At 74.5% G+C, this 57,671-nt stretch carries 40 protein-coding genes and 1 pseudogene (1 of these 41 running past the window's edge); 14 read left to right on the forward strand and 27 right to left on the reverse strand.

What is annotated here, in order from left to right; translation table 11 throughout:
• From ACIRO3_RS18625 to ACIRO3_RS18640, 4 genes and pseudogenes are all read right to left on the reverse strand, one after another.
• Positions 1 to 235, reverse strand: a pseudogene (locus ACIRO3_RS18625) (sulfate ABC transporter substrate-binding protein); the annotation flags it as partial.
• A gap of 301 nt (positions 236 to 536) precedes the next feature.
• Positions 537 to 680 (reverse strand): putative leader peptide, encoded by a 144-nt coding sequence (locus ACIRO3_RS18630; protein WP_404137824.1) that lies wholly within the window; start codon positions 678 to 680, stop codon positions 537 to 539.
• A gap of 90 nt (positions 681 to 770) precedes the next feature.
• Positions 771 to 1,229, reverse strand: coding sequence for an Rrf2 family transcriptional regulator (locus tag ACIRO3_RS18635; protein ID WP_361781041.1), 459 nt, complete (start codon positions 1,227 to 1,229; stop codon positions 771 to 773).
• Between the two features lie 111 nt (positions 1,230 to 1,340).
• Positions 1,341 to 2,546, reverse strand: a complete 1,206-nt coding sequence (locus ACIRO3_RS18640; RefSeq protein WP_404137827.1) for an acyl-CoA dehydrogenase — start codon at positions 2,544 to 2,546, stop codon at positions 1,341 to 1,343.
• Positions 2,547 to 2,955: 409 nt separating this feature from the next.
• Between ACIRO3_RS18640 and ACIRO3_RS18645 the strand changes: the two genes are divergently transcribed.
• The 8 genes from ACIRO3_RS18645 to ACIRO3_RS18680 all read left to right on the forward strand — a co-directional run bounded on the left by ACIRO3_RS18645 (position 2,956) and on the right by ACIRO3_RS18680 (position 10,423).
• Positions 2,956 to 3,039 (forward strand): putative leader peptide, encoded by an 84-nt coding sequence (locus ACIRO3_RS18645; RefSeq protein ID WP_404138486.1) that lies wholly within the window; start codon positions 2,956 to 2,958, stop codon positions 3,037 to 3,039.
• Positions 3,040 to 3,360: 321 nt separating this feature from the next.
• Positions 3,361 to 3,906, forward strand: coding sequence for a winged helix-turn-helix domain-containing protein (locus ACIRO3_RS18650; RefSeq protein WP_404137830.1), 546 nt, complete (start codon positions 3,361 to 3,363; stop codon positions 3,904 to 3,906).
• A gap of 282 nt (positions 3,907 to 4,188) precedes the next feature.
• Positions 4,189 to 5,469 carry a peptide ligase PGM1-related protein gene (locus ACIRO3_RS18655; RefSeq protein ID WP_404137833.1) on the forward strand — a complete coding sequence of 427 codons (1,281 nt, stop codon included), beginning with the start codon at positions 4,189 to 4,191 and terminating at the stop codon, positions 5,467 to 5,469.
• 146 nt (positions 5,470 to 5,615) lie between these two features.
• Positions 5,616 to 6,662: a fatty acid desaturase family protein gene (locus ACIRO3_RS18660; protein ID WP_404137837.1), complete on the forward strand. Its 1,047-nt coding sequence runs from the start codon at positions 5,616 to 5,618 to the stop codon at positions 6,660 to 6,662.
• A 338-nt stretch (positions 6,663 to 7,000) separates the two neighbouring features.
• Positions 7,001 to 7,267, forward strand: coding sequence for a DUF4235 domain-containing protein (locus tag ACIRO3_RS18665; protein ID WP_361781026.1), 267 nt, complete (start codon positions 7,001 to 7,003; stop codon positions 7,265 to 7,267).
• 194 nt (positions 7,268 to 7,461) lie between these two features.
• Positions 7,462 to 8,181, forward strand: a complete 720-nt coding sequence (locus tag ACIRO3_RS18670; RefSeq protein ID WP_404138489.1) for a HemK2/MTQ2 family protein methyltransferase — start codon at positions 7,462 to 7,464, stop codon at positions 8,179 to 8,181.
• 171 nt (positions 8,182 to 8,352) lie between these two features.
• Entirely contained in the window at positions 8,353 to 8,841 is a 489-nt protein-coding gene (locus ACIRO3_RS18675) for an SRPBCC family protein (RefSeq protein ID WP_365999549.1), read from the forward strand.
• On the forward strand, positions 8,834 to 10,423 hold the full coding sequence (locus tag ACIRO3_RS18680; RefSeq protein ID WP_404137840.1) for a phytoene desaturase family protein: 1,590 nt from the start codon (positions 8,834 to 8,836) through the stop codon (positions 10,421 to 10,423). Before ACIRO3_RS18675 ends, ACIRO3_RS18680 begins: the two co-directional genes overlap by 8 nt.
• A gap of 51 nt (positions 10,424 to 10,474) precedes the next feature.
• On the opposite strand, the gene ACIRO3_RS18685 is transcribed toward ACIRO3_RS18680, so the two are convergent.
• Positions 10,475 to 10,735, reverse strand: coding sequence for a hypothetical protein (locus ACIRO3_RS18685; RefSeq protein ID WP_404137843.1), 261 nt, complete (start codon positions 10,733 to 10,735; stop codon positions 10,475 to 10,477).
• A gap of 39 nt (positions 10,736 to 10,774) precedes the next feature.
• Positions 10,775 to 12,235 carry a glycosyltransferase 87 family protein gene (locus ACIRO3_RS18690; protein WP_404137846.1) on the reverse strand — a complete coding sequence of 487 codons (1,461 nt, stop codon included), beginning with the start codon at positions 12,233 to 12,235 and terminating at the stop codon, positions 10,775 to 10,777.
• 115 nt (positions 12,236 to 12,350) lie between these two features.
• Here ACIRO3_RS18690 and ACIRO3_RS18695 point away from each other — a divergent pair, with 115 nt between their 5' ends.
• Entirely contained in the window at positions 12,351 to 13,493 is a 1,143-nt protein-coding gene (locus ACIRO3_RS18695) for a molybdopterin-dependent oxidoreductase (RefSeq protein WP_404137849.1), read from the forward strand.
• Positions 13,493 to 13,897: a hypothetical protein gene (locus ACIRO3_RS18700; protein ID WP_404137852.1), complete on the forward strand. Its 405-nt coding sequence runs from the start codon at positions 13,493 to 13,495 to the stop codon at positions 13,895 to 13,897. The genes ACIRO3_RS18695 and ACIRO3_RS18700 overlap by 1 nt, the downstream gene beginning before the upstream one ends.
• Before the next feature lie 248 nt (positions 13,898 to 14,145).
• On the opposite strand, the gene ACIRO3_RS18705 is transcribed toward ACIRO3_RS18700, so the two are convergent.
• From ACIRO3_RS18705 to ACIRO3_RS18715, 3 genes are read right to left on the reverse strand one after another with little or no spacing between them, the layout of a single operon-like run.
• On the reverse strand, positions 14,146 to 14,802 hold the full coding sequence (locus ACIRO3_RS18705; protein ID WP_404137854.1) for a class I SAM-dependent methyltransferase: 657 nt from the start codon (positions 14,800 to 14,802) through the stop codon (positions 14,146 to 14,148).
• Positions 14,799 to 15,419: a DUF2064 domain-containing protein gene (locus ACIRO3_RS18710; RefSeq protein ID WP_404137857.1), complete on the reverse strand. Its 621-nt coding sequence runs from the start codon at positions 15,417 to 15,419 to the stop codon at positions 14,799 to 14,801. Before ACIRO3_RS18710 ends, ACIRO3_RS18705 begins: the two co-directional genes overlap by 4 nt.
• Positions 15,416 to 16,132: a glycosyltransferase family 2 protein gene (locus tag ACIRO3_RS18715; RefSeq protein WP_365999541.1), complete on the reverse strand. Its 717-nt coding sequence runs from the start codon at positions 16,130 to 16,132 to the stop codon at positions 15,416 to 15,418. The genes ACIRO3_RS18710 and ACIRO3_RS18715 overlap by 4 nt, the downstream gene beginning before the upstream one ends.
• 123 nt (positions 16,133 to 16,255) lie before the next feature.
• On the opposite strand from ACIRO3_RS18715, the gene ACIRO3_RS18720 reads away from it, so the two are divergent.
• The 3 genes from ACIRO3_RS18720 to ACIRO3_RS18730 all read left to right on the forward strand — a co-directional run bounded on the left by ACIRO3_RS18720 (position 16,256) and on the right by ACIRO3_RS18730 (position 18,672).
• On the forward strand, positions 16,256 to 17,110 hold the full coding sequence (locus tag ACIRO3_RS18720; RefSeq protein ID WP_404137859.1) for a response regulator transcription factor: 855 nt from the start codon (positions 16,256 to 16,258) through the stop codon (positions 17,108 to 17,110).
• A complete protein-coding gene (locus ACIRO3_RS18725) occupies positions 17,103 to 18,212 on the forward strand; it encodes a sensor histidine kinase (protein ID WP_404137861.1) in 1,110 nt (369 codons plus the stop codon). The genes ACIRO3_RS18720 and ACIRO3_RS18725 overlap by 8 nt, the downstream gene beginning before the upstream one ends.
• A 145-nt stretch (positions 18,213 to 18,357) precedes the next feature.
• Positions 18,358 to 18,672 carry a GNAT family N-acetyltransferase gene (locus ACIRO3_RS18730; RefSeq protein ID WP_361780984.1) on the forward strand — a complete coding sequence of 105 codons (315 nt, stop codon included), beginning with the start codon at positions 18,358 to 18,360 and terminating at the stop codon, positions 18,670 to 18,672.
• Between the two features lie 115 nt (positions 18,673 to 18,787).
• Here ACIRO3_RS18730 and ACIRO3_RS18735 read toward each other — a convergent pair whose 3' ends face one another.
• The 9 genes from ACIRO3_RS18735 to ACIRO3_RS18775 all read right to left on the reverse strand — a co-directional run bounded on the left by ACIRO3_RS18735 (position 18,788) and on the right by ACIRO3_RS18775 (position 26,261).
• Positions 18,788 to 19,138: a hypothetical protein gene (locus ACIRO3_RS18735; protein WP_404137865.1), complete on the reverse strand. Its 351-nt coding sequence runs from the start codon at positions 19,136 to 19,138 to the stop codon at positions 18,788 to 18,790.
• Between the two features lie 187 nt (positions 19,139 to 19,325).
• A complete protein-coding gene (gene nadE / locus ACIRO3_RS18740) occupies positions 19,326 to 20,156 on the reverse strand; it encodes an ammonia-dependent NAD(+) synthetase (RefSeq protein WP_404137868.1) in 831 nt (276 codons plus the stop codon).
• Positions 20,157 to 20,252: 96 nt separating this feature from the next.
• Positions 20,253 to 20,573, reverse strand: a complete 321-nt coding sequence (locus ACIRO3_RS18745; protein ID WP_365999537.1) for a hypothetical protein — start codon at positions 20,571 to 20,573, stop codon at positions 20,253 to 20,255.
• Positions 20,574 to 20,934: 361 nt separating this feature from the next.
• Complete coding sequence (locus ACIRO3_RS18750; protein ID WP_404137871.1) at positions 20,935 to 21,459, reverse strand: ATP-binding protein; 525 nt, start codon at positions 21,457 to 21,459, stop codon at positions 20,935 to 20,937.
• A 105-nt stretch (positions 21,460 to 21,564) separates the two neighbouring features.
• The gene (locus ACIRO3_RS18755) at positions 21,565 to 21,945 is read right to left on the reverse strand and encodes an STAS domain-containing protein (protein WP_361780969.1); all 381 of its coding nucleotides are present in this window, start codon (positions 21,943 to 21,945) and stop codon (positions 21,565 to 21,567) included.
• 93 nt (positions 21,946 to 22,038) lie between these two features.
• Positions 22,039 to 22,497: a response regulator gene (locus tag ACIRO3_RS18760; RefSeq protein WP_404137874.1), complete on the reverse strand. Its 459-nt coding sequence runs from the start codon at positions 22,495 to 22,497 to the stop codon at positions 22,039 to 22,041.
• On the reverse strand, positions 22,494 to 24,149 hold the full coding sequence (locus tag ACIRO3_RS18765) for an ATP-binding protein (protein WP_404138492.1): 1,656 nt from the start codon (positions 24,147 to 24,149) through the stop codon (positions 22,494 to 22,496). The genes ACIRO3_RS18760 and ACIRO3_RS18765 overlap by 4 nt, the downstream gene beginning before the upstream one ends.
• A gap of 74 nt (positions 24,150 to 24,223) precedes the next feature.
• A complete protein-coding gene (locus ACIRO3_RS18770) occupies positions 24,224 to 25,447 on the reverse strand; it encodes a PP2C family protein-serine/threonine phosphatase (protein ID WP_404137877.1) in 1,224 nt (407 codons plus the stop codon).
• A 232-nt stretch (positions 25,448 to 25,679) separates the two neighbouring features.
• Entirely contained in the window at positions 25,680 to 26,261 is a 582-nt protein-coding gene (locus ACIRO3_RS18775) for a MarR family winged helix-turn-helix transcriptional regulator (protein ID WP_404137879.1), read from the reverse strand.
• A 223-nt stretch (positions 26,262 to 26,484) separates the two neighbouring features.
• Here ACIRO3_RS18775 and ACIRO3_RS18780 point away from each other — a divergent pair, with 223 nt between their 5' ends.
• Positions 26,485 to 27,660 carry a PP2C family protein-serine/threonine phosphatase gene (locus tag ACIRO3_RS18780; protein ID WP_404137881.1) on the forward strand — a complete coding sequence of 392 codons (1,176 nt, stop codon included), beginning with the start codon at positions 26,485 to 26,487 and terminating at the stop codon, positions 27,658 to 27,660.
• 37 nt (positions 27,661 to 27,697) lie between these two features.
• Here the strand turns inward: ACIRO3_RS18780 and ACIRO3_RS18785 are convergent, their stop codons facing one another.
• The 9 genes from ACIRO3_RS18785 to ACIRO3_RS18825 all read right to left on the reverse strand — a co-directional run.
• Positions 27,698 to 29,002 (reverse strand): acetyl-CoA carboxylase biotin carboxylase subunit family protein, encoded by a 1,305-nt coding sequence (locus tag ACIRO3_RS18785; protein ID WP_404137884.1) that lies wholly within the window; start codon positions 29,000 to 29,002, stop codon positions 27,698 to 27,700.
• Positions 28,999 to 30,222: an argininosuccinate synthase-related protein gene (locus tag ACIRO3_RS18790; protein WP_404137887.1), complete on the reverse strand. Its 1,224-nt coding sequence runs from the start codon at positions 30,220 to 30,222 to the stop codon at positions 28,999 to 29,001. The genes ACIRO3_RS18785 and ACIRO3_RS18790 overlap by 4 nt, the downstream gene beginning before the upstream one ends.
• The gene (locus ACIRO3_RS18795; RefSeq protein ID WP_404137889.1) at positions 30,219 to 32,027 is read right to left on the reverse strand and encodes a non-ribosomal peptide synthetase; all 1,809 of its coding nucleotides are present in this window, start codon (positions 32,025 to 32,027) and stop codon (positions 30,219 to 30,221) included. Before ACIRO3_RS18795 ends, ACIRO3_RS18790 begins: the two co-directional genes overlap by 4 nt.
• Positions 32,028 to 32,094: 67 nt before the next feature.
• Positions 32,095 to 35,244 (reverse strand): amino acid adenylation domain-containing protein, encoded by a 3,150-nt coding sequence (locus ACIRO3_RS18800; protein ID WP_404137892.1) that lies wholly within the window; start codon positions 35,242 to 35,244, stop codon positions 32,095 to 32,097.
• A complete protein-coding gene (locus ACIRO3_RS18805; RefSeq protein ID WP_404137895.1) occupies positions 35,241 to 40,937 on the reverse strand; it encodes an SDR family NAD(P)-dependent oxidoreductase in 5,697 nt (1,898 codons plus the stop codon). The genes ACIRO3_RS18800 and ACIRO3_RS18805 overlap by 4 nt, the downstream gene beginning before the upstream one ends.
• A 66-nt stretch (positions 40,938 to 41,003) precedes the next feature.
• A complete protein-coding gene (locus ACIRO3_RS18810; protein ID WP_404137898.1) occupies positions 41,004 to 49,826 on the reverse strand; it encodes an amino acid adenylation domain-containing protein in 8,823 nt (2,940 codons plus the stop codon).
• Positions 49,823 to 54,418: an SDR family NAD(P)-dependent oxidoreductase gene (locus tag ACIRO3_RS18815; RefSeq protein WP_404137900.1), complete on the reverse strand. Its 4,596-nt coding sequence runs from the start codon at positions 54,416 to 54,418 to the stop codon at positions 49,823 to 49,825. Before ACIRO3_RS18815 ends, ACIRO3_RS18810 begins: the two co-directional genes overlap by 4 nt.
• A gap of 76 nt (positions 54,419 to 54,494) precedes the next feature.
• Entirely contained in the window at positions 54,495 to 55,232 is a 738-nt protein-coding gene (locus tag ACIRO3_RS18820; RefSeq protein WP_366148281.1) for an aspartyl/asparaginyl beta-hydroxylase domain-containing protein, read from the reverse strand.
• 74 nt (positions 55,233 to 55,306) lie between these two features.
• Positions 55,307 to 57,671, reverse strand: the end of a protein-coding gene (locus tag ACIRO3_RS18825) for an amino acid adenylation domain-containing protein (RefSeq protein ID WP_404137904.1). Its footprint extends 4,142 nt past the window's final position; the window shows 2,365 of its 6,507 coding nt (coding positions 4,143-6,507); its start codon lies beyond the right edge, outside the window; its stop codon occupies positions 55,307 to 55,309.

Genomic DNA, 57,671 nt, shown 5'->3' on the forward strand with positions numbered 1-57,671 from the left:
CGATGAGGCCTTCCTGGATGCCGACCAGGGCGGTGGCGTGGGTCAGGTTCGGGAAGTATCCGATGCGGACCTCGGACGCGGAGAGCTTCTTGCCCTCGGCGCCGGCGGGCGCGGCCTTGTCGGCCGGCTTGTCCTTTGCGGCATCGGAGCCGTAACCGCAGGAGGCGAGCAGCAGGGGAAGCGTCGCGGTGACGGCGATGGCGCGCAGGGCGGTGAGCGGTCTTGCAGCAGACACGGAAGTGTCCTTTCACGGGATGGCGTTCAGTGAGGTGGTACGGAGGCGGGTGACACGGGCCGGCGACCCACGCGGCGCCGCGCCCGCTCCCGCCCGTCCGGCGTGGGGGCGCGGTCAGGGGCTGGGCGACGGTCAGGTGCGGGACGCCCCGGAAGCGGATGGGGAGCCCGTGCAGCGCACACACGGGTGCGCGAAGGCGCGCGGGTGGGGAGGCCGGCCGAGGGGCCCGCCGGGCGACGGCGAGCGGGACCGCGCGCCCGCAGGCGCTCCGATCCGCGCGGGGGGCGGGCCGAGGAAGGAGTCAGGCGGGCTGACAGATGGCGCTGGACGTACGGACCAGGTCGATGTGCCGACGGGAGGTCAAGGGCGGCATCCGGCGTGCGTGATGCGGTGTTCGCACGGCCACCCCCCTGTTTCCTGGTTTTCCCACCTGGTTGGTAGGCATAGTGGCAGACGGCAACAGCCGCCCCAAGAGGTTGACCACATCCTGGACGCTCAAATCTCGCGATGCGAGAAGGCGCAGGTGGTTCGGGGGTCAGGGATTGGTCCAGGCCTCAGGGGTGCGGGCCAGCGCGGATACGTCGGCGGGCAGTTGGGACGACGCGACGTCGGCGAGCGACACACCGTCGAGGATCTCGCGCACATTGGCCCGCAACGCGATCCACAGGGGGAGGAGCGCCTCCGCGGGGCCGGTGTAGGACAGGTCCGGCGGGCGGACCCCGCGCACCGAGACGAGCGGTCCGTCCACGACGCGGATGACGTCGGCGATGCTGATGGACTCGGCCGGCTTGGCCAGGCGGTAGCCGCCGTTGCCGCCGCGCCGGCTGAGCACCAGGCCGCCCCGGCGCATGTCGTTCAGGATGCCTTCGAGGAACTTGTGCGGGATGTCCTGGGCTTCGGCGATCGCCTCGGCCTTCAGTGGCCCGTCCTCCTGTGACCCGGCGAGCTGCAGTGCGGCACGTACCGCGTAGTCCGCCCTGGCTGAGATCCGCATACCGGCATTATCCCGCACACCTTCGGCCGACTCCCGTCGCGGGTGGACCGGCGGCCGGGACGCGTGTCCACGCCGGGTCGTGGTGGACACGCGTCCCGAGGGCGCCCGGGGTCAGTGGAAGGTCGCCGCCACCGCGCGGTGGGAGCCGTTGAGGTAGTGCTCCCCGATGGAGCGCAGGCGGTGCGCGGCGGGGTGGTGGGCCGTCAGGACGCGCGCGTTGCGCCAGAAGCGGTCCAGGCCGGGGGCGTCCGCGAGTTCCAGCACCCGCGCGGTGATGTGCAGGGCCGCCTTCGACGTCACGGTCTCGGCCGTGGCGACCAGGGCGGCGACGCCGGCGAGTTCCTCGTCGTCGAGCCGGGCGCCCGTGTCGAGGGCCTGCGCCATCACCTCCGTCGCCCGGTCGACCACGGCCGTGGCGGTCTGGGCGGCGGAGGCCAGCTCCCCGTACGTCAGGAACAGGTCCGGGTCCGTACCGGGCAGCCGGTGCGCGCGGCCGCCCCTGCTGAGGTCGCGCGCCTCGCCGAGGGCGCCCTCGACGATGCCCAGGCCGACGTGGCACAGGGCGAGCCGGAGCGCCGGCTCGGCCAGCGCGGTGAAGGGCGCGGTCGACTCCTCGTCGTCCGGCCGGCGGCCCAACACCTGCCCGGGCGCGAGGGTGACCCGATCGAGGACCACCTCGCCCGCGCCGACGACGCGCTGCCCGAGGCGGTCGTGGGCGGGCTCGATGCTCACGCCCCGCGCGCCGGGCGGGATCAGCACGGTCAGGACGTCACCGGTCACGGCGCAGCGGGCGTCGACCACGATCTGGTCGGCGACGGCGACCGCCGTGTCCACGAACCGGGACCCGTTCAGGACGTGGCCGTTGTCGCGCGGCCTCAGGGTCAGGTCCGGCCCGTCGGCGTCGGCATCGTCGGGCGCGAGAGCGCGGAACGCGCCGGTCCACAGCCACTGCGCGCGCGCCGACTCCTCTTCGAGGGCGTCCGCCTGATGGCGACTCGCGTGGAAGCGCCCGCTCCACGCGTGGACGTAGTGACGGGCGAGCACCTCGCCGATGGAGCTGTCCGCCGTGGCGATCCTGCGGATGACGGCGCACCCGGCGCGCCAGTCCGTTCCGCGGTCCGGCGCGGGGGGCGTGAGGGCCGCCAGGAGGCCGGCCTCGCGCAGCCGGGCCACCTCGTCGGTCGGCGGCCTGCCCGCCCGGTCGCGGGCGATGGCGTCCGCGGCGAGGTCGTCCGCCACGTCGCGGACGGTACGCAGGAGTACCCGGCGCCGCTCGGCGGCGGACGTGCGGTCAATGGTGTCCGGTGTCGTCGGCACGGGCGTCACCGACAGGCCCGGATGCCGCCGCGTGGCGCTGGACGGACGGCGGTGCCATGGGGGATGGCAGTGGTCATGTCGGCTACTCCGGGAGCGTTGTCGGGTGGCGTCGGCCGAGCGGGGCGGGCGCGGAGGCGGGGGAACCCGCGGGGCCGGGGGTGCGGGCGGGACGCCGGCCGTTCGACCGAGCCGCACCGAAAACCCCACCTTTCCCATCGGATTGCTAGGGATACTCGCCCGAAGTGGCCTTCCAGGCAAGGGGATGACCGCATGATGGACAGCCAGGTCTCGGCATGGAAGACGCCGTCGGCGCGGTGGAAATGGCGGCGGGTCGCCCGGCCGGAGTATTTCCTATCAGATCAGTAGGAAAGTATTGACGCGCTCCCCCCGGGCACCTCACGATGTGCCCATGCCCCCGTCGCAGCCGTTGCTCGTACGCCGCAGGCACATCGACTTCCGTCGTGTCGCCGGCGCGGTCTGCCGACCCTTCTAGGTCCTCCTCGCCAGGGCATCCCTCCTGACGCGTGCCGGTCTCCCGGCCGCGTCTCCCGCTGGACGGCCTCGCGCTGGACGTCCCTGCGCTGGACGTCTTCTCGCCGTACGTCCTCGCTCTGTACGTCTCTTCCCCACGTCGCGGACGGCCGGCGCGCGTTCCCTCCTCACTCTCCGCGCGCCGAAGGCGCCGAAGGCGCCGGGGGCAGCCCGGCATGCGGCGCGCCGCCGGCCCACACGAACCGGCCGCCGCGCCGCACGCCCGGCCGCGGCCGAACACCCGCTGTCCGCACCCCGCTCCGAGCAGCCGAAGGGGCTCATCATGACCACCGCACTTCCCACGCCCTCCGCCCACCGTTCCCCGGCCTCCCGACTCCACCTGGTCGGCGACCGCCCGCCCGGCACCTCCGTACGGGGGACCGGCGACGGCCGCGTCGGATACCTCGTGTTCCTGCCCGCGGACGTCGACCCGGCGGCGCTGATGAGATCGCACGGCATACGCCCGGAGGGCCGGCCCCTGGAACCCGCGAGGCCGTCGGCCCCCGTGCCGGAGCCGGCCCCCGAAGCCGTCCACTTCGACGGCGCCCTCCGGATCGACCGGGCACGTCGGCTGGTCGAGGTCGACGGGCGCGAACTGGATCTGACGTACATGGAGTTCGCCCTGCTGACCCACCTGGCGACCCACCCGAACACGGTGCACACGCGCGATGCGCTCATCTCGGGCATCTGGGGCTACGGACGCATCGGCGACGGCCGTACCGTCGACGTCCACATCGCCCGGCTGCGCCGCAAGCTCGGTCCCGCCCACCGGGGTCGCATCTCCACGGTGCGCCGCGTGGGCTACAGGTACGTGCCCGATCACCGGTAACCCCGGCTCCGGCCCGGTCGAAGCCGAGGCGGGAAGGAGGATTCACACGCGTGTCTCCGGAGGAGATGGCCGAGTGGCCGACACGGTGGACGCCGTGAACCTCTGCGCGCCCGGTGGGCCCGGGGAGCGCCACCCCTCGACCGGGTGCGTGCCGCGCCGGTCGTGTTCTCGCGAGGGTGACGGAACGCGACCGCGCGTCTCGGACCGGCCGGGCGGGGGTAGCAGTGAACCGGCCGCGGGTAGCCGTGCAGCAGGCGACAGAGGAGCAGCGGTGAGTGAGACATGAGTGAGACGGGACCGTTCGTCGTTTTCGCGAACTTCCTCTCGGACCTGGCGGTGGACCTCGGTGAGGGGTCCGTCCTCACGCAGTGGGCCCAGCAGGCGCCGCGCAAGGCGTGGCTGCTGCGGCCCGGGGACGTACTGGTCACTCCGGTGCCCCTCGGCAGGGAGTTCCTGCGGTACGTGTGCGACCTGACGGGGGTGCCCCGGGAGACGGTCACGGTCGTCGAGGTGCCCCCGTCCGGCGCCGTCCCCCTGGCGCGGGCGGTACGCGACGCCGGGCTGGCCGAGCACGTTCGGACTCTCGCCGGTGACCGCGGCGCGGCGCTGCTCCCGACGGCGCTCGACGCGTCGGCCATCGCGTTCGCCCGGGACCTCGGCCTCACGGTGCACCCCTATCCGACGGTCGACGCCGCCGCGGCCGCGCTGAAGACGACCATGTTGCTCAACACGAAGGCCGGCTTCCGCGAGGCGGCCGAACACTTCGGGATGCGGCTGCCGGCGGGGCGGGTGTGTCGGCGCGCCGAGACGGAGGGCGTGGTCCGCGAGCTCCTGGAGGACCACGAACGGGTCGTGGTGAAACCCGACCGGTCCGCGGGAGGGCACGGGCTGCGCTTCGTGTGCCGCGAGGACCTGCGGGGCGGTGCCACCCTGGAGCTGGACACCGTCGGCGGCCCCGAGGGGACGTGGGTGGTCGAGGAGTGCCTCGACGTGGCGGAGTCGGTGAGCATCCAACTGGAAACCACCCCTTCCGGGACGCGAGCGCTGTTCAGCGGTGCGATGCGTACCGCCGCCGGATCCTTCACGGGGTACCTCTCCCCGCTGCCGCCGTCCTGCGCGCGACAGGCAGACGAGCTGGAGAGGTGGGGGACGGCCCTGGGCCGCCATCTGGCGGACCACGGCTACGCCGGACCGTTCGGAGTCGACGCGCTCGTGAACGCGGACGGAGTGGCGTACGCGAGCGAGAGCAACATCCGCCGTACGGCCACCACCACCCCCCACGCCATGGTCACCCGCCTGACGGAGGGCTCGCCCGTCACCCGTCCGGCCTGGTCGGTGGCCACGGGACGGGCGCGGCGCCCCTTCGACTTCGCAGGAGCCCTCGATCGGCTGCGCGAACACGGTCTCGCCTTCGACCCGGCGAGCGGCGAGGGCGTCGTCCTCTACGCGGACGCTCCGACCGACGGCCGCTCCTGGCGGTACGCGGTGATCGCGGGGAGCGCCGCGGACGTGGCGGAACGGGAAACCGCGCTGGCCGGTGCCCTCGACTTCGAGGGCGGCTGACCCCGGACGCGAGGCGGCCTGCCCCCTGGCGCCGTTCCCGTGCCGGAATCCGCACGTCAATCCCACGAACACGGGTAGACGCAGTGGACAGAGCCGCCGGCCCGCCGTGTTCGGCGCTGACGGACGACGGAAAGTGACTTCTGATCATGAATGCGCGACAGACGGTGCGCCCTCCGCCCGCACCGACGGAAGCCGGCAGCGACTTCGCCCGGCTCTCCAGGAAGATCCAGGCCGCCGGGCTGATGGCCCGACGCCCCGGCTACTACACACTCCGCATCGCCACCGTGACCGGCCTCTACGCCACGGGCTGGGTGGCGTTCGTGCTGATCGGCGACAGCTGGTGGACACTCCTCGCCGCCGCCTTCCTCGCGTTCGTGTTCGGCCAGGTCGCCCTGCTGGCCCACGACGTCGCGCATCGGCAGGTCTTCCGCCGCCGCAAGACCGGCGAGCTGTCCGGGCGTCTCGCGGGAAACCTCGGCATCGGCATGGGGTACGGCTGGTGGCAGGCCAAGCACACCCGACACCACGCCAATCCGAACCACGAGGACCTCGACCCCGATCTCGACCCGGACATTCTCGTCTTCACGCAGGAACAGGCCCGCGCCGCGAAAGGACTGCCGCGACTTCTCGGCCGTTCCCAGGCATTCCTGTTCTTCCCCCTGCTCACGCTCGAAGGCTTCAACCTGCACGTATCCGGAATCCGGTCGCTGGCCGACAAGGCCCTGAAGAACCGCGCCTGGGAGGGCGCCCTCCTCTTCGCGCACATCGCGGCCTATCTCGGCGCCCTGTTCCTGGTGCTTCCGCCCGGCAAGGCGATCGTGTTCCTGCTCGTCCACCAGTGCCTGTTCGGCATCTACCTCGGCTCCATCTTCGCCCCGAACCACAAGGGGATGCCGACCCTGCGGGGGACGGACCGACCCGACTTCCTGCGCCGCCAGGTGCTGACCTCCCGCGACGTGCGGGGCGGCCTGTTCACCGACATCCTTCTCGGCGGCCTGAACTACCAGATCGAGCACCACCTCTTCCCGAGCATGCCCAGCCCGCACCTGCGCAGGGCCCAGGCGATCGTGCGCGGCCACTGCCAGGAGCTCGGCGTCAGCTACCTGGAGACCAGCCTCATCGAGTCCTACCGGCAGACCCTGGCGAGCCTCCACCGCGCCGGCGCGCCGATCCGCGAGGCCCGCACCGCCTGACGCCACCCGGCCCGTGTCCGTGCGGCACCCCGGTCGCCGGCGTGTCGACTCGATTCCGCGCAGAATCTCTCGCCCTCCCGGCGGGTGGCCGATTGTTCGTCGGGTAGTCGCGTCATGAAGAATTCCGACGAATCCGACAAATGCGATGAATGCCGTCGAGCGCCACCCGTCGAGACCAAGGAGAGGTCCACGATGACGAACGACCCCCGAAGAGACCGGAACCGTGCGACGACGGGGCGGACCGCGACCGCCACACCGGGGAGCGCCGACCCGAGGTCACCGTTCGCCGCCCGAGGGGCGGCCCCACCGCCCTTCCGCCGCGGCCGGGGGTACCGGCGATGAAGGCGGCCACCCTCGCGTACAAGCCGTTCGGACTGGCCCTCGGCGCCGCGGGCGGCATGATGGCGGGCGTCGTGTTCAAGCAGATCTGGAAACTCGTCGAGGGGGAGGGGGACACCCCGAACGCCACGGACGAGGACCGGACCTGGCGGCAGATCCTCATCGCCGCCGCCATCCAGGGCGCGATCTTCGCCGTGGTCAAAGCCGCGGTCGACCGCTCGGGCGCCGTCGCCGCCCGGCGTTTCACGGGCACCTGGCCGGGCTGAGCGGCGGTCCCGAGGTCGACCTCGCGGGGGACATCGAGACGACGGGTCGGGCGAAATTCCGTCGGATTCTCTGAAGATCGATGCGATGCGGGTGGAGCGCCCCATACAGGGAAGCCGCTCCGTGTCGCGAAACTGCCGCGGTCCACTCCGTGGGCCGCGTTCGAACCCGGAGGTACGCGGTGCCCAGTACGGCTCTGTCCTTGGTCCCGTTGCCCGCCGGTTTGGTGGCCCTGTCGGGGGTCTACCAGCCGCAGGCGGATACCGAGCTCCTCGCCGAGGCACTGGCCCACGAGGACATCGGCCCCCGCACGGACGTCCTGGAGATCGGTACGGGCACCGGCATGCTGGCGCTGAACGCCGCGGCCCGAGGGGCCCGGGTCACGGCGGTCGACGTCTCCTGGGCCGCCGTGACCACGGCCCGACTGAACGCCTGGCGTCACCGGCTCCCGCTGCGCCTCCTGCACGGGGACTTCGAGGCCCGCACGGCGAGGCGCCGCTACGACCTGGTCGTCACGAACCCGCCGTACGTACCGGCTCCCGGCGACCGGCTTCCCTCGCGCGGCCCGGAACGGGCCTGGGACGCAGGCCCCGACGGGCGCCGGGTCATCGACCGGATCTGCGCGGGCGCCCCGGCCCTGCTGCGCCCCGGCGGCGTCCTGCTCATGGTCCATTCGGGCATGTGCGGTACCGAGGAGACCCTCGCCCGGCTGACCGGCGTGGGGCTGGCCGCCGAGGTCACGGCGACGGCCTCCGTGCCCTGGGGGCCCGTCCTGCGCTCGCGACGTCCTTGGCTGGAGCGGCAGGGCCTGGCCGCCGAGGCCGAGGAGTGGGAGGAACTGGTGGTCATCCGCGCCCGCGCCCGGCGGGCCGGTGACGACGCGACCGCTCGCGCGAACGGTGGCACGATGACATGAGCCGCCGGCGCCGGCGCGCGTGTCCACCGTGGAGACGGCAGTACCGACGCGCGAGCACCGCGCGCGCCCGCCGCGACAGGCGGCAGGCCCGGCCCGAGACGAAACAGCCACCACGCACGAACGCGTCACACGGTGCAGCGCACCGTCCGCTCCGGCAGAGGGATTTCATCCATGGCCGTCCGCAACCAGCTGATCCACCGTCCCCCGCACGCCGTGTGGGCGGTACTCGCCGACCCGAACCGCTACGAGGAGTGGGTGGTGGGACCGTCGGATTCCAAGCCCCTCGACCAGACCTGGCCCGACGTCGGCTCCCGACTGGGCTACACCGTCCGGCTCGGCCCCTGGTCGACGGAGGGCGTCACCACGGTCAGGTACGTCGAACCCGGCAGGGAACTGGAACTGGAAGCCTCGTTCAAGTCCCTGGGCACGGCGAGGATCTTCCTCCAGCTCAGGCCGTGGGGCGAGGAGACCCTGGTCATCTGCGACGAGCACCCCCTGCGCGGGCTGGGCGGAACCCTCCACAACCCGGCTGTCGAAGCGCTTCTCCAGCTCCGCCACCGGGGGATGCTGGCCCGCCTGGCCAGGGTCGTGGAACGGGGCCGCGCCGCGGAGAAGGACCTCGTCGTGGAACAGGACCGGACGAGGACCGGCCGTGCCTGACGCGGTGGTGATCGGCGCCGGGCCCAACGGGCTCGTGGCCGCGAACCTCCTGATGGACGCCGGCTGGAGCGTGGAGGTCCTGGAGGCCCAGCCGGAACCGGGCGGCGCCGTGCGCAGCGACCGCGGCGTCCACCCCGACTACGTTTCCGACCTGTTCAGCGCCTTCTATCCGCTCGCCGCGGCCTCTCCCGTACTCGCGCACCTCGACCTCGCCGCCGAGGGCCTGCGCTGGAGCCACGCCCCGCGCGTGCTGGCGCACCCGCTGTTGGACGGCAGGTGCGCGGTCCTCGAACGCCGGGTGGAGGACACCGCGGCAGGACTGGAGGCCTTCGCACCATCCGACGGCGCCGCCTGGCAGGACATGTACGAGGTGTGGAGCCGCATCGGGCCCGATCTGGTCCAAGCCCTGTTCACGCCCTTCCCGCCGGTCCGAGCAGGGCTGCGCCTGGCGGCCCGGCTCCGCGCCGCCGGCGGCCTGCGACTGGCCCGGAAGCTGGCCCTGCCGGTGCGCCGGCTGGGCGAGGAGGAGTTCGCGGGGGAGGGCGGCCGGCTCCTGCTGGCCGGGAACGCCCTGCACGCCGACCTGGCCCCCGAGGCCGCGGGCAGCGGCGGCTTCGGCTGGCTGATGTCGATGCTCGGACAGAGCCACGGCTTCCCCGTCCCCGTCGGCGGCTCCGGCGCGCTGACCGGGGCGCTCGTGAGCCGACTGCGCCGCGGCGGGGGCGTGCTGCGCTGCGGGGAGCGGGTCACCTCCGTCGTCGTTCGAGGCGGCAGGGCGGTCGGGGTGAGGACCGCGGGCGGGGAGACGACCGCCGCACGCCGGGCCGTACTGGCCGACACCTCGGCGCCGGCCCTGTACCGGGACCTCGTCGGCGAGGAACACCTCCCCGCCCGACTCCTGCGGGACCTGGAACGATTCCAGTGGGACTTCTCGACCTTCAAGGTCGACTGGGCGTTGTCGGGCCCGGTGCCGTGGGCGGCGCCGGGAGCGGCGGGCGCGGGCACGGTCCACGTGGCCGACGGCGTGGACGGCCTGACCCGCTTCGCCGCGCAGCTCGCCGTGGGGCAGGTCCCCGACGAGCCGTTCGCCCTCTTCGGCCAGATGACCACCGCCGACCCCGGCCGCTCACCCGCCGGCACGGAATCGGCCTGGGCGTACACCCACCTCCCGCAGCACATCACCTCCGACGCCGGCCCCGACCGGATCACCGGCCGTTGGGACACCCGGGAACAGGAAGCCATGGCCGACCGCGTCGAAGCGCAGGTGGAACGGTTCGCACCCGGGTTCCGCGCGCTCGTCCGCGCCCGCCGGATCCTGGCCCCCACCACCCTCCAGGCCATGGACGAGAACCTCCACAACGGCGCCATCAACAACGGCACCACGGCCCTGCACCAACAGGCCATCTTCCGGCCCACCCCCGGTACCGGCCGGCCCGAGACCCCCGTGAGGGGCCTGTACCTCGCGTCCGCGGCCGCCCACCCCGGAGGCGGCGTCCACGGCGCGCCGGGCGCGAACGCCGCCCGGGCGGCCCTGCGCTCCCGAGGCGTGCGGACCGTCCTCCACCGCGCCCAGCGGGTCTGATCCGGGCGGGCACACGGATCGCCGACCGGACCGCGAGACCCGGCACCGGGCTCAGGTGCGGCGGCCCCGGCCCACGGCGAAGGCGACCAGGATCCCGGCGAGGACCCCCCACACGACACCCTCGCCACCCGCCTGGATCCAGCCGACGAGGCCGAGGATCACAGCGGTGCAGGCCCCCGCCGCGAGGGACCGGGCATCACGCAGGAAGGCCCACTGGACGCGGCCCGCGCCGGGTTCGCCCAGTTCGGCCACGGCGGTCTTGACGACCAGCGCGGCCACCACGATCGCGACCACCACGAGGGTCGTCTCCACACATGCTCCCGACGTCGTTCCACTGGCGGCCGGCGGGCGTCACGGGTTCGGTCGGGGCCGGCGCCGACCGTCCGTTCCTCGTACCGGTGACGCGTCTCTTGCTCGTACAGGTGACGGTAGACCCTGTCGCGGCGCCGCAGAAGTGCGGCGCCGCAGCAGCGTGACGGCGAGGACGAGGGCGAGCGCGGCCCCGTAGGCGACGTTGCTCGGCGCTGCCCCGTGGCCGAACACCGGGGCCGGCACGTAGACGGCGGCGCCCGCGAGCGCCACGCCGAGCCACTCCCAACGACCATCCAGGGCCACGAGGGCGATCAGCAGCAGGGCGTACCAGGAGTAGCCGGGAGTCAGGAGCACGAAGGACCAGCCGACGACCGAAAGCGCCCCGCTCCAGGGCCGCCGCGGGTCCCCGCGCCACATCACGTGGACGCACACGCCGGCCACGACGACGAGGAGCACGGGGAACGCCCAGGAGTCCGGCAGGACCAGACGCAGCAGCGAATAGCGGGACCCCGACGCCGGGTCGTCGTAGCCCTCCTCCCGCACGTAGCCGTCGAGGTAGCCGAAGACGGAGCTGTGCGAGAGGAGGGCGTACGGCAGGTAGGCGAGGGCGGTGAAGGCCGCGGCGGGCAGGAGCACGACGGCCGCGTCCCGGATCCGCCGGACGCCCGACAGGGCGCCCGGCAGGACGATCGCGGGCATCAACTTGGTGGCGACGGCGGCGCCCAGCAGCAGCCCGCCGCCGGCCCGGCGGCCGGGCGCCCGGGAGGCGACGAGTCCGAGGCCGACGACCGCGAGCAGCGTGCCCAGCACGTCGACGTGCGCGTTGTTGACGGCTTCGACGGGGACGGCCGGGCACCAGGCCCAGTACGCGGCCCGACGCGGGTCGCGGCCCCTGCGCCGCAGAATGGCCAGCACGGCGCCGGTCACCGCGAGGGAGATCAGGGCGCCGCCGACCTGGAAGGCCTTGTGCCGGACCCCCGGCGGCGACAACCGGTCGACGGCCAGGAAGTACCCCTCCGCGACGGGCGGGTAGATGGTGTGGACGCCCGGCCGGTTGATGCGGGTGCAGTGGGGCGCGCCGCCCGCGCGGGGCAGGGGGACGAGGTCCGGTCCGCCGCAGGCCGCCCCGCCGGGGAAGAGCCACGGATCGCGCAGCCGCGCGAGCTCCGCGTCCTGGGGCGCGTGGTCGTACGGCGAGATCCCGGCGGACTGCACCCGGCCGTCCCAGGCGTACCGGTACGAGTCGGTGCTCGTACGGGGCGGCGCGACCAGCCCGGTCACCGTCACGGCGACCGCCCCGGCGAGGACCAGCGGCAGCAGGTGGCGGGCCGGGACGCGGCGCAGCGCCACCAGGGCGAGGGCGAACAGGAGCCAGCAGACGGCGTACCCGGCGAACAGGCCGACCGGGTCGCTGAAGACACCGTCGTACCGCACGGTGAGGACGAGGGCGGCGACGAGGGCGGCCAGGGCGGCGGAGGCGAGGGCGGTGCGCGGGTTCACAAGGCGCAAGCGTTCCAGGAGGAGCCCGCCCGGCGGTGCCCGACGCCCCTGACGTCCGCGTTTCGTAAGGTGTCGAACCCGCTCGGGCACGCGGCGGCGGGGGTGTGATGGGGACATGCGTCTCACTCTCCCCCCGGGCCCGCCGATCACCTTCAAGGCGAGGCTCCACGACCCACGCACGGCCACCGCGATCGGCCGTTGGCTTGCCCTGGCCTTCGCCGCCTGCTTCGCGACCGGCGTCCTGAGCCACTTCCTCCAACACCCCCCGGGATGGCTCGCGGACCATCTGCCGAGCCGCCCGTACTGGGGCTACCGGCTGACCCAGGGCCTGCACGTGGCTTCCGGCATCGCCGCGATCCCGCTGCTGTTCGCGAAACTGTGGGTGGTCTACCCGCGGCTGTTCGCATGGCCGCCCGTACGGTCCGTCCCGCACGCGCTGGAGCGCCTGTCGGTGGCGGTGCTCGTCGCGGCCGCCCTGTTCGAGCTCTTCACCGGCCTGCTGAACACCTTCCAGTGGTACCCGTGGCCGTTCAACTTCGTGCCGGTCCACCACGCCGTCGCCTGGGTCGTCATCGGCGCCCTGTTGCTGCACATCGCGGTCCAATGGCCCCGGATCCGGGACCACTTCACCCTCGGTTCCCCCGGCACGCTGTCGCTGCCCGAAGCCGACGGACCGAACCGGCGGCACCTGCTCTCGGGGGTGGCGGCCGCGGTGGGCGCTGTCACGGTGACGACCGCCGGGCAGTCGGTGACCGCGCTCGACCGGCTGACGCTGTTCGCCCCGCGCAGCCCGGCGTACGGAGTGCGAGGACTGCCGGTGAACCGTACGGCCGAGGCGGCGCGCGTCACCGAGGCCTCGCTGACCGACTGGCGCCTGACCGTGCACGGACCCCGCCCGTTCGCCCTGACCCTGGAGGAACTCCACGCACTGCCGCAGCACGAGGTGACGCTGCCCATCGCGTGCGTCGAGGGGTGGAGCACGTCGGCCCGCTGGACGGGGGTACGGGTCCGCGACCTGCTGGAGCGGGCGGGAGGCGACCCCGGCTCGCGGGCCCGGGTGGTGTCGTTGGAGGCGTCGGGCGCGTACCGGGTGATGGACATGGGGCGCCAGTACGCGCGGGACCCCCTCACCCTGCTCGCCCTGCGCATGAACGGTGAGGTGCTGTCCCTGGACCACGGCTACCCGGCGCGGATCATCGCCCCCAACCGGCCGGGCGTCCTCCAGACCAAGTGGGTCGGCCGACTGGAGGTCGTGTGATGAGGTCCCGATACGCGCTCGGAGCCCTCGGTCTCGCCATGACGGCCTGGGGCGGGCTGCTCCTGGTCCGGCAGCCCGAACCCTGGCGGATCGCCCTGTGGCTCGCGGGAGCGGTCGTGGTGCACGACGGGTTCGTCGCCCCGCTGGTGATGGCGATCGCCGCCCTGACCGCGGCGGTCGGACTCCGGCCGCGGGGCGCCGCGCGCACCGCCCTCATCGTCGCGGGTTCCCTCACCGCCATCGCCCTGCCCCCGCTGCTGCGCCCCGGCGGCGTGGCCAACACGACCGTCCTGCCGCTGGATTACCCGCGCAACTGGCTGCTGACGATGGCGGCGATCGTCGCGCTCACCGTCCTGTACACGGGCACGCGCGCCGCCCTGCGCCGGGCGGGCCGGGGGCACTGAGCGGGGCGGACGCCGCCCCCGGCCGGATGAGTGCTCCGGCCGGGGGCGGCTGTCCCCGTGTGCGGCCGACCGGCGGCCGACCGTCGGTGTGCCGCCGTTCCGTGTGCGCCCGACCGATGTGCGGCCGATCGGTGTGCGGCCGTCCCGTGCGCGGCCGACCGGTGTGCGGCCGTCCCGTCTGCCGCCGACCGGTGTGCTGCCGATCGGTGTGCGGCCGTCGGTGTGCCCCGGCCGTCCGGTGGGTGCCGTCAGCGACCCAGGTGCACGAAGTGCCGGCCCGCCGCCTGCCAGGAGCCGGCCGCGTTCCAGCCCGCGCCCTCCGCCGCCGCGCACAGGGCGCGGGTACCGAGCCTGGCCCACCGGAAGGGCGCCCCCCGCCCGCCGTGCCCGTCGTCGACGTGGACCTCGACGCGTTCGTCCACGTCGGCGCCGACCACCTCCACGAACAGGGCGCCGTCGGGAGCCGTGAGTTCGGCCGCGCGACGCAACAGCGCGGCGGGGTCGCCGCCGATCCCGATGTTGCCGTCGATGAGCAACACCGCGCCCCAGCCGCCCTCCCGCGGCAGCGGATCGAACACCGAGCGGCACAGGGCGCTGCCGCCCGCCCGCACGGTGCGCTCCACGGCGGCCGGTGTGACGTCCACACCGAGCGCCGTGCGGCCCCGGCGGGCGAGCGCGGCGACCAGCCGGCCCGGGCCGCAGCCGACGTCGAGGACCGGACCCCGGCAGCGCTCCAGGACGGTGTCGTCCGCGGTGTCCGGCTCCGCGCACCAGCGTTCGACGTCCAGGGGCAGCAACCAACCGTCGCCGCGGCGCAGGAACAGGGGGCCTTGGCCGGCGCGCAGCGCGTCGGCGTACGGGTCGGCCTGCCAGGTGCGGGTGGGTTCCAGGAGCCGGACGGTCATCGCGTCACCGCGCACAGGCCGGCGTGCAGAGCCGCGAACCGGGTGGTCGGCGCGGCGGCCGCGACGCGTGCCGCGTCCCTCGGGGTGTCCACGTCACACAGCTCGGGCAGGTCCCGCACGGCCAGTCCCGCGTCCGTCAGCCGCAGCCGCTGCACCTCGCCGGTGTGCGGTACGGACATCGGGACGCCGCGCAACAGCTCCGGGTCCGGGTCGGCGAGCCCCAGGGCCCAGAAACCGCCGTCGTCCGCCGGCCCGAACCAGGCGTCCGCGTCCGTGAAGTCGAGCCCCTGCCGCAGCAACTCCGGGGTGACCTGAGGCGTGTCCATCCCGATGAGCAGGGCCGGTCCGCCCGCCAGGGCGAACGCCGCCGCGAGACGGACGTCGAGGGGACCCCCGCACTGCCGGCGTACGTCGATGCCGGCCGGCAGCCAGGGCCCCGGCTCCCCGTCGAGGACCAGGATCCGTCGGCGGGCCGGGGCCGCGAGAACGGCGTCGAGGGTGTCGCGGAGCGCGGCGCGGGCCAGGTCTGCGGCCTGCTCGGGGGTGAAGTGAGGAGTCAGCCGGGTCTTCACCCGCCCGGCGACGGGGGCTTTGGCGATGACGAGGAGGGTGCTCACGCGGCGATCCCCTCACTGGGTGCGTCACGGGTGCCGGGCGTCTCGCCCAGCACCCGGCGCATGTCCCGTACGGCGTGCCAGGTGCCCCGCCAGGTCCCGGTGACCTTGGACTTCCCCGAGCGGGGCAGATAGGGGACGTCCGTTTCGCCCACCCGCCACCCCGCGTCGGCGGCCCGTACCACCATCTGGAGCGGGTACCCGCTGCGCCGGTCGGTCAGGGCCAGGTCCAGCAGGGCCTCGCGGCGCGCGACCCGCATCGGACCGAGGTCGTGCAGCCGCAGGCCGGTGCGGCGGCGCAGCATTCGGGCGAGGGCGAGGTTGCCGGCCCGGGCGTGGACCGGCCACGCACCGCGACCCCGGGGCCGGCGCCGGCCGAGCAGCAGATCCGTCTCGCCGGCGGCGACCCGGGCCGCCATGGGGGCGAGCAGCCCGGGATCGAGGGAGCCGTCGCAGTCGCAGAAACAGACCAGGTCGGCGCGCGCGGCCAACAGTCCGGCGTGGCAGGCGGCCCCGAATCCGCGTCGGGGCTCGTGGACGACCGTGGCGCCGAGGGCGCGGGCGATGTCGGCGGAGCCGTCGGTGGAACCGTTGTCCACGACGATGGCACGCCAGCCGGCCGGCACCCGGGCCAACACCCAGGGCAGCGCCGCCGCCTCGTCGAGGCACGGCAGTACGAGGTCCGCGCGGGGCGGAGCACAGGCAGATTCAGTCACCCTCCACACCGTAGGAACCGGACAGCCGGAAAAGCCGATTCAAGACCTTACGAAACGCGGACGCCGTGCCGCGTTCGGACCTCCGCGGGCCCCGGCCGCGGCCCGCGGTGTCACCCTTGAGGCATGGCATCGAGCATCGAACGGCAACCGGACACGGGCCCGCACACCGAGCGGGAACCCGCGCCCGCCGAGACCCCCGGCCTCGTCCTGGTCGTCGACGACGACCCGACCGTCTCGGAAGTGGTGGCCGGCTACCTGGAAAGGGCCGGATACCGCGTCGTGCGGGCCGCCGACGGCCCGACCGCGCTGCGGGCCGCGCAGGAGCACCGGCCCGACCTGGTCGTCCTCGACCTGATGCTCCCCGGCATGGACGGGCTCGAAGTCTGCCGCCGACTGCGCGCCCACCGGGACGGGTCCCCTCCCGTCCCGGTGGTCATGCTCACCGCTCGCGGAGACGAGGACGACCGGATCCTGGGCCTGGAGGTCGGCGCCGACGACTACGTCACGAAGCCCTTCAGCCCGCGCGAGCTCGTCCTGCGCGTGCGGTCGGTCCTGCGCCGGGCGGCCGCGACCGCCGTCCCGAACACCGGACCCCTGCGCGCCGCGGCCGGTCTCGCCATGGACCCGGCCGCCCGCCGGGTCACCAAGAGCGGCGTCGAACTCGCCCTCACGCTCAGGGAGTTCGACCTGCTCGCCTATTTCCTGGGGCACCAGGGGCAGGTCTGTGACCGGGAGCGGCTGATGCGCGAGGTCTGGGGCTGGGACTTCGGCGACCTGTCCACGGTCACCGTCCACGTCCGCCGGCTGCGCGGCAAGATCGAGGACGATCCGGCGAATCCGCAGCTGATCAGGACCGTGTGGGGCGCCGGATACCGCTTCGAGACGGGCCCGGACCCCGCCCGGGGCGCGGCGAGCGCCTCGGACGCCTCCGCCGCCACGGGTGCCTCGATCGTCGGGAGGGAGGACGGCCATGCGTGACCTGCTGCTCATCGCCCTGTACGCACTCCTCGGCGCGGGCGCCGCCGGGCTCCTCGGGGCAGTGGCCCTGCGGATACTGCGCAGCCGCAGCATCGCCGTGTCCCTCGCGGTCGTGGCGGCCGTGGCCGTCTCGGCCATGCTGGCCGGAACGCTCGCGGTGGCGTGGGCGATGTTCCTGTCCTCCCACGACCTGGCCGTGGTGACCACCGTCGTCGCGACGGCCGCCGTCGTGTCTCTCGCCACCGCCCTGCTGTTGGGCCGTCAGGTGGTGCTGCGCTGCCGTGAACTCGTACGCGCGGCCGGAGAGTTCGGAGACGTGGGGACCTTCACGCCCCCCACCGTGCCCGCCCCCGCCGAACTCACCGCACTGAGCCGCGAACTGGACCGGACCGGCGCGCGCCTCGCGGCCTCCCGCGAACGAGAACGCGCCCTGGAGACCTCGCGGCGCGAACTCGTGGCCTGGATCTCGCACGACCTGCGCACTCCGCTCGCCGGCCTGCGCGCGATGTCCGAGGCGCTGGAGGACAACCTCGTGGCCGATCCGACCCGCTACCACCGGCAGATGCGCGCCGAGGTGGAACGCCTCAACTCGATGGTCACGGACCTGTTCGAGCTGTCCCGCATCCACGCCGGCGCCCTCAGCCTGAGCCCCACCCGACTGTCCGTCTACGACCTGGTGGGCGACGCGCTTGCGGGTGCCGACGCCCTGGCCCGCCAACACGGGGTGCACCTGGCCGGCGAGGGCGTGGCCCGGCTGCCGGTGGAGGTCGACGGCAAGGAGATGACACGGGTCCTGTCCAACCTGCTCGTGAACGCCATCCGACACACCCCCGCCGACGGCACGGTCGCGATCGCCGCCGAGCGCCGGGCCGGCGCGGTGGTGGTGTCGGTCACCGACGCCTGCGGCGGCATCCCCGAGGAGGACCTCCCGCGCGTCTTCGACACCGGTTGGCGCGGCGCCCCGGCCCGCACTCCTCCGTCGGGGGCGGGCCTGGGCCTCGCGATCGTCCGGGGCATCGTCGAGGCCCACGCGGGTCAAGCCGACGTCCACAACGTGCCCGGCGGCTGCCGCTTCGAACTGACCCTGCCGGCCCCGGTGTAGCCGGCGACCCGTTCGAGCCGCAGACCGCCGGCGCCCTGGCCGCGGCCCCGCCCGTCACGCTCCATCCGCAGGCGGAGGTCGGCCCGTCGCGCGGACAGTGGATCATCAGTCGGGACAACCGCATGATCACCGCGCAGGAGGAAGCATGGAACCACGAGTGGTGGACCGCCCCGAGAAGTCCCGGTACGAGATCCTCGCCGGAGCGGACGGGACCGAGACGGCCGGCTTCGCCGAGTACTTCCTCTCGGAGGGCGAGATCGCCTTCATCCACACCGAGACCGAGCCCCGCTTCGCCGGTCAGGGCCTCGGCGGGCTGCTCGCCCGCGGCGCCCTCGACGACGTCCGGGCCCGCAAGCTGGACGTCCTGCCGTACTGCCCCTTCATCCGGGGGTGGATCGGCAAGCACCCGGAGTACACGGACCTGGTTCCCGAGGGACGTCGGGAACAGTTCGGCCTCTGAGCGGTGCCCTGCCCGACCCCCGGGGGACCCGCAGCACGGGCCCCGCAGCACGGGTCCGGCCCGCCGGCGCGGTGGTGCGCGGGCGGGCCGGGGCGGGCCGTTCGGGCCGTTCGGATCAGTGGATGACGCTGAAACTGCGCCAGGGGAGGGTGTCGGGAGCCGTCACGTTCGACAGGGTGGTCGCGACGTAGATCCCGTCGGCCCGGTCGGTCTTCTCGCAGTTCGGCGTCCGGTACAGGACGACATCGACGAGGGTGTTGTTCTCCACGTGGGTGGCGCCCCTGGGGATGGCGATCTTGTGGCATCCCTTGACCGGGGTGTTCGAGTAGCTCAACTCCACCGGCGACTCGTGGCCGCGGAAGGTGAGCATGCCGACGGTGCTCCGGCCCAGGCCCGAGCAGGCGGTGGCGGCCAGCAACAGTGCTGCGGCCCCGGTGATGACGCCGATACGCCGACTGTGGGACATGGCGCGGTCCTCGTCTGTGCGGTGATGGGGTCCTTGCGCACAGCCTGCACCGGCGTGGGGCGGACGGCATCCGCTGTTCCGCCGGCCGGATGAACCGGGCGCCCATCGGGCCCACCGCGCCCGGCGCGTCCTCACGAACCCGTACCCGCCCCGCCCCGTGCCGACCCCGCCCCGCGTCGCCGGAGGATCAGGGAGCCACGGGCAGTCGGCGCTTGTGATCGGTCAGCCGGTAGCGGCCGACGATGGTGGCGAAGGTCGACTCGTCCACCGGCTTGCCCTCCAGGAAGTCGTCGATGTCGTCGTAGGTGACACCGAGGGCGTCCTCGTCGGTCTTGCCCGGGTCGAGGGTCTCCAGATCGGCCGTCGGGATCTTCCACACCAGCTCGGCGGGCGCGCCCAGGGCGTCCGCGACGGCGCGTACCCGGCGCTTGGTCAGCCCGGTCAGCGGGACCAGGTCCGCGGCGCCGTCACCGAACTTGGTGAAGAACCCCGACACCGCCTCCGCCGCGTGGTCGGTGCCGACGACCAGGCCGTCGTGCGCGCCGGCCACCGCGTACTGGGCGATCATGCGCTGCCGGGCCTTGATGTTGCCGTGCACGAAGTCCTGGTGCCGGGCGTCGCGGAAGTTCACACCGGCGGCCAGCGAGGCCTCCAGGGCGGCATCGCTCGCGGGCTTGACGTCCACGGTCAGCACGTGGTCGGCCCGGATGAAGGAGAGCGCGAGCCGGGCGTCGTGCTCGTCGGCCTGCACCCCGTAGGGCAGCCGCATCGCGTGGAACCGCGCCTCGTGCCCGGCCGCCCGGGCCCGCTCGACGGCGAGCTGGCACAGCCGACCGGCGGTGGTGGAGTCCACGCCGCCGCTGATGCCGAGCACGAGGCAGCGCAAGCCCGTGGAGGTCAGCCGCTCCGCGAGGAAGGCCACACGGCGTTCGATCTCCCGCTCGGCGTCGAACGTCTCGGCGACCTCCAGTTCCCGGGCGATCTCCTGTTGAAGGGCGATGGACGCCGGCTCGCTCACGTCTGCTCCTTGATCCTGTTCACGATGTGCTGTCGCGCCACCCTACCCAGGGCCCCCGGGGAGGTCTTCGGCGTGTCCGGTTCGCCCGGCGGGGCCTCAGCGCCGTACGCGCCGCGCGGTGACGTCCAGCACGTGGACGCAGCGCAGCAGCCTGGCCCGGGCGCGGGGCGCGTCCGCGGCCGGAACGACGATCTCGCAGAGCGCGGGAGCTCCGTCGGGCGTCCGGAAGGTCAGCTCCGTGACGCACAGGCTGTTCAGCACGGTCACGATGCGGGAGAGGGCGTGGCCGCCGTCCCGGAGCGTGACGGTCAGGGCGTACGAGTCCCTCTCCGAGTCCCGCGGCGCGGCCACCTCGGCGGGGGAGTCGGACCGGTGTGCGGCGATGTCGAGGGCGGGGAGGGTGTCGGCGAGGGTCATGGGGGCGGGCTCCTGTCCTGGGAGGCGGAACGGGCCGAAGGCGACCGCCGGTCGCGGGAGGCGGTCGGGGTCCGTTGCCGGGGTCGGCGGTGGGAGTCGGAGAGGCGGTGGGAGGGGTGGTGGGCGGGGGCGGAAACAAGAAAGACCCCTCGCGGATGCGAGAGGTCTGCGTGGGGCGGTGGGACCGAGGGCGAATCGCTCGGTCAGTCCCGGGCCCGCACGCGGGCGCCGATAATCAACTGGTGCGGCATGGCGGGGAGTCTGCCACGAGTATCCCGGCCCGCGGCGTCGCATCTCAGCATGCGGATGCAGGCGCCCGTCCGAGCCCGGTGGTGACCGTGGCGGAGCGCCCGACGACCGATTACGACGCGGCGTCACTCCGCCGCGACATCCGGTCGAGGCCCAGGTCGAGAGCGAGGCCGGCGTCGCCCAGGCCGAGGACCGCGTCCAGGTTCCCGTTGCGATCGGTCGCCGCGGGGCGCGCGGCCAGCGGCACCAGCACCGTGATGCGCTTGCCGCCCGCGGGAAGGAGGGTGACGGTCACGCTGTGCGACAGGCGCTGGATCAGGGGCCAGCCGAAGCCCCCGGCGAGGAACGCCCCGGCCTGGCGGGGCAGGGTGACGGGACGGTCACCGCTGGGGTCGGTGATGCTCAGCCGCAGGCCGTTCTCCGACACCGAGGCACTGAAGCCGGTGATGCCACCGCCGTGCCGGATGGCGTTCGTCGCCAGTTCCGAGGTCACCAGGAGCGCGTCGGTCAGGACGTCGTCCCCGTCCGGGCCGACACCGGCGAGACCCGCGGATCCCAGCAGGAACCGCACCCGGTCCCTGGCCTCCATGGCGGTGTGCGGAACGGGCTGCTCCGGTCCGTTCATGTCGTATCGCACGTTCACCTCCTCATCGGTCCCGTCAGGCGCGGACGCTACTCGACTGCCCTGTACCCGCGCCGGCAATCGCAGGGGCAAACACCAGTGCCCTCCACGGCCCGCCGATCACGGTCGACGACGCTGGGACGGGACGGTCATGACCATGGCCTCGGCCAGCGTGGGGGCCGCGGCGAAGACCTGGGAGGCGCCCGTGATGTCGAGCAGCCGGCCCAGCCGGGGCGGCACCACCCCGGCCAGGATCACAGGACGGTTCAGGGCGGGCTGGAGCATGACGCTGAGCGTCGTCGAGTCCGCGAAGGTGACCCCCGCGACGTCCAGGACGTAGCGGGTCACGCCGGCGGCCTCGGGGTCCAGGGCGCTGCGCAGCTCGTCCACGTTGTCCATGTCGAACTCGCCCGCCATCACGACGACGCGGACGTCGCCCTCGGAACGCGTCGCGACGTGACACCGCGCGTCATCGCCACCCGGGAACGAGTGAGCGTCCATGTGCTCCACCTTTCTCTCTCTCCGATGTCGGTTGATCCGACCGCACCGGTGGTCGCACGGGTCGTACCCGTCGCATCGGTTGTACCGGTCGAATCAGACGGACCGCGGCAGTTTCACCACGGTGACGAAGAAGTCGTCGATCTGTTGGATGGCCCGGATGAACTGGTCGAGGTCCACCGGCTTGGTCACGTAGGCGTTGGCGTGCAGCTTGTAGCTGCGCAGGATGTCCTCCTCGGCCGCCGACGTGGTGAGGACGACCACCGGGATGTGGCTCAACTCGGGGTCGCTCTTGATCTGTTCGAGGACCTGCCGACCGTCGTACTTGGGAAGGTTGAGGTCGAGGAGGATCAGGTCGGGGCGCGGGGCGTTCGTGTGCTCGCCCCTGCGGTACAGGAAGTCCAGCGCCTCCAGACCGTCCCGGACGACGTGCAGCGTGTTGCCGATCTTGTTGTCCTCGAAGGCCTCACGGGTCATGAGCTCGTCACCCGCGTCGTCCTCGACGAGCAGGACTTCCGCCGGCTGGGTCTGCGACCTGGGGTCAGGGGTGCTCATGCGGTACTTCCTTCGGTGGTCGGTGCGGTCACGGGCGCGGGCACGGTCACGGGCGCGGGCACGGTCGCGTGCGCGTTCGCGGAGCCGGAATCGGCGCCTGAATCGGAATCGGCCGCTGAGTCGACCGCGGACCCGCCGTGGCCGAGTACGGGCAGGGTGAAGACCATCCGCGTCCCGTCGGTGTGGGCGGTGTCGATCCAGATGCGACCGCCCGCGTGCTCGACGATCTTCTTGCAGAGCGACAGGCCGATCCCCGTGCCGCCGTAGGTTTCCCGGCCGTGCAGGCGCTGGAAGATGACGAACACCTTGTCCGCGAACTCGGCCGGGATCCCGATGCCGTTGTCCGTCACGGTGAAGGTGTGGAAGCCGGGTTCGGCCTCGGATCCCTCCTCGTCGCCGCGCAGGGCTATCTCGACGCGCGGGGGGCGGTCGGGGGAGCGGAACTTCACCGCGTTGGCGACGAGATTCTGCCAGAGCATGGTGAGCAGGGTGGGGTCGCCCGACACCGGGGGCAGGCTCGTCGGCCGCACGATCTCGGCCCCGCTCTCCTCGACGGCGGCGGCCAGGTTGCGCAGGGCCCGATCGACGGTGCCGTCCAGGGCGACGGTCTCCCGCGCGTCCTGGACCCGGCCCACCCGGGAGAACGTGAGCAGGTCGTTGATCAGGACCTGCATGCGCTTGGCGCCGTCCACGGCGAAGCCGATGTACTGGGTGCCCCGCTCGTCGAGCCGGTCCCCGTACCGCTTCTCCAGGAGCTGGCAGAACGAGGCGACCTTGCGCAGCGGCTCCTGGAGGTCGTGTGAGGCGACGTACGCGAACTGTTCCAGCTCGGCGTTGGAGCGGCGCAGCTCCACGGCCTGGGCGTCGAGGTCCGCGGCGGTCCGCTTCAGCTCCTCCGCGTTGCGGCGGGACGCCGTCAGCTCGGCGACCGTGCGGCGGCGCATGGCCTCCACCGCGCGGGCGAGCGAACGCAGGTCGGAGGGCCCCCGCTCGGGGATCTCCTCGTCGAACGCGCCGCCGGCCACCCGCCGGGACGCGGCCCGGACCTCGCTCAGCGGCCGAACGACGCTCACCTGCAGGAGCACGGCGAGGCAGAGGCCGGTCAGCAGGAAGGCCGCGACGATCGCCAGCAGGACGTGGTCGCGTTCGGAGCGGGCCTGCGCGAAGGTGGTGCGGGCGTCGGACTGCACGCTGTCGAGCCGAATCTGCTGGGTCTTGATCCGCGCGCGGACCTCGTCGAAGCGGTTCTTGCCCAGTTGGACCGAAGGCCCGCTCGTCCCGGCCTTCCCCGCCGCGAGGGTGGGCGAGGCGAAGGAGTCCTGCCAGGTACGCGCGGCCTCCTCGACGGCCGTCAGGTCGGCCAGGGCCGCGCCCTCGTCGTCGAGCAGCGTCGCCAGTCTCCGGGACGAAGCGCGCTCGTTCTCCAGACCGCGCTCGTACGGCTCCAGCAGCCCGGGGTCGCGCGTCAGCAGGTAGCCGCGCACTCCGGTCTCCTGGTCCAGCAGGGCGGACTCCAGCCGCAGGGCCTCCCGCTGGGCCGGCGCGATCCGGTCGACGAGCCGATCGCCGGCCGCCGTCGTGTTCGACAGCAGGGCGGCGCCGACCACGGCGGTGGCGACGACCATCACGCCGAGCAGGGCCAGCACGGCCATGAACCACGCGCGCAGGCTCAACCCCGTACGGCCGGTACGGGGCGGTGTCGGGGTGTCTGTCCGGTCCGGGGTACTCACGAGGAGGTGTTCCATTCGAGGTGGAGTACGGCGACGTCGTCGGCCAGGCCCCCGCTGTCCGCGGCCAGGCTCTGGGCGGTGTGGATGAGGGTGTCGACGAAGGCGTCCGCGGGCAGATCGTTGTGCTTGCGGGCGATGTCGAGCAGCCCGTCCTCGTCGAGGCGGTCCGAGCCGGAGCCGATCCGCCCCTCGATCAGCCCGTCGGTGAAGAGCATCACGGCCCCCGCGTTCTCGACGGCGACCTCGACGACGGGCCAGCGGGTGTCCCAGTCGGGCACGATGCCCAGCGCGGGACCGCCGGGCACCTCCTCCAGTCGCACTCCCGCCGAGGAGCGGACCAGGAAACCGGGGTGGCCGGCGCGCTGCACGCTGATGTGCGGCGAGCCCGGCGGCCGGGTGAGCGCGATGAGCGTGGCGAAGATCTCGGGCCCGGAACGCTCGGCGACCAGGATCTTCTCCAACAGTTCGAGGAGGTCCTGACCGCGGGCGCCGGCCATGACGAACGCCCGCCACGCCACGCGCAGGCACACGCCGAGGGCCGCCTCGTCCGGGCCGTGGCCCGAGACGTCACCGACGACGGCGTGCGTCGCCCCGTCCGGAGTCTGGACGACGTCGTAGAAGTCACCGCCGAGGAGCGCCTGGGCCCGCCCGGGCCGGTAGCGGGCACAGACCGAGACGGTGTGGTCCAGCAGGAGCGGAGTCGGCAGCAGGCCGCGTTCCAGTCGGGCGTTCTCCTCCGCGCGCAGCCTGCTCGCCTGGAGGGAGGCCGCCGCGAGTTCCGTGTGCTTGCGCTGGATCGCGTAGCGGATGGCGCGCATGAAGACGTCTGCCTCCAGGCGGCCCTTGACCAGGTAGTCCTGCGCCCCCGCCGCGACGGCGGCGAGACCGGCCTGCTCCTCGGAGAGACCGGTGAGGACGACCACGGCCGCTTCGGCGGCGTTGGCCAGCACCTTGTTCAGGGCGTCGAGCCCGTGGGCGTCGGGCAGGTGCAGGTCCAGCAGGACGCACTGCGGCGCCTCGCCCTTCAGCCGGGGCAGTGCCTCCGCCAGGGAACCCGCGCGGCCGAGCCGGACGTCGACCCCGCTGTCCGCGACCAGCTCCTCGACGAGGAGGGCGTCACCCTCGTCGTCCTCGATGAGCAGGACACGCGGGGGCAGACCGCTCCACAGCGCGCGGGAGCGGTCCTCCTCGATCGACGTGGCCTGCCGAGGCGGGCTCACCACTGCGCGTGACAGCGGTTGCGTATTGTCTGCAGGGTGCGAGGACCCCAGGCCGAGAGCGCTCCCCATGGCGTTGCGTTTCCCCTCTCGCCACACAGCGCGCAGGCCCGACGGGCGCCTGGTGCGTCCGAAGCGAGACTAGAGCGATCATTTGCCATCGGGCAATATTTTAACTGGTCAATCATCCGGGTCTGACCAGTCGCCCGGATCCGCCGGCCGCCCGTCGAGGACGTCAGGCCGTGTCGGACAGCCGGGTGGCCCGCGACGGTTCGGTACCCGCCCCCCGTGCGGTCGGCTCCCGAGCCGCGGCCCCGTGCGGGGCCGGCGTCGCCCCGGCGCCCGGCGCCCGGGCCCCCGCGGCGAAGAGGTCCGCCGCCGCCTGCCGCAACCCCGTCAGGCCCACGATCAGCGCCTCGATCGCCGCCGGTTCCATCAGGTCGAGCACGGCGGACAACTCCCGCAGTCGGATCGCCCGGTACTCGTCCAGCAGGAGCCTGCCCTGTCGGGTCGGGTGCAACTCGACCTCGCGCCCGCTGGTCCGGCTGCGCGAGCGGGTCAGCAACCCCATGGCCTCCATCCGGTCGCATAGCCGCGTCACCGACGGCGGTCGGGAGCCGAGCATCGCGCCCAGGGTGCGCAGGTTGATGCCCTCCGTCCGCTCCACGACGAGCAGCGCGCGCAGCTGTGAGGGGGATATCGCGGGTGTCGCCGCGTCCTGGCCGCGCGCCAGCAGCACCTCGAGGAGCTCCGCGACCGCGACGGTCGTCACGGAAGGGTGCGCTTCCGTGCCGGGTCGACCGTCGAGAGGGGGCATGGGGCCCACTCTGCCACCGCCGCGCCCCGGATGTCGCTTCCGCCCGGTCCCGACCGACACGGTGGAAGATCGGCGGGCCACGCCCGTCCGGCCCCGGAACCAGGCGCCCGGGGCGGGGTTCGCGGCGCACCGGTACGCCCGGGCCCGCGACGCGTGTGAGACTCCTCTACCGGATGCTCACACCGCGTCCACACCCACGACCAGGAGAGGCAGGCCGCACCCCGTGCCCCCAAGTGATTCGGTGGAGCGCATCCTGCGCGCCGCGGCACCCCACGAGCTGCTCGACGAGGTCCGCGCCCTGCTGGTCGCACGCCACGGAGCGCTGTCCGTCGAGCTGCTGCTGGCCGACTACGCCATGACCCGCCTGCGGCCCCTGACCACGCCGCCGCACGACGCCGAGCCGGTGTCGGTGTACTCCACGGCGCCGGGCCGGGCCTTCGGCGCGCAGGAGCCGTACCTCGTGGCCGGCGGCGAGCGGGTCACCGTCCACCTGCCGGTGAGCGTGCGCGGCGATCGGCTCGGAGTGCTGAGCGTCACGTTGCCCGAGGGCGCCGGTACGTCCGAGGTCAGGGACGACCTTGGGCAGGTGGCCGACGCGCTCGGCCACGAGCTCCTCGTGGCCGAACGGGACACCGACCTCTTCCGTCAGGCGCGGCGCACGGAACGGCTGACCCTCGCCGCCGAGATGCAGTGGCAGCTGCTCCCGGGCCGCTCCTGCGCCCGCCCCGAGTACAGCCTCGGCGCGCAGCTGGAGCCCGCCTACGCCATCTACGGCGACTGCTTCGACTGGTCGACCTCGGCCGACCGCCTGTCCCTCGCCGTCAACAACGGCATGGGCGAGGGGATCGACGCCGCGCTGCTGACCAACCTGGCCGTCAACGCCGTGCGCAACGCCCGCCGCGCCGGGCTCAACCTGGTCGACCAGGCCTGCCTCGCGGATCAGGCGGTCTACGGGCAGTACCGGGGGGAGCGCCATCTGGCGATGCTGCTGCTCGACTTCCACCTGGACACCGGACGCGTCGAGATCGTCGACGCGGGGTCGCCGAGGATCTGGCGGTTGCGCGACGGGAACGTCGACGCCGTCGAACTGGACGCCCAGCTGCCCCTCGGGATGTTCGAGGACACGGTCTACACCTGCCAGGACTTCCGGGTCGAACCGGGGGACCGGCTCCTGCTCGCGAGCGACGGGGTCTACGACGTGGCCTCGCCGGCCGGCGAGGCCTACAGCCTGCGCGCCCTCGCCCGGGCCATCACCAGCACCCGTCTCCTGCCGCCCTCCCAGGTACCGGGGGCGATCCTGGAACACCTCGCGGGCCACCGGGGCGCCGGCGTCGAGTCCACCGACGACGCCACGGTGCTGTGCCTGGACTGGGCGGGCCGCCCGGGGGAAGAGGCCTGACGCCCGCCCACCGGGCCACCCGCCGGGCGGCCCGGTGTCACACCTCGACCTCGGACCAGAAGGAGGCCATGCGGTCCTGGACGGCCTTGAGGGTGACCCGGAGCTCGGCGAACCCGGGCGCCGAGCCGTAGACGGTACCCAGGATCCACTCCGTCCCCGCCCGCCAGTCCGCCCGCCACCCCGGGGTGATCCCGACGTCCACCAGATCGACGCCGGGGATGTCGTAGAGGTCGTCGAGGAGCTCGTCCCCGCCGGGGACGCAGGCGTCCGACGGCGGGGAGACGAGGTACTGGAAGGCGACCCTGCGGTCGGACCCGTCGAGCCCGAGCACCGGTTCGGGCGGGTCGAAGGCGCCGAGCGCCGCATCGACGGCGTGGCCCAGCAGGTCGACTCCCGACGAGCGCTTGAGGATGTCCGAGATGCCGCCGCCGATGCGGCCGTTGACCTCGATCACCCGGGGACCCCCGGGGGTGAACTTGATCTCCGTGTGGGTCACCCCCTCACGGACGCCGAGCGCCCGCAACGCCCGCCGCTCCAACCGGACCACCTGCTCGACGAGGTCCGCGGGGAGTTCGGCCGGGACGAACAGCCCGGTCTCCCGGAAGGGGAAGGCGAGCGGCAGCTTGCCCGTGACGCCCACCGTCCTGGTGTCGCCGTCCCTGGTCACCGACTCGACCGAGACGTAGTCGCCCCAGAAGTCCCCCACCGCCGAGGGGTCGCCGACCAGGTACTCCTCCAGCACGTACGCGCGGGGCCGCGCCACCCCGTCGGTGAACTCCGCGTACCGCGCCGCGAGTTCCTCCGCACTGTCCACCCGGCAGGTGTCCGTGCTGCTGCACCCCGCCCGCGGCTTGATGACCGCGGGCAGCCCGGTGGCCGCCAGCGCCGGGGCGAGGTCCCCGGCGGAGCGGATCAGTCGGCACGCGGTGCTCTGGACCCCGGCCGACGCCAGGGCCCGGCGCTGGCGGAACTTGTCCACCAACACGTCCGCGGTGTCGGGTTCGTGGAACGGCAGGCCGCACGCCTTCGCCGCGACCGCGGTCGCCCGGAGCAGCGAATCGCTGAACGTCACCACCCCGTCGGGCGCCAACCCGGCGACGAGCGCGCACAGTTGTGCCTCCGTCAGCCCACGGGTGTCCACCACCCGGGTGGTCCTCGACACCGGGGCCAGATCCGCGGCGACCAGCGGGTCGCCCAGATCGCCGAGGAACACCACCGCGCAGCGCCCCCGCGCGGTGTCCAGGAGCCCCAGCGGGGTGGCCGCGCCGCGCCCGTACAGGACGGCCAACACGGGCGGGTCCCCGGCCCGCGCCGCGCCCCCGGGGCCGTGGGCGGGCCTCATGCGCGGTACGCCCTTTCGGGGTCCGGTGCGCGGTCCGGGCCGAACGAGCTCCGCTCGGCGGCGACGGAGGCGTGCTCCCACGCCTCGCGGTCCCGGAGGTAGAGCGGCCCGTCGGCGACGATGGACCGCGTCACGGCCGTTCCCGCCCCGAGCCGCCAGCGGACCGTGCCGGTGACGCCCTGCGAGCAGACGTCGACGAAGGCCTGGCTCGCGCGCCGCAGGCCGTCGAACCAGCGGCCCTCCACGGCCTCGCGCACCCAGATCTGCTCCTGGTGCATCTTCTCCCGGATGGTCTCCGCGGGCAGCGTCGCCGTCTCCAGGTGACGGTGGGAGCGCAGCAGCAGGGTCGCCGCCGGCATCTCCCTGACCTCCAGGACCTTCTGTCCCGCGGCCAGGTGCTCCAGCCCGGAGTACCGGCCGATGCCGTGCGCCCCGACCCGCCGGTTGAGCGTCTCGACGAGGTCCGTCAACGGCAGGGGGCGACCGTCCACCGAGACGGGCCGGCCCCGGTCGAAACCGATCTCGATCTCCTCCGGGCCCGTCCCGGGCCGCGGCACGCTCCACCGGTACAGCTCCTCCGGTACGGCGTGGTCCTCGGGGTCGTCGAGGATTCCCGACTCGAACTCCCGACACCACAGGTTGGAGTCGCCGCTGACCAGCCGCTCGTTCAACTGGTCGAGCCCGGCCTCCTTCAGCTCGTGCATCTTGCGGTCCCGGTCGACGGGGGTCAGGTCGTACGGGCTGCCGTGGCGCCCGGCGAACCCGAGCAGGTCCAGGGCCCCGTTGAGTCGGCGCAGGGTGTTCTGCGAGCGGTTCGCGGTGTGCAGGACCGTTTCGGCACCGAGTCGGCGCGCCGTGTCCACGGCGATCTCGGCGATCAGCGGCCGGCTCAGCGAGCTGCTGATCGGGTGGGTGTCGAGGTACACGGCGTGCGCGGCGATCGCGGGGCGGACGTACTCCTGCGCGAACCTCTCGCGGGCATCCACCAGGTGCAGCCGGACGCCGAGTTGGTCGGCGATCGCCTGCTTGCACGCGCTGCTCTCGTCCTCGCCGAGATCGACGCTGAGCGCGTGCACGTCCCGTACGCCCGCCCGGACCAGCCGCAGCAACAGGTACGTGCTGTCGAGCCCGCCGCTGAAGAGGGTGACGACGGGGGAGGACACGTCGGGCGCGTCGAGACGGAGGTCGTCGAACGAGCGGATCGGGGTCCGGGGTCTCACTGTTCGTCCTCCCGCCGCTCGGCGAGGGCGGCACTGAACCCCGCGACGGTGGGTTCGTCGAACACCAGGTGCATCGGCACCTCGAAACCGAGCAGTTTCTCCAGCTTCCGGGTCGCGCGGATCACCTTGAAGGAGTCCCCGCCGACCTCGAAGAAGTCGTCGTGCAGGCCGATCGCCGGCAGGGCGAGGGCCTCGCACCAGACGTCGGCGACGAGTTTCTCCACCTCGCCCGCCTCGGCGGCGGGCGTCTCCAACGCGGTGGTGGCCGGCAGCGCCGTGAGCGCCCGGCGCGTCAACAGGGCACGGTCGAGCTTGCCGTTGGCGGTCAGCGGCAGCTCCGCCAGCCCGGTGAGGGCGGCCGGGACCATGTACCCGGGAAGCGCGCGGCGCAGTGCCTCGCGGACGGCCGCGGCGGTGCCCTCCGGGTCGGCGCCCGGCTCGGTCACCAGGAAGCCGACCAGGCGTGCCTCGCCGCCGGACCCGCTCGCGACCACGGCCGCCTGGCGGACGCCGGGCACGCGCAAGGCCGCGGACTCGATCTCACCGAGCTCGATGCGGTAGCCCCGCACCTTCACCTGGAGGTCCACCCGGCCGAGGAACTCCAGCCCTCCCACCGGATGGCTCCGCACGAGGTCCCCGGAACGGTAGAGGATGTCGCCCGGATCGCCGAGGTGGTCCGGGACGAACCGCTCGGCCGTCAGCTCGGGTCGGTCGAGGTAGCCCAGGGCGAGACCGGCGCCGCCTATGTACAACTCGCCCGGCTCCCCGTCGGCCACCGGACGGCCGTCCTCGTCGAGGATCCGCAGCGTGGTGTCCTCGATGGCCGGCCCGATGTACACGGTCTCCAGTTCCGTGTCCCGCGGCAAAACCCACGCCGTGCAGTAGATCGTGCACTCGCTCGGGCCGTACAGGTTGGTGAGCGGCGCGGTGGACCGGGCGTGGAAGCGGCGCACCAGCCCGGGGCCGAGCGGCTCCCCGCCGGTGAGGACCCGGCGCAGTCCGTCGAAGCGTTCCTCCGGGCCGCGGGCCGACAGGAACAGGTCGAGCAGGGAGACCACGCAGTAGAAGGTGGTGACGTGCGCCTCGCGGAGCGTCCGCGCGAGGTAGTCGGCGTCGCGTTGGCGGCCCGGCGCCGCGATCACCATCGTGGCACCGGTGATCAGCGGCCAGTACACCTCGATGAGGAACATGTCGAAGCTGCACGCGGTGTGGTGCAGCATCCGGTCGTCCTCGCCCAGCCCGTGGGCGCGCTGGAGCGCCCTCAGGCGACTGGCGATCGCCCGGTGCGGGATGAGGGAGGCCTTGGGGCGGCCGGTGGAGCCCGAGGTGTAGATGGCCACCGCGGGCCGCTCGGCCAGGTCGGCGGCGGGCTCGAACGCGCCGACCGGCTCCTCGGCCGCGCACTCCTCGACCGTCACCACCTCGACGTCGAGCCCGGCGGGGAACCGGGACCGAAGGGCCGAGGTGGTGATCAGCAGCCGGGGCCGGCAGTCGGCCAGCATGTCGAGGGTGCGCTCCACCGGATCGTCGGTGTCGAACGCGACCTGGGCGGCGCCGGAGATGACCACACCGCTCACGCCCACCACGAACTCCGCGGAGCGCTCCAGGTAGACCGCCACCCGGTCGCCGGGACGCGCCCCCCGCCGCCGCAGCAGCGAGGCGACCCGCAGGCAACGGTCCCGGAGCGCGCCCGCGGTGATCTCCCGGTCGCCGTCGATGACGGCGACCCGCTCGGGGGCGCCGTCCCACCGTCTCAACAGCAGGGTGTCGAGCCGGTCTTCGGCCGGTTCGAGAAGGGTGGCCATCACGCGTGTTCCCATCGGTGTGTGGTGTGTGTCCGCTCCGCCGCCCGCGGCGGGCCCTGCGGTGTCGTCAGTCGGATTCCGGGAGGGCCTCGGCGAGCGCCGCCGTGAGTTCGCGGACCGTGGAGGCGTCGAAGAACAGCTCGATGTCCAACTCGGCGCCCAGTTCGGCCTGGAGCTTGGAAGCCAGGCGCATCGCCCGCAGCGAGTCGCCGCCGAGTTCGAAGAAGTCGTCGTCGAGCCCGACCTCGGGCAGGGAGAGCACGTCCCGGAACAGCTTCGCGACCAGTTCCTCCCGCCCCTGTGCCTCCGCGGCGCCGACGACCTCCGGCGCGGGGGCGTCCGTCGCCCCCTCCGGCGCGGGCAGCGGCGCCCGCAACGCGAGGAGATCCGTCTTGCCCGCCGGAGTCAGCGGCAGTTCGGCCAGCCCCACGAAGGTTTCCGGAATCATGTACGACGGCAGCCTGCGTCGCAACTCACTCGCCAACCAGGCGGGTTCGAGCACGGCGGCGCGCTCCGTCGGCACGGTCCACGCGACCAGCCGACCGTCCCGCACGGCCACCGCGGCGCCCGCCACCGCGGCCAGGTCCAGGAGCACCGCCTCGATCTCGCTCGGCTCGATGCGGTACCCGCGCAGCTTCAGCTGGCGGTCGATCCGGCCGAGGACCTCCACCCGGCCGTCGGGCAGCACACGGGCGTGGTCGCCGGTGCGGAACATCCGGGTGCGCCCACCGGTGAACGGGTCGCCGACGAAGCGCTCCGCGGTGAGTTCGGGAAGGTTCCAGTAGCCCTCGGCGACCCCGTCGCCACCGATGCACAGCTCGCCCACGCAACCGATCGGCAGCAGGGCGTCGGCCGGGTCGAGCACGCGCAGCACGGTGTTGGAGAGGGGACGCCCCACCGTGACCCGCACGGTGTCCTTGCGGATCTCCTCCACGCTGGAGTAGACGGTGGTCTCGGTGGGCCCGTACATGTTCCACACGCTCGACCCGCGCTCCGTCAACGGGGCCGTCAGGTCCGGCGGGAACGCCTCGCCGCAGCTGTAGAGCCGGGGCCGGTCCACGCCCTGCCAACCGGAGTCGAGCAGCGCCCGGTACCGGGACGGGGTCGCCTGGAGGGCCGTGATGCCGTGCTGCTCGACGTACCGGTCCAGCTCGGTGCCGCTCAGCCCCAGCGAACGGTGTCCGACGTGCACGGTCGCCCCGACGGCCAGCGGTACGAGCAGCTCGGCCAGCGAGGTGTCGAAGGTCAGCGTGGTGAGGGCCAGGAACCGGTCCTCGGCCGTGAGCCCGGGGTGGCGGAACGCCAGAGCGTCCACGAGGTTCGCGAGCGCCCGGTGGCCGACCGCCACGCCCTTGGGGTTGCCGGTGGAACCCGAGGTGTAGATGAGGTAGGCGAGCCCGTCCGGGTCCGCTTCGGGCAGGACCGCCGGGTCGGGCCGGGTGCCGTCCTCGCCGGCGTCCGGCGCGAGCGTCTCCCGGGACAGGTCGAGCACCGTGCCGGCCCAGGACTCCGGGCCCGGCAGCGGCGTGCCGTCGGTGAGGACCAGCGCGGGGGCCGCGTCCTGCAGCACGTACGCGATCCGGTCCGCCGGGTGCGACGGATCGAGCGGCACGAAGGCGGCGCCCGCCCGCGCGACGGCGAGCAGCGCGGTGACCAGGTCGGCGCCCCGACCGAGGCAGACCGCCACCCGGTCGCCGCCGCGCACCCCGAGGGCGACCAGCCGCAGGGCCAGCGCCGTGGCCCGCGCGTCGAGTGCGCGGTAGTCGTACGTGGTCGATCCGGCGACCACGGCCGGGTGGTCGGGGCGGTCGCGGACGGCCGCGCCGATCAGGTCGGCCAGGAGCGCGCGCGGCGGGGTCCGGTCGACCTCGGCGCCGTTCCAGCGGTCGAGCTGGAGCGCGCGCACCGGCTCGGGGACGGCGAGGAGTTCGCGTACGGGCGCCTGCGGCCGGTCGGCGAACCGGGTGAGGACCGTCGCGACGTGGGCGAGCAGCGCCTCGGCCTCGCCCTCGTCGAAGCGGGCGGAGTCCACGACCGCCTGGAGGTGGGTGTCCCGCCCGGTCCGCACGACGAGGGTCACCGCGTAGTTCGTGCGGGTCTCGTAGCGGACGTCGGTGATGACCGCGCCGCCGGAGAGCACGGCCCGCGACTCGTCCGGGTAGTTCTCGAACACGACCACGGAGTCGAAGAGCGCGACGCCCGGTTGCAGTCCGGCCCACCGCTGCACCTCGGTCAGCGGGGTGTGCTGGTGCTCCAGGATGGGGTGCCGGGCCTGCGCGTACCGCGACAGCCAGGCGTCCGCGGGCAGGTCCGGCTCGATCCGGGCGCGGGTCGCGACGGTGTTGATGAACATGCCGATCATCTCGGCGGCCCGGTCCAGACCGGCCGGGCGACCGGAGACGGTGACACCGAAGACCACGTCCTGCTTGCCGCTGTACCGGGCCAGGGTCCCGGCCCACGCGGCCTCGACCACGCTGCCGAGCGTGGTGGAGCGGGACGCCGCGAGCGCCCGCAGCCGGTCGGTGGTCGCGGCCGGCAGGGTCGTGGAGACCCTGCGGTAGTCGCCGGACGGGCGGGCCCCGGGACGGGTTCCGGGGAGCGTGAGGGTGGCGGGCTCCCGGTAGCCGGCGAGGTGCCCGGTCCAGAACTCCCGGTCCCGGTCCGCGTCCTGACCGCGCAGCCAGGCGATGTACTCGCGAAACGGCGGGGGCGCCGGGCGACCCGGGTCCGCGCCGCCGAGCGTCGCGGTGACCTCGGCCATCAGCAGGGCCGCCGACCAGCCGTCGAGCAGCAGGTGGTGGTAGGTCCACACGAGGAGGTGCTCGTCCGGGAGGCGCAGGACGAGCAGCCGCATCAGCGGCGGGCGGGTCAGGTCGAAGGGCTCGCGGCGCCTGCGGTCCAGCTCGCCGGCGATCTCCGTGTCGCGGGCGGCCCCGTCGAGGTGCGACAGGTCACGGAAGTCGACGGGCACCTCCGCGGTGGGCAGGACCACCTGGCGCGGTGCGCTGATCCGCTCGTGGACGAACGCGGTGCGCAGGACGGGATGGCGGGCGGCGGCGGCCCGCCAGGCAGCGGTGAGGCCCTGGACGTCGAGGTCCCCGCTGACGCGGAAGGTGGTGAGCTCCACGTAGAGGCCGTGCTCCGGAGAGGTCGTGCTGTGGAAGAGCATGCCCTCCTGGGCAGGCGAGAGCGGGTAGATGTCCTCGATGTCGTTCATTTCTTGTCCTCTCCGAACCCGAACAGGTTCATGACCTGTGCCAGGTCCTCGGTGCTGAGATCGGCGTCCGGGAAGGCGCCGGTGTCCGCGCGGGGCGGTGCCTCGGCGACGGGGGCCGGTGGTCCGGACCCCGGGGTCCCGGGCGCCGCGGGTCCCCCGGAGGCGGCGTCGGCCGCGTCGCGGAGGTGGGCGGCGAGGCCGCCCGCGGTCGGGTGGGCGAACAGGTCGCTCGGCGCCACGGCCAGGCCGATGCGCTGGAGTTCGGCGGTGATCTGCACGATGGTCAGGGAGTCCGCGCCCAGCTCGAAGACGCTGTCGTCGGCGCCGATCCGGGGCACGCCCAGCATCCGGGACCACACGTCGGCGATCCGCTGCCCGATGTCGTCCGGGTCCACGGGGCGCGCGGTGTCCTCGGGGGAGTCCGGGGAGTCCGGGCGGGCGACCACCGCGCCGGCCGCCGATTCGGCGCCGGCGCCGGGCAGCGGGTGCGCGAGGCCGGCGCGCGGGCTCACCAGCACGTGCGGCAGGTGACGGTTGGCGAGGATCCGTTCGAGGGCGAGCAGACCCCGCCCGGTCGCGATGCCGCCGGTGTCGCCGGTGTCGCCGGGCCGGCCGGGCGCACCCGGGCGGTCCACGCCGGCGGGCGCGGTGACCGCGCGCAGCACGAAGCCCTCCACCGACGTCAGCGGGGAGCCGTCCGGGGCGGTGAGGAACACGTCCGCGACCAGGGTGTCGTCGCCGGCCGGGTCCCCGGACCGCATGACCACGTGGGCGCGCAGCGCGTCGCCGAGGTCCCGATGGACGATCACGCGCCGGTAGGCGACCGGCAGGTGGCGACCCGACAGGCCCGCCGCGGCGCCCGTCGCCACGTCCAGCAACGCCGGGTGCAGCGGATGCGCGGAGAGGTCGCCGTGGAACGCCTCGGGCAGGCGCATCGTCAGCAGGGCCTGCGCGTCACCCCGGTGGATCCCGTCGAGGCAGTCCCACCGCGGGCCCGTGGTCAGCCCCACGGCGCCGGTGGCGCCGTCGCCCCCGGCCGGGGCGACCGGGCGCCGCACCGCGCCGGTCGGCGCGCCTCCGTCGAGGGCCGTCCCGTCGGTGATCGTCCCGTCGGGGGCCGTCCACTCGGGGGCGGGGCCCTCGTACGGGGCGATCCGGCCCTGGCCGTGCGGACGGGCGGACGCGGACGAGCACACCTCCCAGTCGTGCCCCCCGCCCGCGGCGGGACGCAGCCGTACGGTCACCACCGTCGGCCGGCCCTCCGGCAGCCACAGCGGCAGGGTGAACACGGCGTCCAGCTCCACCGGCCCCGGACCCGCCACCAGACGGTGCGCCGCGACGGCGAGGTCGAGGAGCGCCGTACCGGGCAGCACGGGCTCACCCGACAGCCGGTGCTCGGCGGACAGCCAGTCGGTGTCCGGGCCGGTGCGCAGCCTCAGCGCGGTCCAACCGTCCCCGCCGGTGTGGCGGGCCTCGAACAGCGGGTGGTCCAGCGGGTCACCGGCGTCGTCCGGGGTGCTCCCGAGGGCGTGGCGCAGTGCCATCCCGGTCTCGGACCAGCGGTCCCAGCCGATGGACACGAGGGTGTCGTCGGTGTGCGCGTAGCTGTCCAGGAAGGCGTTGGCACCGCTGTAGTCGGCCTGCCCGGCGGCGTCGGTGACGGCCAGGACCGAGGAACACAGCACGACGGCCGGCCGGTCCTCGGCCGTCAGGCGGTGCAGCAGGAGGGTCCCGCGCACCTTGGGGGCCAGTACCGCGGCCACGTCCCGCCGGGTCCGCAGGGCCATGGTGCCGCCGCCCGGCAGGCCGGCGGCGTGCACGATCCCGGCGATCGCGCCGTGTGCGGCGCGGATCCGGCCGAGGGCGGACTCCAGTTCCCCGGCATCGGTGACGTCGCACTGCACGAGGCAGACGGCCGCCCCGTGCGCGGTCAGTTCGGCCAGGGCCCTGGCCTGCTCCGGCGGGCAGTCGGGGGCGGCGGCGGCGCCCGCGGGCCTGATCGTGGTCCAGCCCGGGCCGTCCGGCACCGGGCGTCGGCCGACCAGCAGCAGCGTGCGGCCGCCGTCCCGGGCGAGGCGCCCGGCGACGGCCAGGCCGATGCCGCCGAGACCCCCGGTGATCAGCCAACCGCCGCCCGGGAGAGCCGAGGTGGGCGAGACCGACGCCTCGTTCCCGGCGAGCAGCGCGGGCCGGTCCCAGCCGGGCACGAGCCGAGCCCGCCCCCGAACGGCGATCAGCGGCGCCGCCGGCCCCGCCGCCCGCAGCTCGACCAGGGCCGCGTCGGCGGCGCGTTCCAGCGCCGGGGCGTCGTGGGGCGCGCAGTCGAGATCGAGGGCGCCCAGGGTGAACCCGGGCAGTTCGCCGGGCAGCGCGCGTACGGCTCCCATGGCGGTGGCGGCCTGCGGGGTGCGGGGAGAGCGGCCGTGCACGCCGTGGGCCCCGTCGCTGACCAGCAGCATCCGTACCGGACGGCCGGGGAAGGCGGCGCTCAGGGCCTGCGCCAGCTCGGCGGGCACGGTGAGGGCGAGGAGGGCGCCCCGTTCCACCTCGGCGGGGTCGGCCCGCTCCGCGTCGAGGGCGTCGAGCGCCCAACAGGAGACGACCGTGTCGATCGCGTGGCCCTGTGCGGCCAGCTCATCGACCAGCGTCGAGAAGGCCCGGGGGTCCTCGGGGTCGACCACGCGCCCGGGCGCCCGCCCGCTCGCGGTGTCGTCGGCAGCGCCGTCGGGAGTGCGGGCGAGGGCCCGTACGGTGTGGACCTCGGAGCCCTCCCGCACGAGCCGCGCGGCGATCCGCCCGGCCAACCCGGTCTCGTCGGCGAGGAGCAGGACCGTGCCGGGGGCGGTGTGCGGGTCGGTGGCGGGCGGCGCGGTCTGGGACCAGGACGGCACACGGAACCACTCGTCCACGGAACCGGCGGACGCGGAGGCGGCCGGGGCGCCGGTGGACGCGGTGACGGCGGGTGCCGACGCCTCGGGACGGGGCCGGTCGCCCCGAGGGCCGCCCGTCGGCGTGAACCAGTGGCGGGCCGGTTCGAACGGGTAGCCGGGCAGCGGTACACGCCGCCGTCCCGCCCGCTCCCCGAGGGCGGACCAGTCGACGGCCACGCCCCGCTCCCACAACCCGGCGAGGGCGGCCAGCCGGGCCGGGGGACCGTCGGGGCCACGCGCGCCGGAGTCCGCGGCGTACAGGGACGGCAGGACGAGCCGCTCCGCACCCGCGGTCCGTCGGGCGAACCCCGACAGGGCCTGCCCGGGGCCCGCTTCGAGGAGTACGGCCCCCTCCGGCAGGGCGGCGAGCGCGTCCGCGAACCGTACGGTGCGCCGCATCTGCCGCACCCAGTACGCGGGCGACCGGGCCTCCCGCGCCGTCAGGGCGCGCCCGGTCAGGGTCGACACCACGGTGACGGCGGGCGCCTGCGCGGGCACCGAGGCCACCAGTTTCGTGAACTCGTCCAGCAGCGGGTCGGCGTGCCGGCTGTGGAAGGCGTGCCCGACGCCGAGCACACGGCCCGTCACCCCCTGGTCGGCCAGCAGCGCGGCGAAGCGGTCCACGGCCGCCGGATCGCCCGCCACCACGCAGCGGTCCGGCGCGTTGACGGCGGCGATCTCCGGCAACGGGGCGTCCGCGGGGTCGAGTTCCCGGCCGAGTCGGTCCAGGTGCGCCCGCGTCTCGCGCTCGGGCAGCGGCACCGCGAGCATCGCGCCCGGGGGCATGCCGCTCATCAGCCGCCCGCGCTCGGCGACCAGTCGCGCCGCGTCCCGGAGGGTGAACACCCCGGCGGCGCACGCGGCGGCGAACTCGCCGACGCTGTGCCCGACCAGCGCGACGGGGCGGATCCCCACGGCCGTCCACCACGCGGTCAGCGCGTACTCGACGGCGAAGAGCGCCGGTTGCGCCACCTCGGTGCGGTCGAACAGGTCCGGGTGCGAGGGGTCCAGCAGCAGCGCCCGGGGCGTCGCCCCGGTCCAGGGCTCCAACGCGTCCAGGGCGCGGTCCAGGGCCTCGCGGAACACGGGTTCCGCCTCGTACGGCTCGGCGGCCAGGCCGGGCGCCCCGGCGCCCTGGCCGGGGTACAGCAGGACGACGTCCGGCTCGCGTTCGGCGGCCCGGACGGGCCGGACCGCGGCGATCGGTCCGGCGGCGCCGTGGCGCGGCGCCAGGACCGCACCGCGCCAGGCGTGGGCGGTGCGCCCGGTCTGGAGGGTGTGCGCGGCGTCGGACAGGTCCGGCGCGCCGGGCGCGGCGAGCGCGCCGTCCAGCCGGGCGGCGGCCCGCTCCAGCGCCTCGGGCGTGCGCGCGGACAGCGGGAGCACCTCCCACCCGGTGGCCCGCGGCGCGGGCCGGGCGGGGCGCGGCAGTGGCGGCGGGTCCTGGAGGATCACGTGCGCGTTGGTGCCGCCGATCCCGAAGGAGCTGACGCCCGCGACGCGTTCGCCGTCGGGACGGGACCAGCCCTCGGGCGCCGTCAGGACGCGGAACCCGGTCTCGGCCAGGCCCTCGCTCGGCCGCTCGAAGTGCGCGGTGGGGACGAGCGTACGGTGTTGCAGACAGAGCACGGTCTTGATCAACCCGGCCATGCCGGCGCAGGTGTCCAGGTGCCCGACGTTCGACTTGACCGCGCCCAGCACCCGCTCCGCGTCCGGCGCGGATCCGAAGGCCCGTGCCAGGGCGGCCAGTTCGATGCGGTCCCCGAGCGCGGTGGCGGTGCCGTGCGCCTCCACGTAGGAGACCTCGGCGGGCGTGACCCCGGCGACGGCCTGCGCGGCCGAGATCACCCGGACCTGACCGTCCATGCCGGGCGCGGTGAACCCGACCTTGCGGGAACCGTCGTTGTTCACGGCGGAGCCCAACAGCAGCGCCCGCACCGTGTCACCGTCGGCCACCGCGTCGGCGAGCCGCTTGAGGACGACCGCGCCCACGCCGCTGCCGAACACGGTGCCGGTGGCGGACTCGTCGAAGGGCCTGCAGTGGCCGTCGGCCGACAGGATGCCGCCCTCCGAGTGCAGGTAGCCGTGCCCCTGCGCCACCCCCGCCGACACCGCGCCGGCCAGGGCCACGTCGCACTCGCCGCTGAGCAGCGCCTCGCTCGCCAGGTGCACGGCGACCAGCGCGGAGGAGCACGCGGTCTGCACGCTCATGCTCGGACCGGTGAGCCCGAGCCGGTACGAGGTCTGGGTGGCCAGGTAGTCCTTGTCGCCTGAGGCGAGCCACTGGACGTCCGCGCGGTCGCCCAGCTCCCCGGCATGGGGCAACAGGTGATGCGTGAGGTAGGAGTTGAAGCCCGCCGACGCGTACACGCCGATCGAACCGTCGAACCCCTCGGCCCGCTGACCGGCGTCCTCCAGCGCGGTCACCGCGCACTGGAGGAACAGCCGGTGCTGCGGGTCCATCAACGCCGCCTCGCGGGGCGGGATCCCGAAGTACTCGGCATCGAACTCGTCGATGCCGTCCAGGACACCGCCCGCCGGCACGAACCGGGGATCGGCCAGGCGCTCGGCCGGGACCCCGAGGGCGGCGAGTTCCCCGGGCGTACGGAAGGCGACGCTCTCCCGGCCGTCCACGAGGTTCGCCCAGAAGGCGTCGGCGTCGCGCGCGCCGGGGAACCGGCAGGCGAGGCCGATGACGGCGATCGCGTCCGGCAGGTCCGCCGAATCGGCGGATCCCGGTTCCCTGGTGTCCTGAATGGTCATGCGGTGTCTTCTCCTTCGGGCGTTCTCGGCCGCGGATCGGACCGACCGGCGAGGTGCCGGTCGGTCTCAGTTGGCCGGCGAGGTGCCGGGGCCGCCTCGCCGGCGGGCGGCGCGGCGCCTCTCGTGGTGCTGCCTGCGGTCGGTGACCGACTCGTCGGCGGGGGTGCCGGGGGCGATGGTGGGCGGTTCGGCGGCGGGGGCGTCCTCCCGGTCGGTCGGGGGCGTCCCCGGACGCACCGGCGCCGGGTCGGCCTCCGGCCGGTCGAGCAGGTCGGCCAGGTGGCGGATCGTCGGCCGGTCGAACATCTCGACCACCGACACCTCCCGGCCGAACTCCTCGGTGACCCGGCGCTGGACGCGGACCAGGTGGATGGACGTGGCTCCCGACTCGAAGAAGTTCGTGTCGATGCCCAACTCCTGCCCCTCCAGGACCTCCTGCCACAGGGCGACGAGCCGGTCGACGGTGCTGCCCGTGGGACGCGCCACCAGCACGGCCGGCTCCACGGGGGCCGGGGCCGCCGCGGCCGTGACCACGGCGGCCGTGGCCGGCGTGGCCGGCGCGGTCGCTTCCGGCGGTGCCGCCACGGGCGCGGCGGCCCGCGCGGCCAGCGCCTTGCGGTCCACCTTCCCGTTCGCCGACAGCGGCAGCGCGTCGATCACCCGGACATGTCGAGGCACCATGTACTCCGGCAGCCGCGCGGCCAGTTCGGCGCGCACCGCCGCCGCCCAGTCGTGCGAGTCGTCCGCCGGCGCGGAGGCCGGGACGCCCGAGGGCAGGCCGCCGACCAGGGTGTGCAGCACGCTCTGGTCCTCCTCCAACCGCAACGGCGCGCGCAGCGGCTCCGCGTGCACGTCACCGATCGGACAGAGCCCGATCCGGCAGTCGGCGGCCCGCTGGCGCAGCAGTTGCGCCATCGCGCCGGCCTCCAACAGGCAGAACCTGTCGGACAGCCCGCCGTACACGGGCGTCACCGCGCGGTCGCGGGCGACGAGGAAGATCCCGAACCCGGCGCCCGCCACGAGCGCCCGGTTGGCCTCGGAGAACAACGCCGGGTCCAGCGCCCGACCGGCGTCCGGACCGGTCTCCAGCGAGACCAGGGCCGGGCCCGCGGGGTCGAGGTAGTAGACGCCCGCCGGGATCCCGGCGACGCCGCCCGGCGCCACCGCGAGGTAGGTCTGTACGGGATACAGCCCGCCCGCCGAGCCGAAGGCGTACCGGGGCACACCGTCGTCGTCCTGCCGGGCGAGCGCCGTCAACAGCGCGTACACGTCGGCGGCGGGCACGGGGCCGGCGCCGAAGGACGTGGCCGCGCCCCGGCCGGCTGCCGACGCCCGAAGGGCGAGGGTGTCGGCGGGCAGGACGAACGGGAGGATCTCGCGGCCCGCGAGGTCGGCGCGACGGCCCGGCTGGCTCAACCGCCGTTCCAGCAGGCGGGCCTGCTCGGCGCCGAAGACCGCCGGGGAGCCCGACTGCGCACCGGCCACCGCCGCCGCGTCCGACGGACGCGGCGCCGGCTCGGCCACCGTGCGCGCCGCCTCGCGGACCACGTAGGCCGTGAGGCGGGCGGCCGTGCCCTCGCCCTCGACCAGCGCCGCGGCCTCGCGCACCCCGTCGGTGCGCACCAGGGCGGCCTCGATCTCGCCCAGTTCGATGCGCATGCCGCGCACCTTCACCTGCGAGTCCTCCCGTCCGAGGAACTCCAGCTCCCCGTCGGGCAGCAGGCGGGCCAGGTCGCCGGTCCGGTAGAGCCGCTCGCCGGTCGCGGGGTGCGTGGGGAACGCCCGCGCGGTCAGCTCCGGCGCGTTGCGGTACCCCACGGCCAGGCCGACGCCGCCGATGTACAGGGCGCCGGGCAGGCCGGTGGGACGCAGCCGGAACGCGTCGTCCAGGACGTACATCGACTGGTTGAGCATCGGCCGGCCGTACGGGATGCTCGACCGATCCGGGTCGACGGCGCCGATCGGGTGCAGCACCGACCAGATCGACGCCTCGGTGGCGCCGCCCAGGCTGACGACCCGCGCCTTCGGCGCGACCTCCCGGACCTGGTCGGGCATGCCCACGGGGATCCAGTCCCCGCTGAGCATGACCAGGCGCAGGCTCTCCGCGGTGGCCGCGTCGTTGCCCGCGGTGTGGGCGAGCAGCATCTCCATCAGCGCGGGCACCGAGTTCCAGACGGTGACGCCGTGTTCGCCGACGAGCCGGTTCCAGCGCACCGGGTCGCGTTCCTCGCCGGGTCCCGCCAGCACCAGGGCGGCGCCGGCGGCGAACGTGCCGAAGAGGTCGTACACGGACAGGTCGAAGCCGAGCGAGGACAGCCCGAACACCCGGTCCTCGGAGGTCACCCCGAAGCGCTCGTTGATGTCGACGACGGTGTTCAGGGCGCCCCGATGATCGGTCATCACACCCTTGGGGTCCCCCGTCGAACCGGAGGTGTAGATCACGTACGCGAGGTCGCCGGGATCCGTCGCCACCGGTTCGAACGCCGCGTCGGAGCCCGCGCGGGCGAGGGCCTCCTCGAAGCGGACGACGGCGACGCCGTCCGGGACGCGCTCGTGGACGGACGCGGCCGGGGGCACGAGCAGGGCCGCGGCCCCCGCGTGCCGCAGCGAACCGGCTATACGGGCCGCCGGCAGAGCGTCGTCCAGCGGGAGGTAGGCGGCGCCGACCCGGAGCACGCCGATCGCCGAGGCGACCTGCTCCCAACCCCGGTCCGCGATGACGCCGACCAGGTCGCCGGGGAGGACCCCCGCCTTCCGAAGGGCGTGGGCGACGGCCCGGGAGGCCTCCTCCAACTCGCCGTAGCTCAGGGTGCCGTTCGCGGCGATCACGGCGGTACGACCGGGCGAGCGGCGGGCCCGGTCGAGGAACGGCTCGTGCAGCAGGCCGTCCGGGAGCGGCCCCTCGGTGGCGTTGAGCTGCCGGTACCGGGCGGCCTGCTCGTCGGGGAGCACCTCGCGGTGCGGGTCGCCCCAGGCGTCGGCGTCGGTCGCGAGGGCGGTCAGCAGCCCCGTGTACGCGCCGAACATGTCGTCCAGCGTGCCCGGCGCGAACAGCGCCTCCACGGCGTCCCAGGTGAGCCGCAGCCTGCCCTCGTCCTCGCTGATCTGGTGGTCGAGCCAGACCTGCGGGGTCTGGGTGATGGTGTGCGCGACCCGGGCGCCGAGTCCCGCCGGCGGGGTACCGCCGGCGTCGGCCGCGCCGAGTTCGCTGGTGAACACGACGGGCATGGCCGCGGCGGCCACCCCGCGCCGACGGGCCAGTTCGCCGGCCACGCGCACGCCGCTGACGAGCTGGTGGTCCAGGTCCTCCCAGAGCCGCTCCTGGAGGGCGCGGGCCCGCTCCTCGAAGGGGCCGCTGGTCGCGCGGTCCACCTCCAGCAGGCTCAGCGCGGTGAAGTCACCGACCAGCGAGCCCAGTTCGGGATGGTCGCCGACCCGGTTGAAGAGGGTCAGGTTGAGGGTGAAACGGTCGCTGGACGACCAGGTGCCGAGCACGGTGGCGTATGCGGCCAGGGCCAGCGCCGACGGGGTGATCCGGGCCGCGGCGGCGCGCGCCTTCAGCCGCGACCACAGGTCCGCCGGGAGGTGCGCCTCGCGCCGCCGGAAACGGGTCTCGGCCAGCTCCCCGAGCTGGCGGACGAGCGGCAGCGGCGGCGCCGGCGGCAGGGTGTCCAGCCGCTCGCGCCAGTAGGCGAGGTCTCGCTCGTGGCCGGGCCCCGAACGCCGGGCCTGTTCTGCCATGACGTAGTCGCGGAAGGACAACTCCATGGCCCGCGGTTCGAGTTCGCCCCGATAGACGGCGAGCAGCTCACGCAGCAGGATCTGTACGCTCCCGCCGTCCGCGATGAGCGTGTCGATGCTGAAGTGCAGTCGGGCCGCGCCCCCGTCGGTGTGGCTCGCCCGGATCTGGAACAGCGGCCAGGTCTCGGCGGGCAGCACCTGGTGGGACATCGTGTCGCGGATCGCCTCCAACCGTGCCTCGCGCTCGGCGACCGGCAGCGCACGCAGGTCGGCGCGCTCGATGCGGTAGTCGGGCACCTCGGGAAGGATCCGCTGGGTGCCGTCCGCGTCGACGACCAGACGCAGGGCGTCGTGGCGCCGGACCAGGGACCGCCAGGCGCCCTCGAGACGGTCCAGGTCCACGTCGTCGACGTCGAGTTCGACGAACAGGTGGCAGGACACGTCCCCGCCGACGGCGCCGCTGCGGCCGATCCAATAGGCGCGCTGCACCTCGGTGAGGGGGAACGGTTCGTGGCGGGTCGCCGGGTCGGGCAGCAGCGCCGCGGGCAGCTGCGCCCGCTCCGCGTCGTCGGCGGGGCCGGTCGCCCCGTCGGCCGGCGCGTCCACGCCGCGGGCCAGCGCCGCGACGGTCGGCGCCTCGAAGAGGGCGCGCAGCGCGAGCCGGGTCGAGAACGCGCGCCTGATGCCCGCGACGACCTGGGTGGCGAGCAACGAGTGCCCGCCCAGCTCGAAGAAGTCGTCGTGGACGCCGACCCGTTCGATCCCGAGGGCCTCCTGCCAGATGGCCGCGATCCGCTCCTCGGTGGGAGTGGAGGGCGCGACGTACGCGCCGCCGAGGGCGCGGTCCGTGTCCGGCGCGGGCAGCGCGCCCCGGTCCACCTTGCCGTTGCTCGTCAACGGCAGCGCGTCCAGCACGACGAACCGCGAGGGCACGAGGAAGCCGGGCAGCCGGGCGGCCAGCGCCGCACGCATGTCGGCGGCCGCCGGAGGCGAGTCCGGGGCGTCGGGCACCACGTACCCGACGAGGGACGCGCGGGCGGTGCCGAGGCCGTACGCGGTCACCACGCTCTGGCGGACGCCGGGCACGGCGCCCAGCGCCGCCTCGACCTCCCCGGCCTCGATCCGGAAACCGCGGATCTTGAGCTGGTCGTCGTTGCGGGCCAGGTACTCCAACCGGCCGTCGGGCCGCACCCGGACGATGTCGCCCGTGCGGTACATGCGGGCGGCGTCCGCCCCCGTGCCATCGGTCCGGGACGCCCCGGCCGGGTCCGGCACGAAGCGCTCGGCCGTGAGTTCCGGACGCCCGAGGTAGCCCGCCGTCACGCCCGCGCCGCCGATGTACAGCTCCCCGGGGACGCCGACGGGCGTACGGCGGCCGTGTTCGTCCAGGACCCGTACGGTCGTCCCGGCGACGGGACGGCCGATGGTGACGGCGCCCCGCGCCGGGTCGACGGTGTCGCTCGTGGACCACACGGTGGTCTCGGTCGGCCCGTACATGTTCAGCAACGTGCCGGTGAGGTGCTCGTGCAGCCGGCGCGCGAGGTCCGCGTCCAGGGGCTCCCCGCCGAGGAGGAGCCGGCGCAGCCCGCCGAGCGCCCCGGCGTCCGGCTCGTCCAGCAGGACGCGCGCCAGCGACGGGGTGCACTGGAGGTGGGTCACTCCGTGGGCGCGGATCAGCGCGGTGAGCGGGACCTCCTCGACGCCCGGGCCCCCGGAGAGCGTCGTGGGGGCCGGCGCGTCGGACCGGTCGGGCGCCGCCTCGCGCAGCGCGGCGAGACCGGTCAGGGCGCGCAGCGCCGCGTCGGGGTCGACACCGAAGTCGACGAGGCAGGCGACCTCGTCGACGCCCGCGCCCGCGAGCCGCCCCAGGAGGGGCAACCGGTCCTCGACGGTTCCGATGAAGGAGCCGTCCGTGAGGTAGCGGGCCGCCGCGTGGTCGAGCAGCGCCTCCTGGTCGTCGGCGCTGAAGTCGTCGGCGCGGACGTCGACGCCGAGCGTGGCCGCCATCTTCTCGATCAGTCCGACCGAGGACCGCAGGTAGTCGCGGAAGGGCTGCCGGGCATGGGCCCTGACGTCCTCGGCGTCGTCGCCGATGAACGTGTGCAGCATCAGCGTGACGTGCGGCTCACCCGCGTGACCGGCGCTCCGCCACGCCTCGCGGTAGATCGCGATCCGCTCGGTCAGCTCCTCGACGCTCTGGCCCAGAAGGTGCGTGAGCAGCCGCGCGCCGATCTCCCCGGCCTTGCGGCAGGTCTCGGGGTTGCCGGACGAGGTGAGCCAGAAGGGCAGCTCGGGCTGGACCGGCCGCGGCATGACCGCCACGTCCACGCTGCGGCCCGAGGGTCCCTCGAAGGCGACCCGGTCGCCGCGCCACAGCCGCCGCACCTCGTCGATGCCCTCGACCATGAGCTGCTGCCGGTCGTCGTACGCGTCCTTGGCGAGGACGAAGTCGTCCACGTGCCAGCCGGAGGCGAAGGACAGCCCGACCCGGCCGGCGGAGAGGTTGTCGACGACCGACCACTCCTCGGCGACCCGGACGGGATGGTGCAGCGGCAGCACCACGCTGCCGGCCCGGATCCCGATCCGCTCGGTGCTCTGCGCCACGGCGGCGGCCAGCACGGACGGCGCCGGATAGGACCCGCCGAACGCGTGGAAATGCCGTTCGGGCAGCCACACGGAGCTGAAACCGTGGGTGTCGGCGAACCGGGCGCCCTCCATGAGGAGCCGGTACTGGGCCGGCCCCGGGGGGTGCGCCTCGGAGTCGCTGGAGAAGTAGAAGAGGCTGAACTCCGGTACCGCGGCGGGTGCGGGCCCGTCCGTGGTCGACACGGGCCCCGTGGTCCGACGCGGGACGGGCGCGGCCTCGCCCGCGTCGGGGCTCAGGACCACCCGGTGACCGCGGCTGATCGTCCACAGCAGTTCCAGCACGGAGATGTCGAAGGAGACGCTGGTGACGGCGAGCCAGGTGATCGGCTCCGTGTCCTCCCCGGCCGCTTCCCGCGCGTCGTCCCGGCCCGTGACGATCCGGTCCATCGCCGCGAGGAACGCCGTGAGGTTGCGCCGGAGCACCACCACGCCCTTGGGCCTGCCGGTGGAGCCCGACGTGTGGATGACGTACGCGGGAGCCTCGGGATCGTGCGCCCCGCCGGCGACGGGCGCGAACGGCTCCGCCCCCGGGTCGGTCGCGTCCAGGTCGAGCAGCGGCGCCCCGGACGGCACGGCGTCCCGGGTCCCGGCGTGCACGAGCACGGCCGAGGGGGAGGCGTCGTCCAGGACGAAGCGGATCCGCTCCGCCGGATAGCCCGGGTCGAGCGGCAGGTACGCGGCCCCCGCCCGCAGCACGGCGAACAGCGCGGCGACGAGATCGGCGCCGCGCCGCAGACAGACCCCGACCCGGTCCCCGGGGCAGACGCCCGCGGCCGACAGCACGGCCCGGATCTCCTCGACGCGCGCGTCGAGCGCCGCGTAGGTGAGCGTCGGCCCGTCGGGGTCCGCCCCCGACAGCAGCGCCGGCGCGTCCGGGCGCTCGCGTACGGCGCGCGCGAAGGACACGAGCACGTCCTCGGCGTCGGCGGGCAGCGGTCCGCCGTCGCCGGCGAGCGCGGACAGCGCCTCCTCGGCGGGAGTGAGCGCCAGCAGCTCGGACAGCCGCAGCGAGGGATCGGCCGTCCCGCGCCGCAGGACGCGTTCCAGGGCGTCGGTGTAGGACCGCACCGTGTCCGCGTCGAACAGGTCCGCGCTGAACTCGCAGACACCGGAGGTGACGTCACCCGTGCGGGCGAGTTCGAGACTGAGGTCGGTGCGGCACAGTCCGTTGTCCAGGTCGAAGAGTTCGACGTCGATCCCGGGCAGCGAGATCGCGGGTGCGGGCACGTTCCGGTAGCCGAACTGCACCTGGTAGAGCGGCGCGTGACTGAGATCGCGGTCCGGGCTGAGATCGCGGACCAGACGCTCGAAGGGCACCTCGGCATGGGCGAGGGCGCCCAGCGCCGTCTCCCGCGCCCGGCCGACCAGCTCACCGAACGTGGGGTCGCCGGACAGGTCGGTGCGCATCACCAGCGTGTTGATGAACATGCCCACCATGGCGCCCAGTTCCGGACGGTCACGACCGGCCGTCGGCACGCCGACGACCACGTCGTGCTGCCCGGAGTGGCGCATCAGCACCGCCTGCCAGGCGGCGAGCGTCACCATGAAGGGAGTGGCCCGAGCCTGTCGGGCGGCCTCCTCGATGCCCTCGGACAGCTCGCGGTCCAAGGTGAGGTGCACCCGACCGCCGCGGTGCGTCGGCGTGGCCGGCCGGGGCCGGTCGGCGGCCAGGGCGAGCAGCGGCGGAGCGTCGGCGAGCCGCTCGCGCCAGTACCCGAGCGATCGCGCCAGCGCCTCGTCGGTGAGCTCGGCGCGCTGGCGCGCGGCCCAGTCGCCGTACTGGACGGGCAGCGGTTCGGGGCCGCCCCCCGGGCCGCCGGCGCCGCCGGACCGGGCGTCGCGGAACGCCCGGTAGCCCGCGCACAGCTCCTCCACCAGGACGGCGCGCGACCAGGCGTCCCCCACCATGTGGTGGTTGACCACGACCAGCAGGGCGCGGTCGGGGGCGGAGCGGATCAGCAGGGCCCGGAAGAGCCGCTCGCCCTCCAGGTCGAAGGGCCGGCGGGCCTCCCGCTCGGCCGCCTCCCGCTCGGCGGCGTCCGTTCCGCCGGCCGCGTCGGGGTCGATCTCCACCACCGTGAGCACCGGTTCCGACCCCGGCCCCGAGTCCGGCGCCGGGTCCAGGACGCGCTGCAGCGGCCGGTCGCCCGAGGTGTCGACGACGGTACGCAGCGCCTCGTGGCGGCCCACCAGGCCGTTCAGGGCCGCGTCCAGCGCCTCCAGATCCAGCGGACCCGTCAGCCGCAGGGCCACGTACTCGTTGAACACCCCGAGCCCCGGGGTGAGTTGATCCAGGAACCACAGTCGTTCCTGGCCGAGGGAGAGCGGCGCGGGAACGTCCGCGGCCCGCCGCGGCGTCTGCGGGGCGGCGACCGGCGCGCTCTGCGCGGCGGTGTTCCCGCGGGTACGTGCCTCGAACCTGGCGCGCTGTTCCGGAGTGAGCCGGGCCAGGCGCTCCGCGCGTCCGGCGTCTACCGGGGGGCGGCCTGCTGAGTCGGTCACTGGTTCTCCAGGTCGGCGAGAATACGGTCTTCGATGTCCACGGCGAGATCGGCCACACGGCCGCCCTCGAAGAACGCCCGGGCGGGAACGTCCACCCCGAACTCGGCGCGCAGCCGGGCCACGACCTGCGCGGCGAGCAGCGAATGACCGCCGAGGTCCAGGAAGTCGTCGTGGATGCCGACCCGGTCGATGCCCAGCATCTCGCCGTAGATCTCGGCGAGGCGTTCCTCGGTCGGCGTGCCCGGCGCGGTGTAGGCGGTGGCCAGCTCCGGGCGCGGCAGCAGGGTGGTCGAGGGGCGGACGCCGGCGGGCTCGGCGGTCAGCCGCAGCGTCCCGTCGGCCGTGACCTCCGCGCCCGCGCGGGCCACGACGCCCTGGCCACCGGGGCCTTCGAGCAGCGCGGCGAACGCCCGTGCCCCCTGTGCGGGGGTGAGGGCTCCGGCGAGCATGCGCTCCTGAAGGGCGCGCAGGTCGGCCGGGACCTCGGCGTCGCTCGCCATGCCGACCGAGGCCCACATGTCCCAGTTCACCGTGATGACGCGCCGTTCGCCGCGCGCTTCCTCGGCTTCGCCGGCCGCCGCGAGGTAGGCGTTGGCCGCCGCGTAGTCGGCCTGCCCGTAGGTGGGGACGAGGGTGGCCAGCGAGGAGCAGAGCAGCAGCGTGTCCGCCTCGCCGGGCCGCAGGGCGGCGAGCAGGTTGCGGACGCCCGTGGTCTTCGCGGCGAACACCGCGCGGACCTCGTCGTCGTCGCGCAGTTCGACGGAACCGCCGCCGGGAACGCCGGCCGCGTGCAGGACGCCGTCGATGCCGCCGAAGGTCTCGCGTACGCGGTCCAGGGCCTCGGCGAGGGAGCGCGCGTCGGCGACGTCCGCCCGCAGACAGAGCACCTCGGTGCCCCCCGCCCGCAGGTCCCTGACGAACTCGGCGGCCGGCCCCTCGTCGTCGCCGGCGACCGGGTGACGACCCAGCAGGGCGATCCGCGCCCCGGCGGTACGGGCCAGATGGCCGGCCAGCGTGCGACCGATGCCCCCGAAACCGCCGGTGACGACCCAGACCGCGCCGGGCGCGGTCCCGGCGGACGGCGTCGGGACGGCGGGCCGTGTCGTCTCGACGGCACGGGTGAACAGGTCGGTGCCGCGCAGGGCGAGCAGGCGGGCCGGGGCGGCGACGACGGCACGGAGCACGTCGAGGGCGGACTCGGGGTCGAGCCGGGCGCCCGGGGCGAGGTCGACCTGGGCGCACCGGAGGTTGGCGTACTCCTCGGGCAGGACCTGCACCGGACCGCTGAGCAGGGCCGCCGCGGGGTCGGGGCGTTCGCCGTCGAGGACGCGGAACGCGCCGGCCGTGAGCACCCCGAGGCGCACGTCGTTGACGACGCTCGCCTCGGTCATGGCGCGGGCCAGCCGGACGAGGCCGAAGTACCCCTGCGTCCCGTCGTCGGCGGCGGGCGCCAGGCCCCAGCCGTGGACGATCGCGGTGGGGGTGCGGACCAGCCCGCGCAGGTCGGCCAGCAGCTTCGCGTACTGGCTCGGGTCGCCGGGGTCGATCTCGTACACGCCGCGGCGCACCCGACGGTACTCGGGGCCGGGCCGCACGACGGTGACGATCTGCCCCCGCGCCGTGATCAGGTCGATCAACGGCTGTGTGGCGCCCTCCGCGTCGGACAGGACCAGCCAGGTCTGGCGGCGCGCGAACGGGTCGGCCGGTACCTCGACCCCGGGACCGAGCGGTCGCCAGACGACGCGGGCGTGGACCGCGTCGGCCTCCGACGACTCCGACGGAGCCGAGGCCGAAGCCGGGGTAGGGGCCGGGGTGTCCGCCGCCGCAGCGGTCGGGCCGGGCTCGATCCAGTGCGGCAACCGCTCGAAGGGGTAACCGGGCAGGCCCACGAGCCTCGCGTCGGCGCCGGCGGGCTCCCACACGACGGGGGCGCCGTGGGCCCACAGTCCGCCGAGGGACAGGACCGCGCTCGCCGGCTCGTCGTCGGCCGAGCGGCGACCGCGCGAGGGCAGCGGCGCCGGCGCGAGACGGGGGGTACGGGTCCGGCCCGCCATGGCACCGTCCTCGGCGGTGTCCGCGCCCGCGGAACGGACCAGGTCGGTGAGCACGCCGCCGGGGCCGTTCTCCACCAGCACCAGGTCCTCGTCCAGGGCGAGGAGCCGGCCGAGGCCGTCGTGGAAGCGCACGGGGGAGAGCATCTGCCGGGCCCAGTAGGCCGGGTCGCAGGCCTGCTCCGCGGTGATCCAGTCGCCGGTGACCCCGGAGAGGAAGGGGATGCCGGGGGCGTGCAACGGTACGGCGGCCAGCTCCTCGGCGAACCGGGCGGCGGCCGGCCCGCACGGGGCGCCGTGGAACGCCCGGTCGACGGGCAGCCGCAGCGCGCGGACATCCCGCTCGGCGAGCGCGGCGGCGGCCCGCTCGACCGCGTCCCGCTCCCCGGACAGGACGGTGGCGGCCGGGCCGTTGACGGCGGCGAGGTCCAGGCCGTGCGCGGCGGCGATCTCCGCCGCGTCCGCCTCGCCCAAGGGCACCGCGAGCATGGCGCCCGGCGGCATCTCCTCCATCAACCGGCCCCGGGTCGCGGCCAGCGCCAGCGCGTCCGGCAGTTCGACGACCCCCGAGAGCAGCGCGGCGGTGAACTCGCCGAGGCTGTGGCCGAGCAGCGCGGTCGGGCGGATGCCCCAGTGCGCCCACAGCCGGGACAGGGCGTACCCGAGGGCGACCACGGCGGGCTGCACGACGGCGGTGCGGCGCAGCTGCTCCGGGTCACCGTCGCGCAGCAGCTCCGTCAGGTCCGATCCGAGGTGCGGGCGCAGGATCCGGGCGCACTCGTCGAGCGCCTCGCGGAACACCGGGTGCGCGCGGTGCAGGCCTGCGGCGGTGCCCGGTACCAGGGCGGCCTGTCCCGGCAGCAGGAAGGCCACGGGTGCGTCGCCGCGCTCGGTGCGGGCGCCCACGCCCTCGCGGCGGTCACCGCCGCGCAGGGCCGCGACGGCCCCGGCGGTGTCGCGGGCGAGCACGACCCGGCGGTGGGCGAGCCGCCGCCGGCCGCCGCGCAGGGTGCGCGCGACGTCGGCGAGGGCGAGTTCGGGGTGGGCGGCGAGGTGGTCGGCGAGCCGGGCGGCGACGCTGTCGAGCGCGGTGGAAGTGCGTGCCGACAGCGGCAGCGCGACCGGCACCTCGGCCCGCGCCCCGGCCGGGGCGCCACCCGTCGGGGCGGCCTCGCTCACGGGCGCCGCGGGCGCCTGCTCCAGGATGACGTGGGCGTTGGTGCCGCCGATGCCGAAGGCGCTGACGGCGGCCCGCCGCGGACCGTCGGTGACCGGCCAGTCGGTGAGCGCGGTGGGCACGAAGAACGGACTGCCGGACAGCCCGGCCCCGGGCTCCGCGGCATCGACGTGCAGGCTCGCCGGGATCCGGCCGTGGCGCAGCGCCTGTACGGCCTTGATGAAGCCGGTGATCCCGGCCGCGGTGTCCAGGTGGCCCAGGTTCGACTTCACCGAGCCGAGTCCGCACCAGGCCCCGGGCGCGGCGTCCGGCCGGGTGTCGGCCGCCCGGTAGGCGGCGGTGAGCGCCTCGACCTCGATGGGGTCCCCGATGGGCGTGGCCGTGCCGTGGCCCTCGACGTACCCGATGCTGCGCGGGGCCACGTCCGCCACGGACAGCGCCTCGCGGATCACGGCGCTCTGGCCGCTCACGCTCGGCGCCGTGTAACCGGCCTTGTCGGCGCCGTCGTTGTTGACGGCCGAACCGAGGATCACCGCGTGCACGCGGTCCCCGTCCGCCAGCGCGTCGGCCAGCCGCTTGAGCACGACGACGCCCGCGCCGTTGCCGAAGACCGTGCCGGCCGCGTTCGCGCCGTACGGCTTGCAGTGGCCGTCGGCCGACTCGATGCCGCCCTCCACCGGCAGGTAGCCGGAGCGGTGCGGCACCGTGACCGTCACGCCGCCCGCGAGCGCCATGTCGCACTCCTGGGAGAGCAGGCTCTGCACGGCGAGGTGCACCGCGACCAGTGAGGTGGAGCACGCGCTCTGCACGCTGACGGCCGGGCCGCGCAGATTGAGCTTGTACGCGGCCCTGGCGGCCAACTGGTCGGGCTGGTTGCCCTGGAACAGCAACGGCACGCCCAGCTTCTCCCGCAGATCGGTGCGGGGCAGCAGGTTGTGGATCAGGTAGGTGCTCAGCAGCGAACCGGCGTACACCCCGATCGGCCCGGCGGCCCGGTCGGGGTCGCACCCGGCGTCCTCCAGCGCGGCACAGGCGGTCTCCAGGAAGATCCGCTGCTGGGGGTCGATGACCGAGGCCTCCAGGGCGCCGTAGCCGAACAGCGCGGAGTCGAAGCCGGCGACGTCGTCGAGGACCCCCTTCGCCGGCACGTACCGGGGGTGGGCGTACTCGGACTCGGCCACGCCGCCGGCGCGCAGTTCCTCGGGGGAGAAGCGACTGACCGCCTCGGTACCCGCCGCGAGCAGCTCCCAGAGCGCGTCGACGGAATCGGCTCTCGGGAACCGGCCCGCCATGCCGACGACGGCGATCCGGCCTTCCACGTCGGCCCGGTCATCGGGTTCCGGCAGAAGCTGCTGTGCGTTCAAGGTGTTCTCCGTCAGGGGGTGGGTGCGGCGCCGCGCCGGTGCGTGACTTCGGTGGGACGGTCGGGATCGGCCGGTGTCAGACCGCCATCAGATAGCTCTGGAACCGGGGCATGAGGAACTCCAGCGCCCGTACCTCGTCCTCGGTGAGTTCCGGGTGCCACACGTCCCAGAGCAGGACCGCGCGCTGCCGCGTGCCGCGGTTCTCCGCCTCGTGGATGAAGCTGTCGTCGAAGAGGATGACCTTGCCCTCCTCCCAGCCCCGTTCGTCGTCGCCGACCGTGATGACACAGCCGTCCGGGACGATCAACGGGAGGTGGGCGGTGAGCAGCAGGTTCACCCCGCCCGTGTGCGGCGTGATGTGGACGCCCGGGTTGAGGATGGTGAACATGCCGTCGCGCGGCCCGTGAGGGGTCGACTCCACGGCCTTGACGGTCGAGGGGCAGCGTTCGAGGACCTCGTCCCGCCAGGTGCCGTTGCGGTAGAGCTGGTAGGTGTCCCAGCCCTGCCAGCCGAGCTCCTTCGTGTACATGTCCTCGTACGGGGCGAACCGGGCCTGCTCCGCACGGAGCGCCAGGAACTCCTCCTTGATGCCGTCGTACGCGGCCTCCATCCCGGCCGTCCAGGGCTGCGCCGCGGCGTCGTGCCACGGCAGGGCGCTGATGCCGGGGAAGAACAGCCGGGTCGGCTCCTGGTCCTCGTGCAGGTACTCCGGCGCCCGCTCGCCCACGAGGATGCGCAGGCACTCCTCGACGCGTTCCAGCCCCCGGGAACCGACCGCGTTGCGCAGCTCCGCCATCACGTCAGCGACGTCCATGTCAACCTCTCTCGTCTTCCGCTCTGTTTCTGCTCTGTGGGGTACGTGTGCCACTTGTCCGTCGGGTACCGCCGTCACCTGCGGCGGGACCGCAGCGCGGCGCGGCGCCGCGCTCCGCGCGAGGCGGCCTCGTCGGATCCGGCGGCCGCGGCGGTGCCGGCACCCTCGCCCAGTCCGGCGACGAACCCGGCGACGGTGGGGCGGGCGAACACGTCGACCAGGCGGACCTCCCGGCCGAGCCTCTCGCCCAGTTCCAGTTGGAGGCGGGCGGCGAGCAGCGAATCGCCGCCCGCCTCGAAGAAGTTGGTGTGCCGCCCGAAGGAGTCACCGCCGAGCACCCGCCGCCAGGCGTCGGCGACCACCTGCTCGGCGCCCGCCAGCGGCGGCTCGCCGGCGCGGACCGCCGCCGCCGCCGGTACCGGGAGCCGGGCACGGTCGCGCTTGTTGGTGCGGGTCCGGGGCAGCGCGTCCAGCAGCACCACGGTCTCCGGGACCACGGCGGCCGGCAACCGGTCGGCGAGGTGCGCCCGCAGATCGGCGCCGCTCACCCCGTCGGCCGCGACGGCGTACCCGACCAGGCGGGGCGTGCCCGCCCGGTCGTGGAGCGCCGCGGCGGCCTCCCGCACGGCCGGATGCGACTCCAACAGCGCCTCGATCTCCTCCAGTTCCACGCGATTGCCGCGGATCTTCACGAGGCTGCCCGTGCGGCCGGTGAAGGCGAGCTCGCCGTCCGGCAGGAAGCGGCCCAGGTCTCCGGTGCGGTACAGCGTCCCGCCGGGCCGCCACGGGTCGGGGACGTACGCCTTGGCGCTCTCCTCGGGCCTGTTGCGGTACGAGCCGGCCAACAGGTCGCTGCGCAGGTGGATCTCGCCCACGACACCGACCGGGCAGGGCCGGCCCCGGTGGTCCAGGACCAGGGCCTCCCGACCCGGGATCGGCACGCCGATCGGCACCGAGTGGGGGAACCCCTCGCCGGGCGCGAGTTCCCGGTGCGTGGCGAGCACGCACTCGGTCGGCCCGTACAGGTTGTGCAGGGCCGGCCGGTCGGGCCGGTCCGCCCAGGCCGCGGCCAGGGACGGGGGCAGGGCCTCACCCGCGAGCAGCAGGTGCTCCAGGTCCGGCAGCCCCTCACCGGTACGGTCCAACGCCTCGGTGAGCACGGTGAGGAAACCGGGCACCGTCTGGATCTGGGTGATCCGTTCGGCGCGCAGCCAGCCGGCCAGTGCGACCGGATCGTGGCGGGTGCCGTCGGGCGGCACACAGAGCGTCGCACCGTGGCACAGGGCCGCGAACACCTCCGTGTAGGCGGCGTCGTAGGTGAACGGCGCCCACTGCGCGACACGGCTCCCGGGCCGCACCGAGAAGCGGGACCCCTGCCAGTCGGCGAACTGGGCGAGCGTCGCGTGCGGCAGCACGATCCCCTTGGGCGTACCGGTGGAACCGGACGTGTACACCAGGCACAGCGCGTCCTCACCGGTCGTCGCCGGTGCCTGCGGCCGGGGGCCCGCGGTGAGGTCGCCGGCCGGGGCGCGCGTGTCGCACCGCTCCACCGGGACGTCGCCGAACCGCGCCGCCTCCCGGTCCCACAGCGCGGGATACGCCGCCAGGGACGAATCGGCGGCCAGCAGGACGACCGGGTCCGCGTCGGCGAGCACGGCCCGCAGCCGCAGCTCGGGACCGACGCCGTCGAGGACCGCGAACGCCGCGCCGGTCTTTGCCACGCCGAGGACGGCCGCGGTCTGCGCCGGCCCGGTGGGCAACAGCACCGACACGAAACGCCCGGGGCCCGCGCCGCGCGCCAGCAGCCGGACCGCGATGTCGTCACTCCACCGGTCCAGCTCCGCGTAGCCGACCTCCACCCCGGCGTACCGCAAGGCCGGCGCGTCGGGGCGCTCGGCCGCCCGGGCCCGGAACAGTTCGTGGACCGGTACGCGGTGGGCGGCGCGGTAGGCCCCGGGCTCGGCCGCGGGCCGCGGCGACGGCGTCTCCCCGTGCCCCAGGTCGACGTCGTCCGGGTTCGCGTCGGGGTCGTCGAGCGCCGCGTGCAGCAGGGTCTCCAGCCGACGGACGAACCGGACCGCCGAGTCGTCGCCGAAGCGGGAGACGGCGTACTCCAGCACCCCGTCCATCCGGTCGGCGTGCTCGTCCAGGGCGAGCGTCAGGTCGTACTTCGCGGTCGCGGTGCGCACCGGCCGCAGCGCACCGGCGACGTCGGCCAGTCGGACCAGGTCGGGCGCCGCGTCCTGCAACACCAGCGAGGCCTGGGCGAGCGCCGGCCGGCCCGGGTCACCCGCCAGGCCCAGTTCGGCGACGAGCCGGTCGAAGGGGACCAGCGGCCGGTCGAGGTCCGCGGCGAGGAGGCGACCGGTGCGGGAGGCGAGTTCGGCGAAGCCGGCCGCACCGGAGAGGTCCAGCCGCACCGGCAGGGTGTTCACCAGG

The sequence above is a fragment of the Streptomyces sp. NPDC102278 genome, from assembly GCF_044766345.1.
GTDB lineage: Bacteria > Actinomycetota > Actinomycetes > Streptomycetales > Streptomycetaceae > Streptomyces.

Bases quoted from the DNA above. Each gene is read 5' to 3' on its own strand.
- ACIRO3_RS18630 (WP_404137824.1), bottom strand. From the start codon at position 680: ATGCCTACCAACCAGGTGGGAAAACCAGGAAACAGGGGGGTGGCCGTG.
- ACIRO3_RS18635 (WP_361781041.1), bottom strand. From the start codon at position 1,229: ATGCGGATCTCAGCCAGGGCGGACTACGCGGTACGTGCCGCACTGCAG.
- ACIRO3_RS18645 (WP_404138486.1), top strand. From the start codon at position 2,956: ATGCCCCCGTCGCAGCCGTTGCTCGTACGCCGCAGGCACATCGACTTC.
- ACIRO3_RS18650 (WP_404137830.1), top strand. From the start codon at position 3,361: ATGACCACCGCACTTCCCACGCCCTCCGCCCACCGTTCCCCGGCCTCC.
- ACIRO3_RS18655 (WP_404137833.1), top strand. From the start codon at position 4,189: ATGAGTGAGACGGGACCGTTCGTCGTTTTCGCGAACTTCCTCTCGGAC.
- ACIRO3_RS18660 (WP_404137837.1), top strand. From the start codon at position 5,616: ATGAATGCGCGACAGACGGTGCGCCCTCCGCCCGCACCGACGGAAGCC.
- ACIRO3_RS18665 (WP_361781026.1), top strand. From the start codon at position 7,001: ATGAAGGCGGCCACCCTCGCGTACAAGCCGTTCGGACTGGCCCTCGGC.
- ACIRO3_RS18675 (WP_365999549.1), top strand. From the start codon at position 8,353: ATGGCCGTCCGCAACCAGCTGATCCACCGTCCCCCGCACGCCGTGTGG.
- ACIRO3_RS18695 (WP_404137849.1), top strand. From the start codon at position 12,351: ATGCGTCTCACTCTCCCCCCGGGCCCGCCGATCACCTTCAAGGCGAGG.
- ACIRO3_RS18700 (WP_404137852.1), top strand. From the start codon at position 13,493: ATGAGGTCCCGATACGCGCTCGGAGCCCTCGGTCTCGCCATGACGGCC.
- ACIRO3_RS18705 (WP_404137854.1), bottom strand. From the start codon at position 14,802: ATGACCGTCCGGCTCCTGGAACCCACCCGCACCTGGCAGGCCGACCCG.
- ACIRO3_RS18720 (WP_404137859.1), top strand. From the start codon at position 16,256: ATGGCATCGAGCATCGAACGGCAACCGGACACGGGCCCGCACACCGAG.
- ACIRO3_RS18725 (WP_404137861.1), top strand. From the start codon at position 17,103: ATGCGTGACCTGCTGCTCATCGCCCTGTACGCACTCCTCGGCGCGGGC.
- ACIRO3_RS18730 (WP_361780984.1), top strand. From the start codon at position 18,358: ATGGAACCACGAGTGGTGGACCGCCCCGAGAAGTCCCGGTACGAGATC.
- ACIRO3_RS18735 (WP_404137865.1), bottom strand. From the start codon at position 19,138: ATGTCCCACAGTCGGCGTATCGGCGTCATCACCGGGGCCGCAGCACTG.
- ACIRO3_RS18745 (WP_365999537.1), bottom strand. From the start codon at position 20,573: ATGACCCTCGCCGACACCCTCCCCGCCCTCGACATCGCCGCACACCGG.
- ACIRO3_RS18755 (WP_361780969.1), bottom strand. From the start codon at position 21,945: ATGGACGCTCACTCGTTCCCGGGTGGCGATGACGCGCGGTGTCACGTC.
- ACIRO3_RS18760 (WP_404137874.1), bottom strand. From the start codon at position 22,497: ATGAGCACCCCTGACCCCAGGTCGCAGACCCAGCCGGCGGAAGTCCTG.
- ACIRO3_RS18765 (WP_404138492.1), bottom strand. From the start codon at position 24,149: ATGGCCGTGCTGGCCCTGCTCGGCGTGATGGTCGTCGCCACCGCCGTG.
- ACIRO3_RS18775 (WP_404137879.1), bottom strand. From the start codon at position 26,261: ATGCCCCCTCTCGACGGTCGACCCGGCACGGAAGCGCACCCTTCCGTG.
- ACIRO3_RS18785 (WP_404137884.1), bottom strand. From the start codon at position 29,002: ATGAGGCCCGCCCACGGCCCCGGGGGCGCGGCGCGGGCCGGGGACCCG.
- ACIRO3_RS18795 (WP_404137889.1), bottom strand. From the start codon at position 32,027: ATGGCCACCCTTCTCGAACCGGCCGAAGACCGGCTCGACACCCTGCTG.
- ACIRO3_RS18800 (WP_404137892.1), bottom strand. From the start codon at position 35,244: ATGAACGACATCGAGGACATCTACCCGCTCTCGCCTGCCCAGGAGGGC.
- ACIRO3_RS18805 (WP_404137895.1), bottom strand. From the start codon at position 40,937: ATGACCATTCAGGACACCAGGGAACCGGGATCCGCCGATTCGGCGGAC.
- ACIRO3_RS18820 (WP_366148281.1), bottom strand. From the start codon at position 55,232: ATGGACGTCGCTGACGTGATGGCGGAGCTGCGCAACGCGGTCGGTTCC.